Annotated in this window: 46 protein-coding genes and 1 pseudogene (2 of these 47 cut by a window edge); 16 read left to right on the plus strand and 31 right to left on the minus strand. The window is 69.7% G+C overall.

Annotated elements, in window-relative coordinates; all coding sequences use genetic code 11:
• Window positions 1–479, minus strand: the 5' end (the start) of a protein-coding gene (locus BLR21_RS00875; protein WP_090004416.1) for an extracellular catalytic domain type 1 short-chain-length polyhydroxyalkanoate depolymerase. The gene continues 850 nt to the left of window position 1, outside the view; only the first 479 of its 1329 coding nucleotides appear in the window; it begins with the start codon at window positions 477–479; its stop codon lies beyond the left edge, outside the window.
• Between the two features lie 210 nt (window positions 480–689).
• On the minus strand, window positions 690–2051 hold the full coding sequence (locus BLR21_RS00880) for a glycoside hydrolase family 10 protein (protein WP_090003709.1): 1362 nt from the start codon (window positions 2049–2051) through the stop codon (window positions 690–692).
• 500 nt (window positions 2052–2551) lie between these two features.
• On the opposite strand from BLR21_RS00880, the gene BLR21_RS00885 reads away from it, so the two are divergent.
• The 3 genes and pseudogenes from BLR21_RS00885 to BLR21_RS44580 form a co-directional block, all read left to right on the plus strand.
• Window positions 2552–3916: a glycoside hydrolase family 6 protein gene (locus BLR21_RS00885; protein WP_090003710.1), complete on the plus strand. Its 1365-nt coding sequence runs from the start codon at window positions 2552–2554 to the stop codon at window positions 3914–3916.
• A 102-nt stretch (window positions 3917–4018) separates the two neighbouring features.
• Window positions 4019–5464, plus strand: a complete 1446-nt coding sequence (locus BLR21_RS00890; protein WP_090004417.1) for a glycoside hydrolase family 62 protein — start codon at window positions 4019–4021, stop codon at window positions 5462–5464.
• A pseudogene (locus BLR21_RS44580) lies at window positions 5422–5532 on the plus strand (peptide deformylase); the annotation flags it as partial. The gene BLR21_RS00890 and the pseudogene BLR21_RS44580, both read left to right, overlap by 43 nt.
• A 94-nt stretch (window positions 5533–5626) precedes the next feature.
• Here BLR21_RS44580 and BLR21_RS00895 read toward each other — a convergent pair.
• Genes BLR21_RS00895 through BLR21_RS00915 form a run of 5 tightly spaced genes read right to left on the minus strand, consistent with a single transcriptional unit; the run spans window position 5627 to window position 10032 of the window.
• Window positions 5627–5962, minus strand: coding sequence for an anti-sigma factor family protein (locus BLR21_RS00895; RefSeq protein ID WP_090003711.1), 336 nt, complete (start codon window positions 5960–5962; stop codon window positions 5627–5629).
• Window positions 5959–6447, minus strand: coding sequence for a sigma-70 family RNA polymerase sigma factor (locus tag BLR21_RS00900; RefSeq protein WP_090003712.1), 489 nt, complete (start codon window positions 6445–6447; stop codon window positions 5959–5961). The genes BLR21_RS00895 and BLR21_RS00900 overlap by 4 nt, the downstream gene beginning before the upstream one ends.
• A 33-nt stretch (window positions 6448–6480) precedes the next feature.
• Window positions 6481–7254: an enoyl-CoA hydratase/isomerase family protein gene (locus BLR21_RS00905; protein WP_090003713.1), complete on the minus strand. Its 774-nt coding sequence runs from the start codon at window positions 7252–7254 to the stop codon at window positions 6481–6483.
• Window positions 7255–7264: 10 nt separating this feature from the next.
• A complete protein-coding gene (locus BLR21_RS00910; RefSeq protein ID WP_090003714.1) occupies window positions 7265–8497 on the minus strand; it encodes a ferredoxin reductase domain-containing protein in 1233 nt (410 codons plus the stop codon).
• The gene (locus BLR21_RS00915) at window positions 8494–10032 is read right to left on the minus strand and encodes an amino acid adenylation domain-containing protein (RefSeq protein ID WP_090003715.1); all 1539 of its coding nucleotides are present in this window, start codon (window positions 10030–10032) and stop codon (window positions 8494–8496) included. The genes BLR21_RS00910 and BLR21_RS00915 overlap by 4 nt, the downstream gene beginning before the upstream one ends.
• A 213-nt stretch (window positions 10033–10245) precedes the next feature.
• On the opposite strand from BLR21_RS00915, the gene BLR21_RS00920 reads away from it, so the two are divergent.
• Window positions 10246–10578 carry a hypothetical protein gene (locus tag BLR21_RS00920; RefSeq protein WP_090003716.1) on the plus strand — a complete coding sequence of 111 codons (333 nt, stop codon included), beginning with the start codon at window positions 10246–10248 and terminating at the stop codon, window positions 10576–10578.
• Window position 10579: 1 nt separating this feature from the next.
• Here the strand turns inward: BLR21_RS00920 and BLR21_RS00925 are convergent, their stop codons facing one another.
• The 14 genes from BLR21_RS00925 to BLR21_RS00990 all read right to left on the minus strand — a co-directional run bounded on the left by BLR21_RS00925 (window position 10580) and on the right by BLR21_RS00990 (window position 31692).
• A complete protein-coding gene (locus BLR21_RS00925; RefSeq protein ID WP_090003717.1) occupies window positions 10580–11665 on the minus strand; it encodes an aldose epimerase family protein in 1086 nt (361 codons plus the stop codon).
• A gap of 13 nt (window positions 11666–11678) precedes the next feature.
• Complete coding sequence (locus BLR21_RS00930) at window positions 11679–14753, minus strand: family 43 glycosylhydrolase (RefSeq protein WP_090003718.1); 3075 nt, start codon at window positions 14751–14753, stop codon at window positions 11679–11681.
• A gap of 37 nt (window positions 14754–14790) precedes the next feature.
• A complete protein-coding gene (mmsB, locus tag BLR21_RS00935) occupies window positions 14791–16005 on the minus strand; it encodes a multiple monosaccharide ABC transporter permease (protein WP_090003719.1) in 1215 nt (404 codons plus the stop codon).
• A complete protein-coding gene (mmsA, locus tag BLR21_RS00940) occupies window positions 16005–17507 on the minus strand; it encodes a multiple monosaccharide ABC transporter ATP-binding protein (protein WP_090004418.1) in 1503 nt (500 codons plus the stop codon). Before mmsA ends, mmsB begins: the two co-directional genes overlap by 1 nt.
• Before the next feature lie 26 nt (window positions 17508–17533).
• Window positions 17534–18619 (minus strand): multiple monosaccharide ABC transporter substrate-binding protein, encoded by a 1086-nt coding sequence (chvE, locus tag BLR21_RS00945; protein WP_090003720.1) that lies wholly within the window; start codon window positions 18617–18619, stop codon window positions 17534–17536.
• Between the two features lie 181 nt (window positions 18620–18800).
• On the minus strand, window positions 18801–21377 hold the full coding sequence (locus BLR21_RS00950) for a glycoside hydrolase family 9 protein (protein WP_176929394.1): 2577 nt from the start codon (window positions 21375–21377) through the stop codon (window positions 18801–18803).
• Window positions 21378–21677: 300 nt separating this feature from the next.
• A complete protein-coding gene (locus BLR21_RS00955) occupies window positions 21678–21983 on the minus strand; it encodes a hypothetical protein (RefSeq protein ID WP_090003721.1) in 306 nt (101 codons plus the stop codon).
• Between the two features lie 148 nt (window positions 21984–22131).
• Window positions 22132–23151, minus strand: a complete 1020-nt coding sequence (locus BLR21_RS00960) for a LacI family DNA-binding transcriptional regulator (protein ID WP_090003722.1) — start codon at window positions 23149–23151, stop codon at window positions 22132–22134.
• Window positions 23148–24524, minus strand: a complete 1377-nt coding sequence (locus tag BLR21_RS00965) for a GH1 family beta-glucosidase (RefSeq protein ID WP_090003723.1) — start codon at window positions 24522–24524, stop codon at window positions 23148–23150. Before BLR21_RS00965 ends, BLR21_RS00960 begins: the two co-directional genes overlap by 4 nt.
• A 2-nt stretch (window positions 24525–24526) precedes the next feature.
• A complete protein-coding gene (locus BLR21_RS00970) occupies window positions 24527–25339 on the minus strand; it encodes a carbohydrate ABC transporter permease (protein ID WP_256334359.1) in 813 nt (270 codons plus the stop codon).
• Complete coding sequence (locus tag BLR21_RS00975) at window positions 25339–26298, minus strand: carbohydrate ABC transporter permease (protein WP_256334360.1); 960 nt, start codon at window positions 26296–26298, stop codon at window positions 25339–25341. The genes BLR21_RS00970 and BLR21_RS00975 overlap by 1 nt, the downstream gene beginning before the upstream one ends.
• A complete protein-coding gene (locus BLR21_RS00980) occupies window positions 26298–27578 on the minus strand; it encodes an ABC transporter substrate-binding protein (RefSeq protein ID WP_090003726.1) in 1281 nt (426 codons plus the stop codon). Before BLR21_RS00980 ends, BLR21_RS00975 begins: the two co-directional genes overlap by 1 nt.
• A gap of 323 nt (window positions 27579–27901) precedes the next feature.
• Window positions 27902–28933, minus strand: coding sequence for a LacI family DNA-binding transcriptional regulator (locus tag BLR21_RS00985; RefSeq protein ID WP_090003727.1), 1032 nt, complete (start codon window positions 28931–28933; stop codon window positions 27902–27904).
• Window positions 28934–29061: 128 nt separating this feature from the next.
• Window positions 29062–31692: a glycoside hydrolase family 9 protein gene (locus BLR21_RS00990; protein WP_256334361.1), complete on the minus strand. Its 2631-nt coding sequence runs from the start codon at window positions 31690–31692 to the stop codon at window positions 29062–29064.
• 209 nt (window positions 31693–31901) lie between these two features.
• On the opposite strand from BLR21_RS00990, the gene BLR21_RS00995 reads away from it, so the two are divergent.
• The gene (locus tag BLR21_RS00995) at window positions 31902–33953 is read left to right on the plus strand and encodes a cellulase family glycosylhydrolase (RefSeq protein WP_090003729.1); all 2052 of its coding nucleotides are present in this window, start codon (window positions 31902–31904) and stop codon (window positions 33951–33953) included.
• Here the strand turns inward: BLR21_RS00995 and BLR21_RS01000 are convergent.
• Entirely contained in the window at window positions 33937–34899 is a 963-nt protein-coding gene (locus BLR21_RS01000; RefSeq protein ID WP_090003730.1) for an alpha/beta hydrolase, read from the minus strand. The two genes, BLR21_RS00995 and BLR21_RS01000, sit on opposite strands and share 17 nt — an antisense overlap.
• Window positions 34900–34997: 98 nt before the next feature.
• Here BLR21_RS01000 and BLR21_RS01005 point away from each other — a divergent pair, with 98 nt between their 5' ends.
• Entirely contained in the window at window positions 34998–35990 is a 993-nt protein-coding gene (locus tag BLR21_RS01005) for a helix-turn-helix domain-containing protein (RefSeq protein WP_090003731.1), read from the plus strand.
• 160 nt (window positions 35991–36150) lie between these two features.
• Here BLR21_RS01005 and BLR21_RS01010 read toward each other — a convergent pair whose 3' ends face one another.
• On the minus strand, window positions 36151–37098 hold the full coding sequence (locus BLR21_RS01010; protein ID WP_090003732.1) for an alpha/beta fold hydrolase: 948 nt from the start codon (window positions 37096–37098) through the stop codon (window positions 36151–36153).
• A gap of 75 nt (window positions 37099–37173) precedes the next feature.
• On the minus strand, window positions 37174–38025 hold the full coding sequence (locus BLR21_RS01015; protein WP_090003733.1) for an NAD(+)/NADH kinase: 852 nt from the start codon (window positions 38023–38025) through the stop codon (window positions 37174–37176).
• 166 nt (window positions 38026–38191) lie between these two features.
• On the opposite strand from BLR21_RS01015, the gene BLR21_RS01020 reads away from it, so the two are divergent.
• Genes BLR21_RS01020 through BLR21_RS01035 form a run of 4 tightly spaced genes read left to right on the plus strand, consistent with a single transcriptional unit; the run spans window position 38192 to window position 41830 of the window.
• Entirely contained in the window at window positions 38192–38809 is a 618-nt protein-coding gene (locus tag BLR21_RS01020; protein WP_090003734.1) for a M15 family metallopeptidase, read from the plus strand.
• Window positions 38794–39894: an alanine racemase gene (gene alr / locus BLR21_RS01025; RefSeq protein WP_176929395.1), complete on the plus strand. Its 1101-nt coding sequence runs from the start codon at window positions 38794–38796 to the stop codon at window positions 39892–39894. Before BLR21_RS01020 ends, alr begins: the two co-directional genes overlap by 16 nt.
• Window positions 39891–40844 carry a D-alanine--D-alanine ligase family protein gene (locus BLR21_RS01030; RefSeq protein WP_090003735.1) on the plus strand — a complete coding sequence of 318 codons (954 nt, stop codon included), beginning with the start codon at window positions 39891–39893 and terminating at the stop codon, window positions 40842–40844. Before alr ends, BLR21_RS01030 begins: the two co-directional genes overlap by 4 nt.
• Window positions 40841–41830, plus strand: coding sequence for an acyltransferase family protein (locus BLR21_RS01035; protein WP_143027566.1), 990 nt, complete (start codon window positions 40841–40843; stop codon window positions 41828–41830). Before BLR21_RS01030 ends, BLR21_RS01035 begins: the two co-directional genes overlap by 4 nt.
• On the opposite strand, the gene BLR21_RS01040 is transcribed toward BLR21_RS01035, so the two are convergent.
• Complete coding sequence (locus BLR21_RS01040; protein WP_090003736.1) at window positions 41811–42932, minus strand: ArgE/DapE family deacylase; 1122 nt, start codon at window positions 42930–42932, stop codon at window positions 41811–41813. The two genes, BLR21_RS01035 and BLR21_RS01040, sit on opposite strands and share 20 nt — an antisense overlap.
• Window positions 42929–43906: a pyridoxal-phosphate dependent enzyme gene (locus BLR21_RS01045; RefSeq protein ID WP_218130701.1), complete on the minus strand. Its 978-nt coding sequence runs from the start codon at window positions 43904–43906 to the stop codon at window positions 42929–42931. Before BLR21_RS01045 ends, BLR21_RS01040 begins: the two co-directional genes overlap by 4 nt.
• Window positions 43907–44004: 98 nt before the next feature.
• On the opposite strand from BLR21_RS01045, the gene BLR21_RS43090 reads away from it, so the two are divergent.
• On the plus strand, window positions 44005–44235 hold the full coding sequence (locus BLR21_RS43090; RefSeq protein WP_218130702.1) for a hypothetical protein: 231 nt from the start codon (window positions 44005–44007) through the stop codon (window positions 44233–44235).
• A gap of 154 nt (window positions 44236–44389) precedes the next feature.
• The gene (gene ligA, locus BLR21_RS01050) at window positions 44390–46384 is read left to right on the plus strand and encodes an NAD-dependent DNA ligase LigA (protein WP_090003737.1); all 1995 of its coding nucleotides are present in this window, start codon (window positions 44390–44392) and stop codon (window positions 46382–46384) included.
• A gap of 1333 nt (window positions 46385–47717) precedes the next feature.
• Here ligA and BLR21_RS01055 read toward each other — a convergent pair.
• Together BLR21_RS01055 and BLR21_RS01060 are read right to left on the minus strand one after the other, a co-directional pair.
• A complete protein-coding gene (locus BLR21_RS01055) occupies window positions 47718–48383 on the minus strand; it encodes a response regulator (protein WP_090003738.1) in 666 nt (221 codons plus the stop codon).
• Window positions 48380–49462, minus strand: a complete 1083-nt coding sequence (locus BLR21_RS01060) for a sensor histidine kinase (protein ID WP_090003739.1) — start codon at window positions 49460–49462, stop codon at window positions 48380–48382. The genes BLR21_RS01055 and BLR21_RS01060 overlap by 4 nt, the downstream gene beginning before the upstream one ends.
• A 133-nt stretch (window positions 49463–49595) precedes the next feature.
• Between BLR21_RS01060 and BLR21_RS01065 the strand changes: the two genes are divergently transcribed.
• Window positions 49596–49892 carry a DUF6223 family protein gene (locus tag BLR21_RS01065; protein ID WP_338061026.1) on the plus strand — a complete coding sequence of 99 codons (297 nt, stop codon included), beginning with the start codon at window positions 49596–49598 and terminating at the stop codon, window positions 49890–49892.
• Here the strand turns inward: BLR21_RS01065 and BLR21_RS01070 are convergent.
• From BLR21_RS01070 to xylA, 3 genes are read right to left on the minus strand one after another with little or no spacing between them, the layout of a single operon-like run.
• Window positions 49849–50994, minus strand: coding sequence for an ROK family protein (locus tag BLR21_RS01070; protein ID WP_090003741.1), 1146 nt, complete (start codon window positions 50992–50994; stop codon window positions 49849–49851). The genes BLR21_RS01065 and BLR21_RS01070 overlap by 44 nt on opposite strands.
• Window positions 50991–52415 carry a xylulokinase gene (gene xylB / locus BLR21_RS01075; protein ID WP_090003742.1) on the minus strand — a complete coding sequence of 475 codons (1425 nt, stop codon included), beginning with the start codon at window positions 52413–52415 and terminating at the stop codon, window positions 50991–50993. The genes BLR21_RS01070 and xylB overlap by 4 nt, the downstream gene beginning before the upstream one ends.
• 1 nt (window position 52416) lies before the next feature.
• Window positions 52417–53568, minus strand: a complete 1152-nt coding sequence (gene xylA / locus BLR21_RS01080) for a xylose isomerase (protein WP_090003743.1) — start codon at window positions 53566–53568, stop codon at window positions 52417–52419.
• Window positions 53569–53923: 355 nt separating this feature from the next.
• On the opposite strand from xylA, the gene fusA reads away from it, so the two are divergent.
• The 3 genes from fusA to BLR21_RS01095 form a co-directional block, all read left to right on the plus strand.
• Complete coding sequence (fusA, locus tag BLR21_RS01085; protein WP_090003744.1) at window positions 53924–55909, plus strand: elongation factor G; 1986 nt, start codon at window positions 53924–53926, stop codon at window positions 55907–55909.
• Between the two features lie 53 nt (window positions 55910–55962).
• Window positions 55963–56724 carry an endonuclease/exonuclease/phosphatase family protein gene (locus BLR21_RS01090; RefSeq protein ID WP_256334365.1) on the plus strand — a complete coding sequence of 254 codons (762 nt, stop codon included), beginning with the start codon at window positions 55963–55965 and terminating at the stop codon, window positions 56722–56724.
• Between the two features lie 103 nt (window positions 56725–56827).
• Window positions 56828–57671 carry the 5' portion of an alpha-lytic protease prodomain-containing protein gene (locus tag BLR21_RS01095; RefSeq protein WP_090003746.1) on the plus strand. The gene runs 470 nt beyond the window's last position, so only the first 844 of its 1314 coding nucleotides appear in the window; it begins with the start codon at window positions 56828–56830; the stop codon falls past the right edge of the window.

A 57671-nucleotide genomic window follows, 5' to 3' on the forward strand; every position in this document is an offset into this window, starting at 1 on the left:
CCCGAGACGACGATGCGCTGCGGGTCCACGTTGTAGCGCTGGCGCGCGTACGACACCATCGACATGATTCCGGTGGAGTCGCTGCCTCCGTTGCGGCGCAACGCGTTCTGCGTCGACACGTCGAAGCAGTGCCCGTCCCTCGTGGCCTCCGGGTAGACGATCACGTACCCGTTGCGGTCCGCGGCGGTGACGTAGTCGCGTCCGCCGCCGTTGTGCACCGCGCTCGCGGAACCGGTGCAGTAGTGCACCATCACGAGCAGGGCCGGGCGTTCCGCGAGCCTGTCCGGCGCGTAGACGTACATGTTCAGGCCGGTCGGGTTCGAGCCGAAGTTCGTGACCCGCACCAGGGACGCGGCCTGCGCCGGCTGGGCCACGAGTGAGAGCGCGACCGCCGCGATCAGCACCAGCACGGCCGCGATGACGCCGGCGAGGCTGAGCCCGTCGAGGCTCGTCCGGCCGGCGGGGTGTGCGTTGCTCATGACGATCTCCCTTCGCTGGAGCGCCACCAGTTGATGCCGAGCAGACAACCGTTGCCACCGCTGAACTTCAGGTAGAGATCATGCGTGCCGGCCACCGGGCAGGTGATCGGGTTCGCCTTAAGCCTTCGTGTCTTGGCCATCATCCTCTTCCAGAGCAGGGCGCTCCGGCGGACGATCGCTCGTCCGCCGGAGCCAGGGTCGCGCGGGAGGTCAGCTCGCGGTGCAGGCCGGGTTCAGCCCGGCTCCGCTGCCGTTGCCCTGGAAGCCGAACTCGGTGGACTGGCCGGCGGGCACGTTCGCGTTGTAGTCCACGTTGGACCAGGTGATGGCTCCGCTGGTGCCGCTCCGGTTGGCACTCCAGGAACCGGTGACCGTGCCGTTCGACAGCGTGGTGGCGACGCTCCAGCCGCGCAGGGCGCTGGAACCGGCGGTCACCTTGACCGTGGCGACGAAACCGCCGTTCCACTGGTTCAGCGACACCGACGCGGTGCAGCCGCCCGGACCGGGGCCGTTGCTCGTCGTGGTCGTCGTGGTGGTGGTCGTCGGGCCGGGACCACCCGCGTTGAGCGCGTCGAGCACCGAGTTGTACGCGGCCTTCTTGGCGCCGCTGCCGTCGAAGAGCAGCGGGGTGCCGGAAGCGCGCCACGAGTCGGTGTCGCGGATGCCCCACACGGTGATGCCGGTGCAGCGCGCGACGGCGAGGCAGGCCTGGGTGACCCTCTGGTAGTTCTGGGCCTGGGTGCTGCCGGAGCCTTCGATGTCGAGCTCGGTGATCTGGACGTCCACGCCGAGGTTGGCGAAGTTCTGCAGGGTGGTCTGGTAGTTGGACGGCACCGGGCTGTTGCTGTTGAAGTGCGACTGGAGGCCCACACAGTCGATGGGGACGCCGCGGGACTTGAAGTCCTGCACCATCCGGTACACGGCCTGGGTCTTGGCGTGCGACCAGTCGTCGGTGTTGTAGTCGTTGTAGCAGAGCTTCGCGCCGGGATCGGCCGCCCGTGCCGCACGGAAGGCGGCCTCGATCCAGTCGTTGCCGGTGCGCTGGAGGTTGGAGTCACGGCGTCCGCCGCCGCTGCCGTCGGCGAAGGCCTCGTTCACCACGTCCCAGGCGTAGATCTTGCCGCGGTAGTAGGTCGCGACCTGGGTGACGTGGTTCAGCATCGCGTTGCGCAGGGCCGTGCCGGACATGTTCTGCATCCAGCCGGGCTGCTGCGAGTGCCAGGCCAGTGCGTGCCCGCGGACTCGCTTGCCCTGGTTGCGCGCCTGGTTGACGATCCGGTCGGCGTTGCCGTAGCTGAACTGGTTCTGGTTCGGCTCGGTCGCGTCCATCTTCATTTCGTTCTCGGCCGTGACCATGTCGAACTCACGGTTCAGGATGCCGGTGTAGGTCGAGTCGCCGAGCTTGTTCGCGGCGACCGCGGTGCCGAAGTAGCGACCGCTCTGGGCGGCCGCGGCACCGAGAGTGGTCGCCGCGTTGGCAGTGGCCGTCACGATCAGCGAGGCGCCGAGTACCGCCGCCGAGACTGTCGCCACCAGAGGGATCAGTGACACTGACCTTGATGTCAGTTTCATCATTCACGCTTTCGCAAGGAGCACCCCGACTGCAGGGTGGGATGGGCAGGACGGTTGGCCGGAGCCGGTGCGCCAGTGCCGGATCCGGTCAGCGGCGAGGTGGTTGACGTCGTTCTTTTCCGTCATCGCCGCTGATGCCGTCCCGAGTGTGACAGTCGCGTGTTCGCGCTCACAAGCGCACGTTGTCGAATTCGACAGCAAGTTGACTCGATCGGCGTAGGAATGTAGGGGAGCGCTCCCAGTGTGAACGTCAAATCGTTTGAGCACGGCCGTCGAACGGTATTGAAACCGCATTCAACTGAAGTTAGCGCTAACAATTCCGGCGTTGACGGACTGCTGTTCCGGCGCTATGTTGACCCCAACTCGTAATTCGCTTTCCGCGATGCCGGTCCGAAGCGGACCGAGTGCTCGGCTGGGCGCCATACGTTCCGCGCCGCCTGTGAGAGCGCTCTCTTGCATCGTGCCCCCTTCCCCATGGCAACGACGCTGCGAGGACCTGAATGACAGAAACCGTTCCGTCCCGAGAAGACACGACAGCACCGAGGAGCCGGGCGGCAGGCGCGTGCCTGCTCGCGTCCGTGCTCGTCGCCGGGGTCACCACCCTGGTGGTCGGCGCCGGCGCGACCGTCAGCGCGGCCGAGTCGGCGTTCTACGTCGACCCGTCGACCTCGGGCGCGAGGTGGGTCGCCGCGAACCCGGGAGACTCGCGTGCCGCGGTCATCCGGGACCGCGTCGCGTCGGTTCCGCAGGCGCGCTGGTACACCACGACCAACACCTCGACGGTGCGGTCGGAGGTCAGCTCGTTCGTCGGCGCGGCGGCCTCCGCCGGCAAGATCCCGATCCTGGTGGTCTACAACGTCCCCAACCGCGACTGCGGTGGCCCCAGTGGCGGCGGCGCCTCCTCCCACGCGGCCTACCGGGCGTGGGTGGACGAGGTGGCCGCAGGACTGGCCGGCCGTCCGGCGACGATCGTGCTCGAACCGGACGTGCTGCCGCTGATGACCAACTGCCAGAACGCCGACCAGCAGAACCAGACCAAGGCGTCCATGGCCTACGCCGGCAAGAAGCTCAAGTCCGGCTCTGGGCAGGCGAAGGTGTACTTCGACATCGGCCACTCGGCGTGGCTGAGCCCGGCGGAGGCCGCGAACCGGTTGCGCGGCGCGGACATCTCCAACAGCGCCGACGGCATCTCGACGAACGTGTCGAACTACCGCTCGAGCTCCGACGAGGTCAGCTTCGCGAAGAACGTGCTCAACGCCGTCGGCGACAGCCGCCTCAAGGCCGTGGTCGACACGAGCCGCAACGGCAACGGTCCCGCCGGCAGCGAGTGGTGCGACCCGGCCGGACGCGCGATCGGCACGCCCAGCACGACGAACACGGGCGACTCGAAGATCGAGGCGTTCCTGTGGGTCAAGCTGCCGGGCGAGTCCGACGGCTGCATCGCGCCGGCCGGTCAGTTCGTGCCACAGCGCGCCTACGAACTCGCGATGGCGGCGGGCCCGATCACCACGACGACTACGACGACGACCACCACCACGGGTGGCGGCAACCCCGGCAGCGGCTGCAAGGCGACCCACCGCGTGGTCAGCCAGTGGCAGGGCGGGTACACCGGCGAGATCGTGATCGAGAACCGCGGCCAGGCGATCAACAGCTGGACCTTCTCGTTCTCCGCTCCCGGCGTGTCCGTCACGCAGGGCTGGAACGGGACGTGGACCGACACGGGCGACGAGGTCCGCGTGGCGAACACGGCCTGGAACGGCTCGATCGGGGCCGGTGCCCAGCTGAGCATCGGGTTCAACGCGAACTACAACGGTGGCACGCCACCGTTCTCGTCTCCGGTGCTGAACGGCGTCGCTTGCTCCTGAGGCGGCGGTGAACGGGTCCCCGCACCGGCTGGTGCGGGGACCCCGCCATTCTCGGCCGCACCGGCACGTGATCCCTGCTCCCTCCGACAACGAAGGGTGATCATGTTCCTCGCACGATTGTTCACTTCACGACGGGCCCGGCTCACCGCCGTCGCCGCCGTGCCGCTCATCGCGGTGTCCACGCTAGCCGCGGTGGCGGTGCCTCCCGCGGCCGCCGCGCCGGGCTGTTCGGTGACCTACTCCGCACCGTCGCAATGGGACGGTGGCTTCACGGCGAACGTCAGCGTCACGAACCTGGGTGACGCCGTCAACGGCTGGACGCTCACCTGGAGCTTCTCCGCCGGCCAGCAGGTGAGGCAGGCCTGGAACGCCGAGGCGACCCAGTCGGGAGCGGAGGTGACCGTCCGCAACGTCTCCTACAACGCGGTGATCCCCACCGGTGGCCGGGTCGAGTTCGGGTTCAACGGTTCCTCCACGGGCACGGCGAACCCGAACCCCACGGCGTTCACGCTCAACGGAACCCTGTGCACCGGCGGCGTCGGCCCCACCACCACGACGACCACCACGACCGGCAACCCGCCCGTGGGCAGCCTGCCGTCAAGCTTCCGCTGGAACTCCAGCGGCGTGCTGATCAGCCCGAAACCGGACGCCACGCACGCGAACATCGCGGTCAAGGACCCGAGCGTCATCTTCTACAACGGCAAGTACCACGTGTTCGCGTCCACCTACACCGACGGCTACAACCTGATGTACACCAGTTTCAGCGACTGGTCCCAGGCCTCGGCCGCACCGCACCACTACCTCGACCGCTCCGGCATCGGCGCCGGGTACCGGGCCGCGCCGCAGGTGTTCTACTTCGCGCCGCAACGCCTCTGGTACCTCGTCTACCAGACCGGGTCCAACGCGTCGTACTCCACGACCACGGACATCTCCGACCCGGCGTCCTGGTCCACACCGAAGAACTTCTACGCCAACGGAATGCCGCAGATCATCCGCGACAACATCGGCAACGGTTACTGGGTCGACTTCTGGACGGTCTGCGACACCGGGAAGTGCTACCTGTTCTCCTCCGACGACAACGGCCACCTCTACCGGTCGGAGACCAGCCTCGCGCAGTTCCCCAACGGCTTCACCAACACGGTGATCGCCATGCAGGACAGTGACCGCCACCGGTTGTTCGAGGCGGCCAACGTCTACAAGATCGCCGGCAAGGACCAGTGGCTGCTGGTGCACGAGGCGATCGGCACGGACGGCCGCCGCTGGTTCCGCTCCTGGACCGCGCCGTCGATCACCGGTCCGTGGACTGGACTGGCCGAGAGCGAGTCGAACCCGTTCGCCCGCGCCAACAACGTGACGTTCCCAGCTGGACAGTGGACCCGCGACATCAGCCACGGCGAGATGGTGCGCACGAACGCCGACCAGACGATGGAGATCAGCCCCTGCAAGCTCAGCTACCTCTACCAGGGCATGGATCCCGGCGCCGGCGGTGAGTACAACCGGCTGCCCTGGCGGCTCGGCCTGCTGACCCAGACCAACTCGACCTGCTGAAGACCCTCGCCGACAACATGTTCGAGACGATGGCAGGGCTCGCGGCCAACCAGATCGGCGTCGACCTGAGCGCGGGACCGGGGTGGCGTAGTTCGTGGGCTACCGGCTCGGCGTCCTCAACCACGCCACGCAGGCGCTTCGGGTTGTCCACGCCCTGACAGGTCAGAGGTAACCGCAGTACAGCACGCCGAGCACCGCACCGGTCACGGCGGCGACGAGGACCGCCGCCGACGTGACCATGAGGTGCCGCCGCCGCACGGCCCGGACGAGCCGCGGCAGGACGGCGGCGGGCACCTCCGGGTCGGTGCCCAGCGACTGCACCGCCCATTCCTCCGGCACGCGCGACAACAGGCCCGTCATCCCGGCGAGCCCGCAGACCTCGCGCTCGCACGAGGCGCACTGCGCGAGGTGCTGCTCGTAGGCCAGCCGGTCCGCGGTCGACAGGGCGCCCAGGACGTAGGCGCCGTCCCACTCCCGGAACGGATCCGGTGTGTTCACCGCCCTGTTACCCCGTTCTCCTGCAGGGCCAGCCTCAGCGCCCGCAGGCCGTAGTGCAGCCGCGACTTCACGGTGCCCTGCGGCACGTCCAGCGCGTCGGCGAGCTCCGCGATGGACTCGCCGCGGTAGTAGGCCCGCACGATCACCAGCCTGTGCTCGGGCTTGAGGGTGGACAGGGCGTCGGCGACGAGCCAGGCGTCGAGGGTGGAGTCGGTGTGGTCGGCCCGCGAACGTTCGGGCGGGCTCTCCGACTCGACCTCCCACCGGGCCCGGGCACTGCGGCGCTCGTCGATGGCGTAGTTGCGTGCCACGGCATAGAGCCACGCCTTGGACGCCGACGAACCCTGTTCCAGCACCTCGGGATGCCGCCAGGCGCGCAGCAGGGCCTCCTGGACGATGTCCTCGGCGAGTTGCTCGTCTCCGGTCAGCCGCAGGGCGTAGCGCCACAGGGCGGCGGCGTGGCCGTCGTGCAGCGCGCGCAGCATGGTGATGTGGTCGTCGTTGATGACGCACCCCGCCTACGTGCGGAACGCCGGGGAGCGCTTGCCGAGGAACGCCGCTGTGCCCTCACGCATGTCGTCGGTGGTGAAGGTGTGCCGGAACGCCTCGAGCTCGACGTGCAGCCCCGAGCCGACGGGCAGGCCGTCCACGGTGTTGATCACCGCCTTGCACGCGGCGACGGCGGCGGGTGAGTTGGCGGCGATGTCGGCGAGCACCAGCCGTGCGGCGGCGAACATCTCCTCGCGGGTGTCGAAGACCTGGTTCACCAGCCCGGTGCGGTGCGCCTCCGCCGCGTCCACGCGCCGGCCGGAGTAGATCATCTCGCGGGCCCGCGCCACCCCCACCCGCCGGAACAACCGGACGCAGCCCCCGAAACCGGGAATCAGGCCGAGGAGCACCTCCGGTTGCCCGAACACGGCCTTGCGGGTGGCGTAGACGAAGTCGCACGCCAGCGCCATCTCGCAGCCGCCGCCGAGCGCGTAGCCGTCGACGCAGGCCACGACGGGGACCGGAAGCCGTTCCAGCAGGGTCGTCACCTCCTGTCCCAGCGCACCGAACGCCTCGCCCTCCTCGGCGGTCATGGCCGCCATCTCGCGGATGTCGGCACCGGCGATGAACGCGGGTCCCTCGGAACCCGTGAGCAGGACGGCACGCGGACCGGAGAGGGTCGACAGCAGGTGGCGCAGCTCGGTGAGAGTTCGCTGGGACAGGGCGTTGCGCGCCTGGGGCCGATGTACGGTCACCGTCAGCACGCCGCCCTGCTCGTCGAGCACGAGGTTCTGATAGTCCACAGTGGTCTCCTCACGAGTCCCAGATCGCGCCGTAGGCGGGGATTCCCCTGGCCTCCAGCTCTTCGACGACGTGCCAGGTGGTGTGTTTGTTGGAGATGCAGATGACCGCTTCCGCGTCGAAGCGCCGGCAGGCGTCGTGCGCGAGCGCGACGAGGTCCGGCTTGCCCTGACCGGCGGTGTCCCAGACGACGGCGTCAGGTTGCGCGTCGAGGATCTCGTCGACCAGCGCGTCCCCGTAGGTGCGGCGGGGGTCGCGGGTCGACCACACCAGCGTCGCCGGAGCGGTGCGGGCGAGCAGGTGGGGCAGGCAGGGGCCGATGCCGCTGCCGGTGGCGACCCACACCACGCGATGGAACAGCTTGTCGATGTTGCCGACGCCCGCGGTCGGGATGCCCTTCACCCACAGATGGCTCGGCTGGTCGGCGATGAGCTTCGCCGTCCAGTCACCGGCGCGGGAGATGGTGAGCCGGAAGCCCGAGCGTCCCGGTGCGGGGACGTTCGCGAACGAGTGCCATTCGAGCAACGGGTTGCGGCTCACCGCTGTCGAGGAGCCCGCGAACGGCGTGACGCCGTGGTCGAACGACACGAGCGCGACGTGCGGGGACGGGCTGACGATCCGCACCGGCACGCGCCGCAACCGCAGCCACGGCAGCGCCACGCTGACCACCACGAGCGCGAGCGGCCAGAGGAACACCGGGTTGGAGACCGCGGCCAGCACTCCGAACAGCACGAGCACCGTCCAGCCGCCGAACCGGTGCGACCGCTCGAAGAGGTCGTGGTGGCGGGCACGGAGCCGGGGGAGCGCGAGCACCGTCATCGCGCCGAGCAGGGCGAGGATCATCCAGCTCACCACGATCGGCAGCGCGCCGCGCGCGGTGGTGGCGAGCGGGAGGAACCAGGCCACGGCGCAGACGGCGGCTCCGACGTGCAGGCCACCGAAGTGGTAGACCTTGCCCAGCGTCCATCGCACCCGCAACGGCCAGTGCTTCGGCGCGCTGGTGGCCAGCCGGAACAGCAGGTTGATCACCAGCTGCTGGCGGACCAGCGCGGCGAGCGCCACGTTGACGACGACGAGCGTCGTCAGCACGTCCTGGTCGCCCTGCCAGTCGCCGATCACTGCGAAGAGGAGGTTCGCGAGCACGACGGCCGCCGCGAGCCGGTTGTGGTGGGTGAACGGGCGCCGGCGCAGGACCGCGCGAAGCGAACGATCGGCCGGTGGCAGGAGGACCTCGGGCACCGTCATGCCACGGGCTCCCGCCGCAGTCCGTCCACATGCGACAGCAGCGCGCGCCGGTCGACCTTGCCACGGTCGGTCGTCGGCAGCGTGTCGACCGGGACGATCAGCGTCGGCACGCAGTAGTACGGCAGCCGTTGCGAGACCGCCCGCCGCGCCCGCTCCGGCGTCGCGGTACCGGGGCTGATGAACCCGACGAGCTTCCCGTCATGCACCACGGTCGTGGCGCGGTCGCAGTCATCGGCGCGCTCCAGCGCCGCGGTGACCGCGTCCAGCTCGACGCGGAACCCGCGCACCTTGACCTGGTCGTCGGTGCGGCCGCGGTGCTCCAGCCGGCCCTCGCGCGTCCACCTGGCGAGGTCGCGCGTCCGGAACATCAGGTGGTCCCCGCCGAGGAACGGATCGGGGCGGTACCGGTCCGCCGTGAGGTCGAGATCACCCAGATAGCCCGCTGTCACGCACGCCCCGCCGGCCCACATCTCCCCGACCGCGCCGATGGGGCACGGCAGCAGGTCGTCGTCGAGCACGTACACGGTCGTGTTCGGCACCGGCCTGCCGATGGTGAGCTGCCCGGTGCCCGGTTCGTAGCGGTGCACCGTGTTGACGATGGTGACCTCGGTGGGACCGCAGGCGTTGTGGAAGGCCACGCGGCGGGCCCACACGTCCGCGAGGGCCTGCGGGCAGCGTTCGCCGGCGACCGCGACCGTGCGCACCCGTTGGCAGGCGGCAGGATCCAGCGTCGCCAGCACGCTCGGCGTGGCGATCACGACGTCGGCCGTGCTCGCCGTCCGTGCGAGGTCGTCGCCGCGGATCACGAGCGTGCCGCCGTTCGCGAGCGTGCCGAGGATCTCCCACATCGCCATGTCGAAGGCGATGTTGAGCAGCTGGGACACCCTGATCCCCGGTGCTATGCCCAGGGAGCCGGGTGCGGTGAGCAGGACGTTGCACAGGTTGGCGTGGGAGACCCGCACCCCGTTGGGACGCCCGGTGGTGCCGGAGGTGAAGATGACGGCGGCGATGTCCGACTCCGCGGTGATGGTGCGGCACAACGCGCCGACGTCGGGCAGGCTGTCGATCGTGATGATCGTGGCCAGGTGAGGGGGCAGCGAGGCCGCGTCCGCGGTCGTCGTGAGCACCACGTCGACGTGCGCGACCCGGACGATGTGCCGCAGGTGGGCCTCCGGTGTGATGCGCACGTCCTGCGGCACGTAGGCCGCTCCCGCCTTGAGCACCGCCAGGATGCCCACCACCATGGAGATCGACCGCGTCAGGAACAGTCCCACGTGGTCGCCGGGGCGCACGCCGCCGCGAACCAGGAGTTCGGCCAGCAGCGTGGCTCTGGCGTCCAGCTCTCCGTAGGTCAGGGACTCGCCGAGGTGTTCCACGGCTGTCAGGTGCGGGCGACGCGTCGCGTGCGTCTCGAAGGCGTGGTGGACGTGGTCGGACGGAGGGGTGCGGACGGGACCGGCGCCGAACAACTGGAACAGTTCGCGGTCGGCGGGGGACAGATCGCACAGGGCGGATTCCTGGAACAGGGCTGTCACGACGGGTGCCCTTTCGTGAGCGGTGCGTGGGCAACCGCTTGAACGAGACAGCCCGCCGGGAAGTTCACGCCGTGTCGAATCGCCCGTCGAATCGAAAAGCGCTTGTGGCGCAACGCTTCTTGCCGCGCCAGAAGCAGTAGCCCCGTCACCCGGACGGATGATCCTGTGCTCCTGCGTTTGTCATGGCCGTCTGCGCATATGAGCATCTGTCCTATGACGACTGTCGAGCACGCGCCCGCGGAACTGCACCGCCACACCCACGGTCCCGGTTGCGGCCACGACGCCCTCGTACACCGGGACCACGTCGACTACCTGCACGACGGACACCTGCACCGCGAACACGTGACGGATCGCGGTGTGCACTACGACGAGTGCGACAAGTGCAGGTGCGCCCACTGCACGGACTCGTGCGCGCAGTGCGACTGCTCGGAATGCGACTGCCCGACCTGCAACCACGCCCAGTGCGCGTGTGACGGGTGCGCTGACTCGTGCGCGAACTGCACGTGTGCCGACTGCAGCTGCCCCACGTGCAGCCACGCGGCGTAGTTCAGTCCGCAGTGGACAGTTGGAAAACCGTCTCCTGGTGGTAGACGTCGCCCGGCCGCAGCACCGTGCTGGGAAAGTCCTGGCGGTTCGGCGAGTCCGGGAAATGCTGCGCCTCCAGGGCGAAGCCGGCGCCGCGGCCGTACGGGCGGCCGCTGGTGCCGACCAGGTCCTCGGTGAGGAAGTTGCCCGAGTAGAACTGCAGGCCGGGTTCGCTGGTCCACATGGTCAGCAGGCGCCCGGAGACCGGGTCGCAGGCCTGCGCGGCGAAGGAGGCGCCGGAGGAGTCCAGCACCCAGTTGTGGTCGTAGCCTCCCGCGATGCGCAGCTGGGGGTGGGCCGCGCGGATGCGGGCGCCGATCGCGGTCGGCAGCCGGAAGTCGAACGGGCTCGCCTCGACCGGCACGGGCGCCCCCACCGGGATCAGGTTCTCGTCGACGGCGCAGAACCGGCTCGCGTTGAGCATCAGCGACTGGCGGTGCACGTCGCCGCTGCCTTCCCCGGCCAGGTTCCAGTAGGTGTGGTTGGTCATGTTGAGGACGGTCGGGGCGTCCGCCGTCGCGCGGTAGGTGATGCTCAGGCGGTTGTGCCGGTCGAGCCGGTACGTCACCTGCGCGTCCACGGTTCCGGGGAAGCCACCGTCCCCGTGCGGGCTCACCAGTTCCAGCTGCACGCCCACGCTGTCCGTCTCGTGCAGTTCGGTCGCGGACCACACCCTCGTGTCGAAGCCCGCCGGTCCGCCGTGCAGGCTGTTCGGGCCGTTGTTGAGCGGGAGCTGGTGCTGGACGTCGTCGAGGGTGAAGGCGCCGCGCGCGATCCGGTTGGCGTACCGGCCGATCACGGCGCCGAAGAACACCCTGGCCGCGCCGGGCCGGTTGTTCGCGAGGTAGTCGTCGAGCGCGGGAAACCCGAGCACCACGTTGGCGGGAACACCGTGGCGGTCCGGTACCTCCAGCGACTGGATCACACCGCCGTAGTCCAGCACCCGCACGGTGAGCCCGCCCGGCCACGCCAGGACGTACCGGTGGACGTCGGTGTCACCGGCCCGTCCGAACAGTTCCCGGCGTAGCTCGGGTTCCCGCTGCGACATCGAACTCCTCGTATCAGTTGATCAGGGCCCGGCAGTGCTGCGGCCGGATCCGTTGTGGTGCGACGCTCTCCAGGGTCGGCGCGACCGGGACGATGGAGCCGTCGCGGCCGAACCTCATCCTGTCGATCGTGGTCTCGCGGTGCGTGCCGTCCCCACCGGGGATGGCGAAGCGGTGGTAGACGAGGTACCAGTCGTCGGTTCCCGGCACCTGCAGCATCGAACTGTGGCCGGTGCCCTTGATGCCGAGCTTCAGGTCCTTGCTCAGGATCAGGTCCCGGTTCGTGAACGGGCCGGTGGGGCTGGGCGCGGTCGCGTAGGCGACGCGGTAGTCCTCGCTGCGGGTGTCGTCGATCGACCAGCTCAGGTAGTACGTGCCCTTGCGCTCCACCATGAACAGGCCCTCCCGGAAGTCCGTCAGCCCGGTGAGGCGGGTGATCTTGGCCGGGTCGTAGGAGATCATGTCACTGTTGAGCGGAACGACGTAGGCCTCGCCGTTGCCCCAGTACAGGTACGCCTGTCCGGAGCCGTCGACGAAGACGGCGGGGTCGATGGCCTGGCCCCCACCGGTGGGATTGCGCGCGATCAGGGGCTGACCGGAGTCGACGAACGGGCCGGTCGGGGAGTCGCTCACGGCGACGCCGATCTTGGCCTCGGCGCAGAAGTAGAAGTAGTACTTCCCGTCACGTTCGATGATCGCGGGCGCCCACGCGTTGCGGTCCGCCCAGCTCACGCCGGGGCCGAGGTCGAGGATGACGCCCTCGTCCTTCCAGTCGACCAGGTTCTTCGACGACCAGGCGGAGAACTTGGTGCCGCTCCAGCCGTCGAAGCCGTCCGTGGTCGCGTAGATGTAGTAGGTGTCGCCGAACGCGATGATGTTCGGGTCGGCGTTGAGGCCCGGCAGCACGGGGCTGCGCATCTCGTGCGCCTCGACCGTCCACACCCGACTCTCGCGGCCCGACCGCACGATGAACTGCCGCGGCTTGCGCAGGTCGACCGGACCGCTGGGCGTGATCGTCGCGCCGGGTGCGAGACCGAAGTCGAGCTTGACCCGCCGGAGGTCTGTGCCCGGCCGCACGGGGAGCACGACGGTGCCCGGTTCGATGACGGCGGGTGCCTTGAGCGAGTCGTGCGCCACCGACCGGATCAGGGTCGCGTTGAACGGCAGCGCCGCGACCTCGTTGCCGGAGAGCGCCCGGTCGTAGAGGCGGACGTCCTTCATCCTGCCCTGGAACGTCCTGTCCGCCGCGTAGACCGACCTGCCGAGGTAGTTGGCCGCGGTGATGCCACCGCCGATGTCGGACGGCTTGATGGTGACGGCGGTGTTGCGGGCCACTTCCACGCCGTCGAGGTACAGCACCTCCACGCCGTTGCCGACCGTCAGCGTCACGTTCTTCCAGACGCCACGCGGTAGCGCACGGCCGGAGTTCACACCCTGCTCGGTCGTCCAGTTGCCGGTGGCGATCGCGCCGCGATAGGTGTCACCGGTGCTGAACAGGTAACCGTTGCCGGTGCCGTTCGGCGCGGTGTTGCCGAAGCCGTAGAGGAAGTACGGCGTCTGCTGGGCCGGATCCACCAGCACGTCGGCGGAGATCGTGGCGGCCGGGGCGCCGGTCAGCATGTTGTTCGGCAGCTGGACGTGCCCGCCGCGCAGCGACAGGGAACCTTCGGAGAACGCGGCGTTGCCGGCGAGCACACCGTCGTAACCGTGACCGGTGGCGTCGGCGGCGGAGCCGGTCAGCGGCCAGTGCGCGACGAGGCCCTTGGAGTCGGCCTTCACCGGCGCCGGGGGAGCGGTGAGCCGGCTCAGTTCCGCCTGGGTCACCGGGAGCACCGTGCCGTGGCGCGGGGACGCGGGCAGGCGGGCGCCCGTGGACATCGTCCATTTCCCGGAGGCGAGGTCGGTCGTCTCGAACGGCACGTAGCCGCGGCCGCCGTACTCGTCGATGAACAGGTACCACTTGTTCTCGGTGTTGGACTTGAACCCGGTCGGGCCCTCACCGGCGCTCAGACCGGGGCTCGTCGGGGTGGCCTTGCCGATGCACTCGGCGACGAAGTCGTAGTTCGGGTTCAGCAGGTCCGCCGACTTCTCCGCGGTGATGTACTTGCTGCACGGGGAGGACGATGAGTTGTTCCGCTCGTCCTTGGTGTAGCGGTAGTAGGTGCCCTCGTGCTCGATTACCGTCGAGTCGATGACCGAGTAGCCGGGGTCGATCCACACCTTCGCCGGGCTGAACGTCACGAAGTCACGCGTGGTCGCGTACATCATCCGGTTGTAGCTGTCGCCCGTGTGGCCGGGATCGTTCTCCGCGTACAGCTTCGACGCCCAGTAGACGACGTAGCTGCCGCGCTTGGCGTCCCAGAACGCCTCCGGTGCCCAGGTGTTGCCCGCGGTAGGCGGCGACACCTGGACGCTGCGCTGGCGCGACCAGTTCCGCAGGTCCGTCGACTCCCACACCATCAGCGACCGGCTGCCGCTGCGTTGCGCCGCGTCCCAGCCGCGCCCGCCGTTGATCTTCAGGTCGGTGGCCAGCAGGAAGAACCTGTCACCCTCGGGGGAGCGCAGGATGAACGGGTCGCGCACGCCCAGTTCACCGAGGCTGGACTTCAGGATCGGCTGGCCGCCGTTGACCTCGGAGAAGTCCAGCGGGTTGTTCCCGTTGCTGGCGGCGGCGTAGATCTGCTCACCGATCGGGCTGCCCTCGCCGGTGAAGTAGAAGAAGCTGTAGCCCGCCAGCGGTTCCTTCACGGGCAACGGAGCGACGGTGGCGGTGAGCGCGCGAGTGGTGCTCTGTTGGCCACGGCTCACCCTCGCCGTCAGCACGACCTTGGTGGGCTTGCTGCCGGCGGGAGGGCGGCTCACCTCACCGGTCGGCGTGATCACCTTGCCGTTGGACGACTTCCACGTGACGGTGGTGTCGTGCGCGCCGGTGACGGGCAGGGTGAGGTGTCCGCGGACGTCGTCGATGTTCGGCACCTCCAGCGCGTTCGCCGCTGTCCGCACGAGCGGTTCGGCGGCGGCCGGGGTGATGGGGACCAGGGCGGCCGTCACGGCCACCACAAGACCGAAACGGCGCAGGGATGCCAACATCGTCGTTGTTCGCCTTCCGGGGATGGGGTGCAGGACTTCAGGCGCGGCGCTTGGTCCAGACGTCGTAGGCGACCGCCGCGAGCAGGACGAGACCCTTCACGAGCATCACGCGTTCACTGGGCGCGCCGATCAACGACATGCCGTTGTTGATGACGCCCATGATCAGGCCACCGGTGATGGCGCCGACGACCTTGCCGACACCGCCCTGGACCGCGGCGCCACCGATGAACGCGGCCGCGATGGCGTCCAGCTCGAACGACATGCCCGCCGTCGGGCCCGCCTGGTTGAGCCGGCCGGCGAAGATCACGCCGGCCAGCGCGGCCAGCGCGCCCATGTTGACGAACACCCAGAACGTGACGGCCTTGACCTTCACGCCGGACAGCGTGGCGGCCTGCAGGTTGCCACCGATCGAGTAGATGTGGCGTCCGAACACGGAGTTGCCGGCCATCAGCGAGTAGCCGAGCGCGAGCGCCGCGAGCAGCACCAGCACCCACGGCAGGTTGCGGAACCGGGCGAGCTGCACCACGACCGCCATCACGACGACGCCGACACCGACGATCTTGAGGACGAACACCGGCATCGGTTCGACGGTCTGGTGGTAGCCGAGCCGGGCCGCGCGCTTGCGCCACTGCGACAACGCGAACCCGGCCACGAACGCGAGTCCGGCGAGCAGGCTCACCAGGTCGGCGCCGCCGAGCGGGCCGAGACCGATGTTGCCGAGGTAGCCGCCCGTGAACCCGTTCGACAGCGAGCGGATCTCGTCGGGGAACGGCCCGATGCCCTGGTTGCCCAGCGTCGTCAGCGTGAGCGCGCGGAACACCAGCATGCCGGCCAGCGTGACGATGAACGCGGGAATGCCGAAGTAGGCGATCCAGTAGCCCTGCGCCGCGCCGATCATGGCGCCGGAGAGCAGGGTCAGCAGCACCGCCACCGGCCACGGGAGTCCCCATTGGACGGTCAGCACCGCGCAGATCGCCCCGGTCAGCGCCACCGTCGAGCCGACCGACAGGTCGATGTGCCCGCCGATGATCACCAGGATCATGCCGATCGCGAGGATCAGCACGTAGGAGTTCTGCACGATGATGTTCGAGATGTTCTGCGGCTGCAGCAGGGCGCCGTCGGTCAGCACCGCGAACAGGACGACGATCAGCGCGAACGCGACGTAGATGCCCGACTGCCGCAGGTTGATCGAGAACCGCCGCGAGTGCGCGGGCGGGGCGGCGGCGGGAGCGGGCGCGATCTTCGTGGTCATCAGCTCTGTCCTCGCGTCATATACTGCATCAAGCGTTCCTGCGTTGCCTCTTCGCGGCTGACCTCGCCGGTGATGCGGCCCTCCGACAGCGCGTACACGCGGTCGCACAGGCCGAGGAGCTCCGGCAGCTCCGAGGAGATCACCAGCACCGCACGCCCCTGGGCGGCGAGGTCGTTGATGATCGAGTAGATCTCGTACTTCGCGCCGACGTCGATGCCGCGCGTCGGTTCGTCGAGGATCAGCACGTCCGGATCGGTGAACATCCACTTCGCCAGCACGACCTTCTGCTGGTTGCCGCCGGACAGCGTGCCGGTCGGGGTCGACACGGCGGCGGTCCTGATGCCCATCGACTTCCGGAACCGTTCCGCGACGGTGTATTCCTCGTTCTCGTTCACCCACCCGCGGTTCGCGAGCTTGTCCAGCGCGGCGGCGGAGACGTTGCGCTGCACGTCTTCGATGAGGTTGAGCCCGTACTTCTTGCGGTCCTCGCTCACGTACGCGAGGCCGTGCCGGATCGCGCCGCGTACGGTGCGTGTGTCGATCTCGCGGCCGTCCTTGACCACGCGCCCGGAGATGCCGACGCCGTAGGAACGGCCGAAGACGCTCATCGCGAGCTCCGTGCGGCCCGCGCCCATCAGCCCGGCGAGACCGACGATCTCCCCGCGCCGCAACGACAGCGTGGCGTTGTCGACGACCACCCGGTCCGGCTGGGCGGGGCTGTGCACCGTCCAGTCCTCGATGCGCAGCACCTCCTCGCCGATGTCAGGCGTGCGCGGCGGGAACCGGTGTTCGAGGTCGCGGCCGACCATGCCGGAGATGATGCGTTCCTCGCTGAGTCCCTTGGCGGGCAACGTTTCGATGGTCCTGCCGTCGCGCAGCACCGTGACCGTGTCGGCGATCCTGGTGACCTCGCCCAGCTTGTGGGAGATGATCACCGAGGTGATGCCCTCGTTCCGCAGGCCGTCGAGCAGGTCCAGCAGATGCTGCGAGTCGTCGTCGTTCAGGGCGGCCGTCGGCTCGTCCAGGATCAGGAGGCGGACCTCCTTGGACAACGCCTTGGCGATCTCGACGAGCTGCTGCTTGCCGACGCCGAGGTCGTTCACCGGCGTCGTCGGGTTCTCCCGCAGGCCCACACGGTCGAGCAGCGCCTGGGCCTCGTGGTTGGTGCGGTTCCAGTCGATGAACCCGCGCCGGGACCGTTCGTTGCCCAGGAACAGGTTCTCCGCCACGGAGAGCTGACCGCACAGCGCCAGCTCCTGGTGGATGATCACGATGCCGCGGCGCTCGCTGTCGCGAATGCCGTCGAACGCGCACGGCTCGCCTTCGAAGAGGATGTCGCCGTCGTACGTGCCGTGCGGGTGCACCCCGGACAGCACCTTCATCAGCGTGGACTTGCCCGCGCCGTTCTCACCGCAGATCGCGTGGATCTCACCGCGCCGCACGGTCAGCGAGACCTCGTGCAGCGCGGTGACACCCGCGAACCTCTTGGTAATGCCTTGCATCACCAGGATGTCGTCGGACACAGGACCTACCTGAGCTGGTCGGCGGTGTAGTAACCGGAGTCGACCAGCTCCTTCTGGTAGTTCGCCTTGTCCACGGGGACGGGCTGGAGCAGGAACGACGGCACGACCTTGTTGCCGTTGTCGTAGTCCTTGGTGTTGTTGACCTCGGGCTTGCCGCCCTTGAGCACCGCGTCGGCCATCTTCACCGTGACGTCGGCGAGCAGGCGGGTGTCCTTGTGGATCGTGGAGTACTGCTCACCGGCGATGATCGACTTCACCGAGGCGACCTCGGCGTCCTGACCGGTGACGATCGGGTAGGCCTGGCCGGCCGTACCGTAGCCGCCGCTCTTGAGTGCGGAGAGGATGCCGATCGAGATGCCGTCGTAGGGGGAGAGCACACCGTCGACCTTGGCGCCGCCGTAGGTCGAGGTGAGCAGGTCCTCCATCCGCTTCTGCGCGGTCGCCGGGTCCCAGCGCAGGATCGCGACGGTCCTGAAGTCCTGCTGGCCCGACTTCACGACGAGCTTGCCCTGGTCGACCAGCGGCTGGAGCACGGACATGGCGCCGTTGAAGAAGAACGTGGCGTTGTTGTCGTCCGGCGACCCGGCGAACAGCTCGACGTTGAACGGGCCCTCGCCCTTCGTCTTCAGGCCGGCCAGCAGCGAGTTCGCCTGCTCCACGCCGACCTTGAAGTTGTCGAACGTGGCGTAGTAGTCGACGTTCGGGCTCTTGCGGATCAGCCGGTCGTAGGCGATCACGGGGATCTTGGCGTCGGCGGCCTGCTGCAGCTGCGAGGTGATCGCGGTGCCGTCGATCGAGGCGACGATCAGGAGCTTGGCGCCCTTGGTGATCTGGTTCTCGATCTGGTTGGCCTGGGTCGGGATGTCGTTCTCCGCGTACTGGAGGTCGACCTTGTACCCCTTGCCCTCCAGGGCCTTCTTGATGTTGTCGCCGTCGTGGATCCAGCGTTCGGACGACCTCGTCGGCATGGTGACGCCCACCAGCGCGCCCTCGCTGGAGGTGGTCTGCTGGTCGACCGTCTTCTGCGCCGAACCACAGGCGGCGAGGGTGACGGCGAGCGCGGTGGTGGCCGCGATCCTGGCAAGCCTCATTGCTTCTCCTCGATGTCACCGGCAGGCAACAGTGCTGTAGGCGGCGAGTGTTATCGCTAACAACTGGCCCGTCAAGTTTCATCTGGATAACAGCAGGTAGTGCCTGTTAGCGCTCACAGAGGCCACAAACGCAGAGCGCCCGCCGCCACCGAAGTGACAGCGGGCGCATCCCTGGGTGCGGTCAGGCGATCTTGCAGGCCTTCCCGTTGACGGTGAAGGCCGTCGGGTCGGTTCCGCTGCCGGAACCGTTGAATCCGATGTAGACGGACTTGCCCGGCCCGACCTGGCTGTTCCACGGCATGCTGGCTGCCGTCACGTCCCGCCCGGTCTGGCTCCACGTGGCCGACCACCCGGCGGTGACCTTCTGGGTGCCGGGGAACGCGAACCCGAGCTGCCACGACGTCCAGGCGGCCGGGCCGGTGTTGGTGATCTTCACCTGCGCCGACAGGCCGTCGTTCCACCTGCCGGCGGTGAAGCCGACCTCGCAGTCCGACTTCGGCGTCGAGGTCCCGGACTTCTCCGCCGCCCAGCCCGAGACCCAGGCGAGCGCGGAGTTCCAGTTCACCGCCACCTCGTTGACCGAGTAGGCGCCGATGTCGTCCACCCAGCACTTCTGCTGCGGGCAGCCGGCCAGCAGCCGCTGCGCCACCGGGTCCTGCAGCGCGCTGTTCGGGCCGCCGGACAACGAACCGGGCGGCGCGATCGGCAGGGTCGGGTCGTTCTGGTTGGCCCAGAACCGGTGGTGCGCGTTGCGCATCGCCTGCTCGCCGTAGCCCGCCACGTACGAGGTGCTCAGCGGGTTGCGGCCGAGGACGTAGTGCAGCGCCTCGAACACGCCTTCGCGGTACTTGGCGGCACCGGTGAAGTCGTGCGCGAGCGCGAGCACCTGGGCGTTGTTCAGGACCGCGGAGTTCGAGCCCCAGACGTACCCGTCGGTGCTGTTGTCGTACGGCGCGGCGTAGCCCATTCCGGCCATGGCGGTCAGGTGCTGGTCCGCGACGGTGGCGAACGCGGACCTGATCGCCGTGACGTCCGCCGCCGGGAGACCGTTGGGCGCCAGGGCGAGCGTGATGTCACCCAGCGGCGCGGTGCCGCCCCAGTAGAAGCCCGCCCTGGTCAGGCCGGCCGCCTTGTAGTGCGGCGAGGCGGTCACGTCGGCGCGGTAGGCGTCGTCACCCGTGGTCGCGTACAGCTCCGACGCGGCCCAGTAGAACTCGTCGCTGACGGTGCTGTCGCTGTAGGCGCCACCGCCGGTGCCGTCGTCCGGGTCGGCGAGCTTGGCCGGGTTCGCCTTGGCCGCCGCGTAGGCCTTGCGGGCCGCCGTGAGCAGCGTGGTGGAGTACGTGGCGTCGATGCCCTTCCACAGGCGGGACGCCTGCGCGGCGACCGCGGCCAGGTTCAGCGTCGCGGCCGTGCTGGTCGCGGACAGCCGGCGCGGCTGGTCGTCCAGTTCGGGACGGGTCGGCAGGGCGGTCCAGTTGGCGTCGTGGATCTTGTGGTGCGCCATGCCGTCCGGTGCCTGCATCTTCAGCAGGAAGTCGACCTCCCAGCGCGCCTCGTCGAGGAGGTCCGGCACGCCGTTGGTCTTCTCCGGGATGGCGAGCGTGCCGTCTCCGAACGCCGACGCGTCACCGACGCGGGTGGCCCGCTCGTAGGAGTTGAGCAGCTGCCAGGCCGCGATGCCGCCGTTGACCACGTACTTGCCGTGGTCGCCCGCGTCGTACCAGCCGCCACGCACGTCGAGCGTGTAGCCGCAGGCGAGGTCGGCCCGGCACGGCACGTTGTCGTCACCCTGGTTGGGCGCGACGTTGACGTGCCCGGCGGGCCGCGAGTACTCGTCCCCGACGTACTGCGCCTCGATCGGCGTTCCGCTGCGCTGGTGGTAAAAGAACGCGAGCGAGTCGTAGCGCAGCCGCTTGATCGGGTCCGCGGAGATGTCGAACGGGAAGCTGCTGTCCTCGCCGACGGACAGCGTGTAGCCGGTGCCGGCCGTGTCGAACGACGAGAAGTCGATCTGGTGCACCGAGTCGCCGGAGGTGGCGTCCGCACCCTTCGGCGTGCTCTGACCGCTGGCCACCGCCGTGCCCGCGGAGTCCTTGAGCGTCCACGTCTGCGGCGTCGTCGCCGTGGAGACGAGGGTCGCGCGCTTGGGCAGACCCGGCACGTACCCGACCAGGTCGACCTGGACCTTCTTGGCAGGGTTGGGGTTCACGCCACCGGGCGGCTTCACGCCGCCGACCACCGAGACGTTGTCCACGCAGACCGTGTTGTCGGCCGGCTGCCCGCCCAGCTGGAACGCGACCTGGCCGTTGCCCGCGTCCGGGAAGTCCAAAGTGGACGTGAAGGTGAAGGTGAAGCGCTGCTTCGTCGGCGAGAGCGTGAACTGCTGGCTCGCGATCCCGCGGTACGGGCTCACGCTCTCGCCCGCGGCGGCCGTGACCGGCTGCGCCGTCGTGGCGTGGGCGTCGAACGAGAACGTGTAGGACTGGCCGGTCTCGAACGGAACGCCGTTCTGGCCGATCAGGGCGTCCCACGGGTTCGTCGTGCCGCCGGTGACCGCCGCGCACAACTCGCCGCCGGTGACCCGGTTGGTCACTCCGGCACCGCTCCACCAGGGATCGGCGGCGCCGCTGTCGAACGTGCCGTTGAGCACGCGTTCGTAGTCCGCCGCCGCAGCGGCGCCCGCGGCCTGGAGTGAGCTCGCCATCAGCGCCGCGAGCAGTGTCGCGGCGAGGAGACGTGGGGGTTGCGATCTCATGCTGGAGGATCTCCGTCCTCGTCGACGGTCGGGTCTGGGAGCGCTCCCATATCGACCGTAGGCCGAGTCCGCTGACGGCTACAAGCCCCACTCGGTCACCGGCTCGCTTTCGACGTTCGATTCGACTCGAAAGTATCGGGATGAGACCGATGGAGACCGGTTGCCGCCGCCTTGAGGCTGTTCCGCCGGACAGACCTGGTGCTCAACCGGAGCGGAGATCGTCGCTATGCCGGGTGCCGCACCCGGCGAGCGGGACGTGCCGTGTTCGCGGCGGACCAGTGGACGTTCGCCGAAGCCCGTTCAGCGCATCGTGACGGCGCGCCAGTGCGCCGAGTCGTCCTGAGTGCCGGGGCGGTTCTCCTGGTACCAGTCCATGATGCGCCGCCGCCCCGCGTCCGTGATGTGGTAGCCGAGGTGGTCGCCGACCGGGGCCCAGATCAGCTCGCTTCGCAGAGCTTGCTCGATGGCGTCGCGCCGGCACATGCTCTGCAGCAGCCATGGCCACACCATCCCCTGCGCGGTCATCCACAACACGCGCAGCACCGCTGTGTCCGGCAGTTCCGGACCGTCGTCCGGTGAATCGTCGAAGAATCGGCCCGCCTGCATCCGCAACCCCCGCTTTCTCTCCCACTCGCATGTCGTAGTACGGCCTGGTCCCGGCTCTGGTTCAGGCTCGGGAGGAATTACTTCAGCGTCGAATGGGTTCGAGTCGATTCGACGCGGGGGCGATCGAACCGTTGGCGTGCCGGCACGATCAGGCGCTCGCGCGGCGCACCAGCGACGTGGGCAGCAGCATGGACTGCGGCAGCTTGTCCTCGCCGGCCAGCTCGGCGAGCAGCCGCCAGGTCATGGCCCGGCCGAAGCCCTCCACGTCCTGCCGCACTGTGGTGAGCGGCGGTACGGCCGTCGCCGCGAGCACGGAGTCGTCGAACCCCACCACCGCCACGTCGTCGGGGATCCGGTAGCCGCGCTCCTGCAGCACCCGCAACGCGCCCAGCGCCATGATGTCCGCCGCCACGAAGACCGCGTCGAGATCGGGTGCCCTGCGCAGCAGCGCCTCCATCGCGAGCGCCCCGCTGTCGGGCGTGAAGTCGCTGTGCACCACGAGTTCCACGGGCATGCCGTGTTCCGCGAGCCCGCACCGCCAGCCGCTCAGGCGGTCCATGCCGACCGCCATGTCGAGCGGGCCGGCGATCGTGGCGATCTTCTCCCGGCCCAGCGAGATGAGGAACCGCACGGCCCCCAACGCGCCGTTGAAGTTGTCGGCGTCGACGAACGGGACGGCGCCGCCCGCGAGCGGACGGCCGCCCACCACGATGGGCAGCCCCGTCTCGTGCAACGTCCTCGGCAACGGGTCGTCGCCGTGCAGGCTCACCACGAGGGCGCCGTCGACGTGCCCGCCGGTGAGGTACGCCACCTGGTCCTCACCGTCGAGCGGCTGGTTCATCATCAGCAGGAGCTGCACGTGCCGCCCGGCGAGCTCGGCGTGCACCCCGCGCAGTACCCCGGCGAAGAACGGGTCGGCGAGGACCCGGCTGCCCTGCTCGGAGATCACCAGCGCGATCGCGTTCGCCTTGCTGCCGGCCAGGGTGCGCGCGGCGTGGCTCGGGCTGTACCCGAGCAGCGTGATGGCGCGGTGCACCGCCTGGCGCGACCGCTCGCTCACGTACTTCTCGCCGTTGATCACCCTGGAGACGGTCGACTTCGACACCCCGGCCACGCGCGCGACCTCCTCGATGCGCGGGCCGGGGCGCCGACTCCTGCCTTCTGTCATGAGACGGCGACCAGCGCGTTGTCGCGCGCCACCCTGCTGTACCACCTCGCACTCATCTTCGGCGTGCGGATCTGCGTGTCGTAGTCGACGTGGACGATGCCGAACCGCTTCGCGTACCCCTCTGCCCACTCGAAGTTGTCCAGCAGTGACCAGCAGAAGTAGCCGCGCAGGTCGACGCCCGCCTCGATCGCCGCGTGGGCGGCGCGCAGGTGGGACGCGATGAAACCGGTGCGGTCCACGTCGTCGATCGCACCGGTGCCGGAGAAGTCGTCGCGGAACGCGGCGCCGTTCTCCGTGATGTACAACGGAAGCCGCGGGTAGTCCTGGTGCACCCGCATCAGCACGGCGGTGAGCCCGTCCGGCCTGACCTCCCAGCCCATGTCGGTCATGGGGGCGTCGCGGACCGGGAACGAGGCGTGCCGCACGCCGACCCACGGCGACGGGCCGGACTCCCCGTTGGGCGTCGAGCTGACGTAGTGCTCGGTGTAGTAGTTGACGCCGAGCATGTCCATCGGTCCCGAGATCACCTCGAGGTCGCCGTCGTGCACGTGCTCACTGAAGCCGAACGGCTCGAGGTCCGCGACGATGTCGGCCGGGTACTCCCCGCGCAGCAACGGATCCAGGAAGATCCGCTGCTGCAGCCCGTCGAGCCTGCGCGCGACGTCGAGGTCCGCCGGGTTGCCGGGGTCCACGGGGATGATCGGGTACATGTTGAGCGTGATGCCCACCTTGGCGTCCGGCTGGGCGGCGCGGATGGTGTCGGCCGCGAGCCCGTGCGCGAGCAGCAGGTGGTGCACGGCGGCGACGGCGGCCGCGGGCTCGGTGCGTCCGGGGGCGTGGATTCCGCCCGCGTAGCCGAGGAACGCCGAGCACCACGGCTCGTTCATCGTCGTCCAGGTCTCGACCCGGTCACCGAGCGCCTCGACGGTGGCGGCCGCGTAGTCGGCGAACCGGAAGGCGGTGTCGCGGTTCGCCCAGCCGCCGGTCTCCTCCAGCTTCTGCGGCAGGTCCCAGTGGTACAGCGTCGGCCACGGCACGATGTCGTGCGCCAGCAACGAGTCGATCAGCCGCTGGTAGAAGTCGAGTCCCGCCTGGTTGACCTTCCCGCCGTCCGGTCGCACGCGCGGCCAGGCGATCGAGAAGCGGTAGGCCTTGAGTCCCAGGTCCGCCATCATGGCGACGTCCTGCTCGAAGCGCCGGTAGTGGTCGGCGGCGGGTTCACCGCAGTCGCCGCCCACCACCTTGCCGGGCTGACGGCAGAACTCGTCCCAGATGGAGTCTGTGCGGCCGTCCACGTCGGTCGCACCTTCCACCTGGAACGCGGCAGTCGCGGCTCCCCACAGGAAACCCTGCGGGAAAACAATGTTCTCCATTTTCACCCCTTGACGGCGCCCTGCATCACACCGGCGACGATCTGCCGCCCGAGCACGAGGAAGACGATGAGCACCGGAACCGTCGCGAGCGTGGTTCCGGCGAGAACGAGCGAGTAGTCGACGTAGTAACCGCTTTGTAGCTTCTCCAGCGCGATCTGCAGCGTCGGGTTGTCGGCGTTGAGCACGACCAACGGCCACAGGAAGTCGTTCCAGGACTGCATGAACGTGAACACGCCCAGCATCGCGGCGGCCGGCCTCGCGGCGGGCAGGGCGACGTGCCAGAACGCGCGCCACAGGCTGCAGCCGTCCATCCGCGCGGCTTCGACGAGTTCGTCGGGAATGGCGTCGAGCAGGTACTGCCGCATCCAGAACACGCCGAACGCGGTGACGAGGTTCGGCACGATCACGGCTTCGAGCCGGCCGGCCCAGCCGAACTCGGCCATCGCCATGTACAGCGGGATGATCCCGAGCTGGGTCGGCACTGCCAACGTTGCCACCACGAACAGGAACAGCACGCCCCGGCCGCGGAAGCGCAGCTTGGCGAACGCGAACCCGGCCAGTGTCGAGAGCAGCACCACCGAGAACGTCACGGTGCCGGACACGACGAAGCTGTTGCCCAGCGCCTTCCAGAACGGCACGGTGTCGAACACCCGTGCCGCGTTGGAGAAGAAGTTCCCGCCGGGGATCAGCGTGAAGTCGCCGGTCAGCACGGAGTTGTCCCGGCTGGCGACCAGGAAGGACCAGTAGAACGGGAAGGCGGAGCCGAGCACGAACGCGCCGAGGATTCCGTAGATCGTGAAGGAAGGTCGTTTCATCATCGGACGGCCCTCCTGGTGATGAAGAAGTTGAGGCCCGCCACGGCGATCACGATCAGGAACAGCACCCACGCGATGGCGGAGGCGTAACCGAGATCGAGGCCCTGGAACGCGGACTGGTACAGGTAGAGCACGACTGTCTGGTACTGGTGCTCCGTGCCGCCGCCGCTGCCGCCGGACGGCTCGAACAGCTTCGGCTCGGTGAAGATCTGCAGGCCGCCGATGGTCGAGGTGACGATCACGAAGATCAGCGTCGGCTTGAGCATCGGCAGCGTGATGCTGAAGAACCGCCGCAGCGCGCTCGCACCGTCCACCAGCGCGGCTTCGTAGACGTCACGCGGAATCGCCTGCATGGCGGCGAGGATGATCAGCGCGTTGTAGCCGGTCCACCGCCAGTTCACCATCGACGCGATGGCGACGTGGCTGCCGAACGTGCTGGCCTGCCAGTCGATCGGGTCGATGCCGATGATGCCGAGCACGTCGTTCACCAGGCCGTACTGCGGGCCGAACAGGTTGCCGAAGATGATCGTCAACGCCACCAGGCTGGCGACGTAGGGCAGCAGGACGCCCATCCGCCAGCCCGTGCGGGCCCGCAGGTTCGCGTTCAGCAGGGCCGCGATGACCACCGCGATGACGATCTGCGGAACGCTGGAGAGCACGAAGATGCTGAACGTGTTGAACAGCGCGTTCCAGAACTGGTCGTCCTCGAACAGGGTGCGGTAGTTCTCCAGGCCGATGAACCCCGGCTCGTCGGCGCCGACCTCCCAGTCGAACAGGGAGACGTAGGCCGTGTAGAGCAACGGGAACAGCCCGACCGCCGCGAAGAGCACGAAGAATGGTGCGACGAACAGATACGGTGAGATCTTGGCGTCCACATTGGACATGCGGTGCCGCCGCGGAGGCCGCGGGCGAGCGTCCTGCGCTCGCCCGCGGTCAACCTTGGAGAGAGTGGCCGTCACTACTTGGCCGCCTTCTTCGCGCCCTCGACGGCGGTCGCCCAGGCTTCGTCGGCGTTCTTGCCCTGCTCGACCGACTGCAGTGCCGGGCTGAACACCGTCTCCTGGATCTGGCCGTCGGCCGGACCCTTGTACTGCGCGGCCTTGATCTTCTTGGCCTGCGTGGCGAACAGCGCGCCGGCCTTGACGTTGCCGAAGTAGGCGTTGGTCTGCTCCAGCAGCTCAGGCGCATCGAGGGCCTTGACCTGGCTGGGGAAGGTGCCCTTGGCCTTGAACGCCTTGATCTGCTGCTCCGGCGCGGTCAGCCAGGCGGCGAGCTCGGCGGCCTTCTTCGCGTTCTTGCTCTGCTTCGGCACGCTCAGGTACGAGCCACCCCAGTTGCCGCCACCGTTCGGGAACGCGTCGGTGACCGCCCACTTGTCCTTGTTCTCGGGCCCCGCCTGCGTTTCGACCACACCGAGCATCCACGACGGGCAGGTCTTGGTGGCGAACTTGCCGAGCTTGAAGCCGGTGTTCCACTCGTTGCTGAACGCGCCGAGCCGGGCCGACTGTCCCTTGGCGACGGCCGACGTCACCGTGGTCCAGTTGGCCTTGATGGCGGAGTTGGTGTCGACGACCAGCTTGTCGGACTTGTCGTAGTAGCCCGTCTCGAGCTGGTTGTGCATGGCGTTGTAGACCTGCGCGGCGCTGTCGAACCAGGCGACGCCCGGAACCTTGGCGACGAACTGGTCACCGGCGGCGAAGTAGCTGTCCCACGTGGCGAACAGCGCCTTGACGCCCTCGGGGTCGGACGGCAGACCGGCCTGCTCGAACAGGTCCTTGCGGTAGCACATGGCCAGCGGACCGATGTCGGTGCCGTAACCGATGAGCTTGCCGTCCTTGGTGGTGACCGCCTGGGTCTTCCAGTCCAGCCAGCGCCCGTCCTCGATCTTCGGGCCGATCTCCTTGAGATCGTTGAACTGGGAGGCCTTCGACATCACCTGGCTGAGGTAGCCCTCCTCGACGCCCTCGATGTCCGCGAGGCCGGATCCGGCGCCCAGCTTGGTGAACAGGTTCTGGTGGTGCGGCTGACCCTGACCGGTCTTGCGCTGCGTGATCTTGACGTCGGGGTGAGCGGCCTCGTACTCCGCGAACAGCTCTTCATAGCCGAACTCGTTGAACGTGGCGATCGTCAGCTCGGTCTTTCCGTCCGCGGTCTGACTGGCCCCACCTGTCCCGCACGCTGTGGTGGCGGCGGCGGACACGGCGGCACAGATCAGCACGCTGATCCAACGGTGTCGCACGGGAGAACTCCTCTGGTCTCGGCGGCGGGTTCTGGGAGCGCTCCCAGACGGGAGGAGTGTCGTCCCGGCTTCGAACGTGTGTCAAGACACACTTCGGGCCGTGCCAGGCACTTTCGGCGCCGGTCGGCGGGATGACCTCGCTGTTCGGGCTCAGGTCACAGTTTCGAAACCTGGGAGCGCTCCCGGAGATGTGTCCGATGGGTTAACACTGCGTGCTTCTCCCGGCACACAACGCTTTCGAGCGAATGGCGGCAGGCCGGAGAACGCGGCAGGACTGCCTTCGGCATCCAGGGCCGGCGGTACGACGTCCGGCAGGCGCCGGATCAGGCGCTCGCGCGGCGCACCAGGGACGTCGGCAGCAGCAGCGAGGGCGGCAGACCGGTGTCGCCCGCCAGCTCACCCAGCAGCCGCCACGTCATCGTGCGGCCGAGCTGCTCGACGTCCTGGCGGACGGTGGTGAGCGGCGGGGTCGCGGTCGACGCGAGCAGGGAGTCGTCGAACCCGACGACGGCCACGTCCTCCGGAACGCGCCTGCCGCGTGCGTGCAGCACCTGCAACACCCCCAGGGCGATGATGTCGGCGGCGACGAAGACGGCGTCGATGCCGGGGGCCCGGTCGAGCAGCTCCGTCATGGCCAGCGCGCCGCTCTCCGGCGTGAAGTCGGCCTCCGCCACGAGGTCCGCGGACAGCCTCGCCTCGCCGAGTCCCCGGCGCCAGCCGCTGAGCCGGTCCAGGCCCGCCGCCATGTCGCGCGGGCCCGCCACGGTCGCGATCCTCGTGCGTCCCAGTGAGACCAGGTGCCGCACGGCGTCGAGGCCGCCGGTGAAGTTGTCCGAGTCCACGAACGGGACGGAGCCCGCGGCGAGTGGGCGGCCGCCGACCACCACCGGCAGGCCGGACTCCTGGAGCAGCAGCGGCAGCGGGTCGTCGCCGTGCAGGCTCACCAGCAGGGCGCCGTCGACGTGGCCGCCCGCCAGGTAGGCGAGGAGGTCGTCGTGGTCCTCCGGCCGGCTCAGCATGAGCAGCAGCTGGATGCGGCGTCCGGTCAGCTCCGCGTGCACGCCGCGCAGCACCCCCGCGAAGAACGGGTCGCCGAGCACTCTGCTGCCCTGCTCGGAGACGATCAGCGCGATGGCGTTCGCCTTGTTGCCCGCGAGGGAACGGGCCGCCTGGTTCGGGCTGTACTTGAGATCGGTGATCGCCGTGTGCACGGCGTCGCGCGCCTTGGCGCTCACGTACTGCTCGCCGTTGATCACTCTGGAGACCGTCGACTTGGACACACCGGCCAGCCGGGCCACCTCTTCGATCCGCGGTCCGGGCCGTCGTTGCCGGTCGATCTCCGTCATGTCGCCCATCGTAGGAGTCCGCGACCGTCAGATCGAATGTGACGAAACGCTCGTGTGTCCGGTTCGTGAGAGCGCGACCGCGATTGGGAACGGGGCGGGACGCCTGTGCCGCGCAGAACGTCCCGCCCCGAGGTTCATCAGGGTTCGGTACCCCACGTGAGGGAACCGCCGGTGTGGGCGGTGACTCTGTCGAAATCGGAGAGAGCGTTGCTGACGCGATAGCTGTGGTCGTCGGTCTGGTTGAATGAGGACCAATCGGACTTCGCTGTCCGCACCTGGATCTCGCCCGTACTCGCTCCCGCGGCGAGGCTTCCGGAGCTGAAGGAGACCTCGACGTACGCGTCGGCGCCCGCGCGCGCGGTGGGAAGCTTGACCACTCTCGCCTGGACGGTGGCGCATCCGATCTGCGCCCAGTCGCACCACACCTGGTAGGTCGCCGACGGTGCCTCGCCGGTGAACCAGTACCTGATCGTCGTGGTGGTGAGACTGACCGGCGCCGTGCCGCGGTTCGTCAGCTGGAGCGTGGCGCCGATCTGGTTCGACGTGGCCGAGCCGGATCCCTTGTGCTGCACCGTGAGTGTGGCGGCGACGCCGGGGAGCGTGCGCGTGGTGACCGGGGTGCTGGTGCCGGACACGTTGCCCGCAGCATCACGGGCGCGTACCGAGAACGAGTACGGCGTGTCCGGTGTGAGGCCTGTGACCCGCAGGCTGGTCGTGGTCGCCGATCCTGTGACGGTAGTGCCGCTGAGCACGTCGTACCCGGCCACCCCGACGTTGTCGGCCGAGGCGGTCCAGTTCAGCGTCACGCTTGTCGGACCGGCGTCGGAAGCGGTCAGTCCACTGGGGACGGACGGCGGTTCGCTGTCCTCCACGGCGTCGCCGGGCTCGGTGCCCCACAACGTCTTTCCGTCCTGGCGCAGCGTGATCCGGTCGGTCTGGACGACGGTGTTACCGCTGCCGAGGCCGGTGTGCGACCAGTCGTCGGCCGGGTCCCACGTGCCCGCGCTGGTGATGCGGAACTGGACCTCCTTGCGGAACGCGGACTGCCCGGCCGGAGCCACGCCGGTGCACGGGATCTCCACGTAGTACACCGCGCCGCTGTGCTGCACCGGTGAACTCGGTGTGCCGCACTGGTTGTAGTTCGTGGTGACCGTGATCTGGCCGGGTGTGGTGGCGCCGTCGAGTGTGAAGTAGTAGCGCAGTGTGCCGTTGAACGTCCGCGCCGGCCACGCGCTCTTGTTGAGCACGAACGCCTTGATCTCGGTGAACTGGGCGGCGCTCTGGTTCACCGACGCCTGCACGGTCAGCTCGGGACCGTCCGGGGTCTCCGCGACCGGGAAGGAGGCGAGCGGAGTGCCGCCGAACTCCCCGTACAGGCGGGCGAGCGCGCCGGTGAAGCCCGCGTTGTAGTCGAGCGCGACCTCGTTCATCACATAGTCGCTGCGGCTGTCGGTGTAGGCGTCGTTGTTGGTGCTGGGACCGCCGACCAGCGCGCCGTAGAGCACGTGCCGGCTGACAGCGGGCTCCTGGATGCTGTCGGCCCACGAACCGTGCGCGCCCCGGTGGTGCGGGTTGCGTGGCGGGTTGGTGCCGAACCCGACGACGTAGCTCGCGTTGCGCGGGTTGTCGCCCAGGGCGTAGTTGATCTGCCGCACGCCGAAGTCGTGGTAGGTCCTGGCGCGCGTACTGTCTCGTGTGGACAGCCAGTCCGAGTAGGTCAGCGCGGCGAACGCGGTGTTGGCGGCGTAACGCAGCGAACCCCAGCTGTCGAGCACCGCCTGACCACCGGGGGAGTAGCGCACCCGGTTGCCGTTGTACCCGGTGGTCCAGAAGTCCAGCCAGCGGTTGGCATCGGTGACGTAGGTCTGCTCACCGGTCAGCTTCGCCATCAGGACGTAGGCGCCGTAGGACTTGTCGTCCCAGGCGATGGTCCACTTGTAGGAACGTTCCGCGCTCTGCGGCTCGGTGCCGAGCTTCTGGTACTCCGCCTTCGCCTTCGTCAGGTAGCTCGCGTCACCGGTGGCGCGGTGCAACCAGATCGCGCCCCAGGCGAGCTCGTCCTGGTAGCCGCTCCAGGAGTTGTAGAAGCTCGCGGCGTCCGTGATGCACGAGCTGTACTTGCCGCGATAGGTGTCCGCGAACGTGTAGAGCTGCTTGGCGTGCGTGAGGAGAGTGGCCGAGTAGGCAGGGTCGGTGTCCTTGAAGACCATCGAGGCCGACGCCATCGCCGCCGCGTACTCGCCGGCGAGGTCGGAGCCGGGGCACGAACTGTCCACTTTGTACGACGGTCGGGCCATCGGCATGACCTCCGCCGACCCCCACCACGCGTGGTCGGGGTTGCCCGCGCCGACCTGTCCGTAGACGACGTTCGGGGACGGGTGCGCCTTGATGATCCAGTCGGTGCCGTGCCGCAGGTTCGCCATGAGGTGCGGGAGCTGGCCGGAGCTCACGTAGGCGGCCCGGTTCTCGACGGCACCCCAGGCCAGCATCGACACGCTGAACGCGAAGGGCAGCCCGAACTTCACGTGGTCGCCGGCGTCGTAGAAGCCGCCGGACAGGTCGAGGCCGACGTCGGAGCCGTCGCGCAGGGCCGAGTCCCCGCGCCAGCTCACCCGGTTGCCGGCGGGCAGTTTCCCCGAACGCTGGGCGTCGTAGAACCAGACCGACTTCTGCAGCGCCTCCCCGTAGTTGAACGCCGGTGCGGCCGTCGATGGTGACACCAGCGGACCGGCCACCACCGCGAGCACCGCGGCGAGGACGGCTGTCACAGCTCTGCGTCCGTGCACGTCAGCCTCCGAGGACAGGAGTTCGGACGAATCTGGGAGCGCTCCCAGATCGGGACTGTAACGGTCACGAAAGCGCTGCGACAGAGGCGTTTCCGCGTTCGACGTCGATTCGACGGACCGTCTGTCCGCCTCGATCGCGGCTGGCTACAGTCCGGCCACCTGGGAACGCTCCCAGATTCGGGAGGTGTGTCATGACCGGAAGGCGCGGCTTCGCGCTCACGGCGGCTTTCGTCTCGGTGGCCGCGAGCATCGGTCTGGCGGTCGCGGCTCCTGCCGCGGCGGCGCCGGGCTGCAAGGTCGACTACGCGGTGCCGAGTCAGTGGAACGGCGGATTCACCGCGAACGTGTCCGTCACGAACCTCGGCGAGCGCGTCGACGGCTGGCGCCTGACCTGGACGTGGCCGTCCGGCCAGCGGGTGACCCAGGCCTGGAACGCCACCGTCACGTCGTCCGGCGCCGACACCACCGCCGTCAACGCCGGCTACAACGCGGTGATCGAGCCGAACGCCTCGGTGTCCTTCGGCTTCAACGGCAGCTGGTCCGGCACCAACACGGCACCGCAGTCGTTCGCCCTCAACGGGGTCACGTGCACCGGCGAACCAGGCACACCCCCGACCACGACGACCACGACGACGACCACCACCGGGAACCCGGTGCCGGGCGACGCGATGGCGCAGGTGGCGGCGATGCAGCCGGGGTGGAACCTCGGCAACACGCTGGACTCCACCGGGAGCGACGAGACGTCCTGGGGCAACCCGCGTGTCACGGAAGCCCTGCTGGACAACGTGAAGGCGCAGGGCTTCAAGAGCATCCGCATCCCCGTCACGTGGGGCCAGCACCAAAGCCAGGACCACGTGATCGAGGCGGCGTACCTGAACCGTGTCAAGGAGGTCGTCGGCTGGGCGCTGGCGGACGGCTTCCACGTGATGATCAACATTCACCACGACTCGTGGCAGTGGATCTCGGCCATGCCGTCGAACCGGACCGGCGTGCTCACCCGCTACAACGCGATCTGGACGCAGCTGGCCACCGCCTTCCGGGACTCGCCGGGCAAGCTCGTGTTCGAGAGCGTGAACGAGCCGCAGTTCACCGGCAGCTCGGGTGACGCCCAGAACGCACAGCTGCTGCACGAGCTGAACTCGTCCTTCCGCGACATCGTGCGGCGCTCCGGCGGCAACAACGCGAACCGCCTCCTGGTGCTGCCCACCCTGCACACCTCGTCCGACCAGGCCCGCCTCGACGAGCTGGCGACGTCGATCAGCGGCTTCGGCGACGCGAACCTGGTCGCGACCGTGCACTACTACGGCTACTGGCCGTTCAGCGTGAACGTGGCCGGTGGGACGCGGTACGACGCGACCGCGCAGAAGGACCTGACCGACTCGTTCGACCGGGTGTACAACACCTTCGTCGCGCGCGGCGTGCCGGTGATCCTCGGCGAGTACGGACTGCTCGGCTTCGACCGCCACACCGGCACGATCGAACAGGGCGAGAAGCTGAAGTTCTTCGAGCACTTCGGTTACTACGCGCGCACCAAGAAGATCACCACGATGCTGTGGGACAACGGCCAGCATCTCGGCCGCACGTCCTTCCAGTGGAGCGACCCCGAACTGGCCGCGCAGATCAGGTCGAGCTGGACCACCCGCTCCGGCACGGCGTCGTCCGACCAGGTGTTCAGTGCCCGGTCGAGCGCCGTCACCGCCAAGACGATCACGTTGAACACCAACGGAACCACGTTCACCGGCCTGCGTCAGGGCACGGCGGAACTGGTGCGGGGCACCGACTACACGACCTCGGGCGACCAGCTCACCCTGACCGCCGCGGCGATGACCAGGCTGAGCGGATCACGCGGGTACGGCACGAACGCCGTGCTCACGGCCCACTTCTCGGCGGGCGTGCCGTGGCGGGTCAACCTGATCACCCACGACACGCCCGTGCTGTCCGCCGCGACCGGCACCACCGGTTCGTTCGCGATCCCGACGACCTTCCGCGGTGACCTGCTCGCCACGATGGAGGCGAAGTACGCCGACGGGTCGAACGCCGGACCGCACAACTGGACGTCCTTCAAGGAGTTCGACCGGACGTTCGCGCCGAACTACACCACCGGCGTGACGACGCTGACCCCGGAGTTCTTCGCCGAGGTCAACGACAACGCGCGGGTGACGCTGACGTTCCACTACTGGAGTGGCGCCACCGTCACCTACTACGTCACGAAGTCGGGCAGCTCGGTCACCGGGAGTCTGTGACCTTCAAACCGCGGCGCAACGCGTCCACCTCGTCGGCGAACATCCGGCGTGAGATCTCCGCGCTCTCGACGAGCGAGGAACCGTGGAACGTTGCGGGGTACAGGCGCAGCTCGGTCGGTACACCCGCGTGCGCGAGCCGTCGCGCGTACTCCACGCCCTCGTCGCGCAGCGGGTCGTACTGACAGGTCGTGACGAACGTGGGCGGGAGCCCGGACAGGTCGGTGGCACGGGCCGGGGCGGCGTACGGCGAGACGTCGTCGCCGCCCGGTTCGGTGCCCAGGTAGGCGGTCCAGCTGTAGATCGCGTTGGGGCGGTTCCACAGCGGGGTGTCGACGTAGTCCCGCATCGACTCGGTGTCGAGCCGGTCGTCGAGCTCGGGGATGCCGAGGAGCTGGAAGGCGAGCTCGGGTCCGCCGCGATCGCGCGCGAGCAGGACGGTTCCCGCGGTGAGCCCGCCACCCGCGCTCTCGCCGCCGATGCCGAGCCGCGCGGGATCGATGCCGAGCTCGTCGGCCTTGGCCGCCGTCCACTGCAGTGCCGCGTAGCAGTCCTCGACCGGCGCCGGGAACGGGTGCTCGGGAGCAAGCCGGTAGTCGACGGACACGACCACGATGTCCAGCTGGTCCACGAGCTTCAGCACGTGCGCCTCGAACATCTCGACGCTGCCGACGATGAACCCGCCACCGTGGATGTAGACCAGGCCGGGCACGGGGTTCTCGCGGCCGGCCCTGCCGTAGACGCGCACCCGCACGTCCGGGGCGCCGGAGGGACCGGGAACCGTCTCGTCGCGGACGTCGATCGGGTTGGCCGGCTCGTACGCCGGGACGAGGTTCGCCAGCTCCGACTGCTGGGTGCGGGCGGCGACCAGTGCCGCGTGGTCGGTCAGGGTCACCTGCGGCAGCATGTCGAGCCAGGGCAGCAGTTCGGGATCCAGGTCGTAGCTCATGGGATCAATCCTCGGCTCGGAACGGCGGTGCGGGCAGCCGACACGTGGCGGGCGATTCGGCCACTCGGCCAGCCACCTGTCGGGGCTATGGTGGCGGGATGAAGGGCCTGCTGCTGAGGTTGTCCGGGCTGGACGCCGACGCCGAGAGCGCGGTGAAGGTGATCGGGTTCTTCGATCGCCTGATCACCGGGCGCGCGGGCCTGGACGCGTTGGTGCGCAGCACCTCCGAACTCGCCGGGTGCCCGGTCGGCCTGCACGCCCCCGGCCAGGGCCTCCTGCTGTGCGCCGATGCCGGAGGTGCCGTCACGGCAGGCCCGCTGCCCGCGAAGGCCTCAGTTCGCGCGCTCGAAGGCGGCGTGGAGGTCTGGATCGCCCGGCAGGGCGCGCCCGCGCCGCTGGACGACATGCTGCTGGAACGGTTCGCGATCGCCGCCGCCGTGCTGCTCGAGCACTCCAGCGTGCCCCTGCCGGAACTGGGCGATCCGGCGCTGATCGAGCTCGTCCTGTCCGACGGCGCCGGTACGGCGGAACGTTCCCGCGCGCTGCACCTGCTCGGCATCGCCGCCACAGCGCCGTTGCGCGTGCTGGCGGCCACCACGGAGGTTCCCGGCCGGTCGGTGCTGCTGGGCACGGTGCGTGCGGTGCTGACCACCGAGGTCCTGGAGACGGCCGGACGGCTCGGTGTCGGCCCGGCGCTGCCCGCGATCGACGCGGCCAGGTCCTGGCAGGCCGCGCGGACGGCGTTGCGGTACACATCGGACGGTGAGCCGGTGGTGTGGTGGGAAAGGCTTGGCGGCCTTGCGCTTCTGGCCGAGCAGGTCGGCCTCGCGGACATCGGGGCGCTACCCGACGTGCGCGCGCTCGACCGGCTGGCCGCGGAGCCGGGCATGATCACGATGCTGGACGCGTTGTGCGCCACGGGTTCGGTGCGCAAGGCCGCGGCGGCGTTGCACCGGCACCACAGCACGATGCCCGCACGGCTCGCCCGCGCCGAGTCGGTGCTCGGGTTCGAGCTCGACTCGGCGGGCGGCCGGTTCCGGCTGCACCTGGCGTTGATGCTGCGGCGGCTGCGGGAGAACGCCGCCGACTAGTGCCTGTTCGCTGACAGGGGCGCGCCACAGCCCGGATGTCGTGGCGTTCGGCCCGCACGTCGGTGTCGAGCGCGGTGGCGGTGCTCACGCAGGTGGGCGGGCGCCGCGACCGCGCTGCTGGGAATCGTGGTCGCGGCGTTCATCCCCTCGGCACGTCCGGTCAGCTGAAGAACCGCGTGATCTCGCGGGCGACGGTGTCCGGCTGCTCCTCGGCGAGCCAGTGGCCGGACCCGTCGACGCGCACGACCTCGAACTGGTTCGCGACGTTCGGCAACGCGCCCAGGAACTGGTCGTAGGACGAGATCGAGGCCAGGCCGAGCACCGGCGGGGTCAGCTTGGCGTAGGTCCTGCCGTCCGCGATGTCCTGGTGGAACGCCTGGTACCAGCCGTTGCTCGCGCGGATGGCCTCCGGCGAGTTGTAGTTCTGCGCGTAGATCCGCCGCGACCGCTCGTCGATGGCGGACGGCGTGAACGCGGTGTTCGCGAACAGCCAGTCGAGCAGATACCGGAACCGGCCGGCCAGCAGCTGCTCGGGCAGGCCCATGACCTGGTTGAACGCGAACCACCACAGGCTGAATCCGCCCGGCGGGGGCAGCAGCGGGATCTGGTAGAAGCTCTCGTCGGGGTGCAGCACGTCCATGAACGCGACCTTCTTCGTCGCGGCGGGGAAGTTGGCCGCGAAGGAGAACGCGACCATGCTGCCCAGGTCGTGCCCGACGACGTTGACCTGGTCGTACCCGAGCTTCCTGACCAGCTCGTGGATGTCGGTCGCCATCGTCTTCTTGTCGAACCCGCCCTGCGGCTTTTCTGAACCGCCCTGGCCGCGCATGTCCACCGCGATGACGCGGAACTTCGTCGCGAGCGCTGGCATGACCTTGTGGTACAGCCACCAGGTCTGCGGCCACCCCGGCAGCAGGAGCAGCGGCTCGCCCCGCCCGCCGGTGACGTAGTGCAGGCGTACCCCGTTGACCTGCGCGTAGTTGTGTTTGAAGCCGGGGAGGTTCGGCTCGGGTGCCGTCCTTCCGGCGTCGGCACCGGCGGTCCCCGCGCCTGCGGCGAGCGCGGCGCCCGCACCCAGCGCGAACACCCTGCGCCTGTTCAGTTCCATGTCCCTTGCCCCCATCCGTTGCTCGGCGCGGACATCCGAACAAGCGGCGCTCGAGCACGGGTGGAGGTCGGGGTGTCAGCCCAGTTCGGCGGAGTCGGTGAGCCGCAGCTTGCGCCGGGCCCGCTGGTAGAACGTCGTCATCCCGAGCCGCACCACCCAGGCGGCACCGGCACGGCCGCGCAACGACACCCGCTGACCCGGCTCGACGTAGCCCGCGACCATGCCGTCCACCTCCACGGCCAGGCGGCCGCTGGACGGCAGCAGGTCGAGGTCGACCTCGTCGTTGACCGACAGCACCACGCCCCGGCTGTAGGCGGAGTGCGGGGCGGCCGGGGTGACGAGCAACGCCTCGACGGACGGGCTGGTGATCGGGCCGCCCGCGGAGAAGCTGTAGGCGGTGGAACCGGTCGGGGTGGCGACGATGACGGCGTCGGCGGCGTAGCTGACGAACGGCTGGCCGGCCACCCGGACGGCGACGCGGGCGTTGCCCTCGCCGGGGATGCGGACCACGGCGACGTCGTTGAACGCGGTGACCTTCTGGTCGTTGAAGCGCGCGTCGACGGCGAGGCGGGGTTCGACGGTGAACTCGTGGGCGTCGATGGCGCTCAGGGCGGCGGGCAGGTCCGGGACGTCGACCTCGGCCAGGAAGCCGAGTTTGCCCAGGTTGACTCCGAGGACAGGAGCCTTTTCGCCGTCGGCCATGCGCATGGCGCGCAGCATCGTGCCGTCGCCGCCGAGGCTCACCAGCAGGTCGGCGCGGTGACCCAGTTCCTCGGCCGAGACCGGGGTCGCCGCGCAGCGCAGGCGCTGGATCTCGTCGGAGATGCCGAGGATCTCGACACCGCGCTTGGTCGCCCAGCCGAGGATGGCCTCGACGGCGGCGGCGGAGTCTCGTCGAGGGTGCAGCACCAGACCGGCGGCGTGCACGTCAGATCGTCCTCTGTCGGGTCACGGCACCAGTCTGCCGAATTCCCGCGCGCCGTGCGCCCCTCGTCCGAACGGCTGATGTTTACGCCTCTGAATCGTTCGTTCGGCGGGCGGGCGTGGCCTGGAGGAGGAGTCCTAGGTGGACGCGCGTTCCTAGGTTGGCTGCATGACCATCCTGCTAGCCGATCCGATCGTGCGCGCCATCCGCGTGCTCGACAACGGGGATCCTTTGGTGCCACTGGACCACGCGCCAGGCGTGCTGGTGCGCGAAGGGCTCGCGCGGCGCCTCGACGTGGCTCGCGCGCTGCTTCCGTCCGGTGTGGACCTGCGGGTGATCGAGGGGCACCGCACCATCGCCGACCAGAGCGCGATCATCGAGCGGTACACGGCCGAGTTGCGTGAGCTCCACCCCACCGCGGACGCGGTCGAACTGGACCGGTTGTCCAGCCGGTTCGTGGCACCACTGGCCGTCGCGCCGCACGTCGCGGGCGCGGCCGTGGACCTGACGCTGGTCACGACGTCGGGTGCGGAGCTGTGGATGGGCACCGAGGTCGACGCCACGCCCGAGGAGAGCGACGGCGCGTGCTTCTTCGGCGCGCCGGTCGACGAAGAGGCTCGCCGCAACCGAACGGTGCTGGCCGACGCGCTGGGTGGCGCCGGTCTGGTCAACTACCCGACCGAGTGGTGGCACTGGTCCTACGGCGACCGCTACTGGGCCTTGCTGACCGGCGCCGGCCAGGCCGTCTACGGACCGGTGGAGGTGCCTGCGTGGGCGCGCGCGTGACGAGCCTGCGCCAGGGGGCCTCGGAGCCGACGTTGCAGGTCGACCTCACGGCGGTGGCGGACAACACGAGACGGTTCGTCTCGTGGGCCCGTGGCGCTGTCATGGCGGTGGTGAAGGCCGACGGGTTCGGGCACGGCCTCGGCGACGTCGCCCGCACCGCGGTGGCGGCGGGGGCCACCTGGATCGGGGTCACCTCGCTGGCGGAGGGCGTGCGGGTGCGGGAGTCCGGTGTGGACGTTCCGGTGCTCAGCTGGCTCAACCCGGTCGACGTGGACGTGCGCACGGCCGTCCGGTGCGGGATCGACCTGAGCGTGCCGAGCCTGGAGCACCTCGCCGCGATCGAGGGCGGGGTGCGGGTGCACCTCCAGCTGGACACTGGGATGGCGCGGGACGGGGCCGCGCCGGAGTCCTGGCTGTCGCTGATGTCGGCGGCACGTCGTGCGGAACTGGCCGGGAGGGTCTCGGTCGTCGGAGTGATGGGACATCTGCCTTGTGCCGACACGCCTGGAGCGAATGAGTACGGCAAGCGGGCGCTGCTGCGGGGGGTCGAGATGGCGCGCCAGGCTGGGCTGCGGCCGTCGGTACGGCACCTGGCGGCCACGAGCGCCGCGCTGACCGACCCCGGCACCCACCTCGACGTCGTCCGGATCGGGGCCGGGCTGGTGGGGATCGACCCGTCCGGGACCACCCGGCTGCGCTCCGCCCTGCGGTTCACCGCGCCGGTGGTCCAGGTGCGGCGGGTCGCCGCGGGGACCGGGGTCGGGTACGGGCACGCGCACGTCACCGACCGGGCGACGACGCTGGCGTTGCTGCCGGTCGGGTATGCGGACGGCCTGCCGCGCAGCGCGTCGGCTCGGGCCGAGGTGTGGCTGGCCGGACGTCGCCGCCCGGTCGCCGGGGTGATCTCGATGGACCAGGTCGTGGTCGACGTCGGGGACGACGAGGTGGTGCCGGGTGACGAGGCGGTGGTGTTCGGGCCGGGGGACGGCGAGCCGGCGGTGGCGGACTGGGCTCGGTGGGCGGGGACGATCCCGCACGAGATCGTGACGGGCATTGGGGCGAGGGTGCGGAGGAACGTTCGATGAGGGGGATCCGCGTAGCCGTGATCGGCGGCGGGCAGAACTGCGAGCACGACGTCTCGGTGGCGTCGGCGAGGTCGGTCCGTGAGGCGCTCGACCCGGCGAAGTACGAGGCCGTGGCGCTCACGATCGGCCGCGACGGCCGGTGGCACGGGCAGGACGGCCAGGTGCTCGACACGCTGACGTCCGGCAGCCTCGCCGCCGCGCTCGACGTGCTGGCCAGCTGTGACGTGGTGTTGCCGCTGGTCCACGGGCCGCTGGGGGAGGACGGCACCCTGGCGGGCCTCTGTGAACTGGCCGGTGTGCCGTACGTGGGCTCGCCGCTGCGGGCCGGCGCGCTCGCGATGGACAAGTGGGCCACCAAGCTCGTCGCCGAGGCGGTCGGGGTCCGCACGGCGAAAGGTGTTCTGGTCACCAATGCGTCCACTGTGGACTTCACCGGTCCGGTCGTGGTGAAGCCGGTGGCGGCGGGGTCGAGTTTCGGGGTGAGGCTCGTCGAGCGCGAGGAAGACCTCGAACCCGCCGTGCTCCAGGCGCTGGAACTGGACGACCGCGTGCTGGTCGAGGAGGTCCTGGACGGCCGGGAGATCGACATCGCGGTCCTCGACGACCCGGAGGAGGGCCGCCGGACCGGGCCGCCGCTGGAGATCAGGGTTCCGGGCCTCTTCGACACGACCGTGAAGTACGACGGCAGCGCCCGGTTCGTGATCCCGGCACCGCTGGCGGACACCGAGCACAAGGCACTGGAAGACGCGGCGCTCAAGGTCTACGAGGCGCTCGGCTGCCGTGGGCTCGCACGGGTCGACTTCTTCCTCACCGGGGACGGGTTCGTGCTCAACGAGGTCAACACCATGCCGGGCATGACGGCGGAGTCGCAGGTGCCCAAGATGTTCGCGGCCGCCGGAGTGTCCTATCCGGACCTGCTGGACAAGCTCGTCCGCGGAGCGATGCGGTGAGGCGTATCGCCGGACTGGACGTGTTGCGCGGCATCGCGATTCTCCTCGTGATGCTGCGCCATGCGTTCCCTGAGGTGTTCCCCGGTGCGGGCGTCGTCGGCGTGGTCGTGTTCTTCACGCTGAGCGGCTACCTGATCACCGGTGTCCTGCAGAGGGAGCTCACGAACACCGGGCGCGTCGACTTCAAGCGGTTCTACCTGCGCCGGGCGCGCAGGCTGCTGCCCGCGTTGATAGCGCTCACATTGATCTTCGCCGTCGTGACGCTCGTGTTCGACCCGCTGGGGGAGCGGGACAAGCTGCTCAGGACCGTGATCGTGCTGGTCACGTTCACCGGCAACCTGCCGATCAGCGGCGTGAGCCCGGCGGCGTTCCACGGCTGGACGCTCGCGACCGAGGAGCAGTTCTACCTGCTGTGGCCCGCGTTGCTGGCGTTCGCCTGGGTGCGCAACCGGACCGGCGCGGTTCTCGTCGTCACGGCGCTGGGCGCGCTCGCGGCCTGCACGGCGACGCTCGTCTGGCTGTGGCCGAACGCCGACAACGCCTACGCGCTGCCGACGTCGTGGTTCGTGTGCTTCGTGATCGGCGCCGCGACCAGGCTCAGGCTGACCACCGCGCCGCGCTGGGCCGTGCCCGTCGCCCTGACCGGGCTGGCGGTGCTCTCGGTGGCGCCTCTCCGGGGCCACGCGCTGACCTACCTCGTGGCGGGCCCGGCGATCGCGGCCTGCACGGCGGTGCTGTTGCTGGTCTGGTCGAAGTGGGAGCGGGTGGCGACGCCGATCCGGCCGCTGGTGGCGCTGGGCGTCCTGTCCTACGGCGCCTACCTGTGGAACTACCCGCTCACGCTGTGGCTGCGCCCGGAACTGGGCGCCGCCGCCGGGCCGGTCGCGGCGGTGCTCACGATCGTGGCGGCGGCGCTCAGTTGGCGTTACGTCGAGGAACCGGTCATGCGGCGAGGTGAGCGTTCACTCAGCGGCAGAAGTCGGTGATCGTGCCGGTCAGGACCTCGGTCAGCCGGTCGAGGGAGGCCAGGTCGACGTACTCGGTGGCCGCGTGCGCACCCGCGCCGTCGACGCCGAACAGCAGGCAGGGGATGCCGGCGCGGTCCAGCAGGGCGCAGTCGGTCCAGAACGGCTCCGCGCGGATGATCGGCGGCTCGCCGAGGTTCGCGATGAGCGTGCGGACGATCTCCGCGTCGCGATCGGCTTCGAAGGGTTCCCTGGCGAGGCCTCGCGTGAGCTTGGCCTTGAAGTCCGGGACCGTCGCGGTGAGGTGGTCGAGGATCGTGCGCAGTTCGTCCTCGGTCTGCTGCGGGGATTCTCCCGGGACCGTGCGGCGTTCGAGGGTGATCCGGCAGGCCGACGGGTAGGTCGAGGCCTCCTCGCCGCCGCTGATCAACGACGCGTGGACCGTGCCGGTGCCGAGCAGGGGGTGTCCCGGGCCTTCGCGGAGGTCCTGGCCCAGTCGTTCCAGCGCCACGAGGAAGTGGCCTGCCTTGGTGATGGCGTCGATGCCGAGTTCCGGGCGCGAGCCGTGGGCGGCCCTGCCTTCGACCTCGACGTCGAACCAGACGAAACCCTTGTGCGCCAGGGTGACTTCGAGGTGGCTGGGTTCGGTGACGATGGCGGCGTCGGCGGTGAAGTGTTCGAGCACCTCTTCCGTGCCGAAGCTGCCGTGTTCCTCGTCGGCCACGCAGGCGACGATGACGTCGCCGCGCATCGGGCGTTCGGTGGCTCTGGCCGCGGCGACCATCATGGCCGCGATGCCGCCCTTCATGTCGAACGTGCCGCGGCCGAACATCCTGCCGTCCTTGGTTTCCGGTGTGAGGGGGTCGCCGTCGTAGCCCGCGAGGCCGACCGTGTCAACGTGGCCGTTGAGCATCAACGACTTCCCGCCGCCGGTGCCCTTCCTGACGGCCACGAGCGACGGCCTGCCCGGCCGTCGCTCCAGGCGGTGGACCTCGAAGTCGTGGGCGCGGAACCAGGTGGCGATGAAGCCGGCGATCTCGTGCTCGCCGTTGCCGCCGGGGACGAGGTCGGGGTTGACCGAGTCGATGGAGACCAGTCGGGCCAGCAGGTCACGTGGGTTCACGGGCGTCCTTCGGTGCTGATGAGTACGACGGTGTCGAGGTGGCCGAACTCGTCACGCATGGCGCGCAGTCCGGCGAGAGGAGCGGCGCCGCACGGTCCGGAGTGGACGTTCTGCGCGTGGAGGTCCTGCATCGCTTTGGCGCATTCGGCTTCGGAGATGGTCACGGCAGCGTCCAGACCGTTGTACAGATACGGCCAGGAGGTGGTGGACGGTGTGCCGCAGTTCAGTCCGGCCATGATCGTGTCGCCGGTGGGCACGGTCCTCAGCTCGCCCGCTTTCAGGCTTTCGAGGACGCAGGCGGCGCTGTCCGGTTCGACGGCGAGGAGCCTCGTGCGCGACTCGCGGCCGCGGTAGTGGGTGATCACGGCCTGCGCGAACGAGCCGACGCCGACCGGGACCACGACCAGGTCGGGTTCCCGGTCGAGCTGCTCGTCGACCTCGTGGCAGAGCGTGCCGTACCCCTCGACGATCCAGCCGGGGACCTCCTCGTAGCCGGGCCGGCCCATGTCCTGCACGAGGATCCCGTCCGCTTCGGCGGCTGCGGCGACCGCGTCGTCGTACGTGCCTTCGACCACCGTGACCTGGGCGTTCTCGGCCCGGATGGCCTCGATCGCCGGTTCGGGCACGGTGTGCGGCACGAAGACGTGGGCGAGCCGGCCACGCAGCCGGGCCATCCGAGCGACCGCCCTGCCGTGGTTGCCGTCGGTCGCGGTGGTGAGCGTGACCTGGCCCGGATGCCGCTCGAGAACGCGGTGAACGGCCCAGGACGCGCCGAGAGCCTTGAAAGCGGGCAGGCCGAGCCGGGAGGATTCGTCCTTGACGAACAGATGGCCGATCCCGAGTTCCGCGGCGAGGGCCGGCAGTTCGGTCAGCGGAGTGGGCGCGTAGCCGGGCAGGCCGGCGTGGAAGTCCCGCGCCCCGGTGGGCGCGGGCGGGCATCGCCAGCTGCGGGCCTCTGGCCGCGAGAACTTCATGCGGACAGCGTGCGGGTGGTCCGGATCATCGGTCCAGCAGATGTTTTCGATCTGTACCGGTGGAAGAATCCGACGAGTTGCGGGGAGGAGGTGCTCCGGTGAGCGACGAGGAGCTGATCGTCGAGTTCGCGCTGGCCCGTCTCGACAACCCCGGGCTCGACCTGGAGGAGGTCGCCGCGCTCGTGGTGCGGCGGGTGGGGCCGGAGCGGATGGTCGAGTTCGCGGGGCAGACCCTGGTGCACCGCGACGAACTGCGGGGAGCGGTGTTCCCGGCGGCCGTCGAGCACGTGCTGCGGGTGGTGCTGACGTTGCGCGGACCGCGGGATTAGAGGCTGGACTCGGCCGGCCGCGACCGGCACACGGCGGCATGACCACGTCGCTGTCCGATGTGGAGCGGCGTTCGATCGAGCTCCACCGCGACTCGAGCAGGGCTCCAGGCACGACCGTCCATTTTTGTCGGTGGTGCCCGGTAACGTCCCCTCCATGAGTGCTGCTGGGGATCGGATTCAGGAGCTCGCCGGCCGGATCGTCGAGCTGCGTGACGCGTACTACCAGGGCGAACCGCTGGTGGCGGACGCGGAGTACGACGCGATCGAGGACGAGTTCCGTGCCCTGGTCGCGAAGCACCCGAAGCTCGCGCCGAAGGACAACCCGCTGGACCACGTGGGCGCGCCGTCGGTGCTGCACGCGCCGGTGCGGCACTCGCGGCCGATGCTGTCGCTGGAGAAGGCGAACAAGCCCGAGCAGGTCGAGTCGTTCTTCGCGCGGTTCCCCGGTCAGCCCGTGGTGGTCATGCCGAAGCTCGACGGCCTGTCGCTGGCGCTGGTGTACGAGAACGGGCGCCTTGCGCGCGCGGTCACCCGTGGCGACGGCACGACGGGCGACGACGTCACGTTCCTCACGCGCGCGTTGTGCGACGGCGTGCCGGACAAGGTCGAGGCGCCGGGGCGGGTCGAGGTGCGCGGTGAGTGCGTGATGCTGCGCTCGACGTTCGACACGTACAACGCGGCGCATCCGGACAAGCCGTTGATCAACCCGCGCAACGCGGCCGCGGGCACGTTGCGCGCTAAAGATCCGAAGGCGGTCGAGGGCCGGCGCATGCAGTTCTTCGCGTTCGACCTGACGACCGAGCCGGAGAGTGCCGACTCCGACCTCGACGCGGGCCTGCGCAAGCTGGGGTTCAGCGTCGCGGAGATGAAGCACTGCACCACCGCGGCCGAGGCCCAGGAGCTGATCAGCGGCATCGAACAGGCCCGCAACACGCTCGACTACGACCTCGACGGTGCCGTGCTGCGCCTGGCGAACCGCGACGCGTTCGCCGCCGCGGGCACCCGTTCGTCGTCCCCGCGCGGCGCCATCGCGTACAAGTTCGCCGCCGAGGAGAAGACGACGGTGCTCAAGGACGTCGTGTGGGACGTGGGCAAGACCGGCAAGATCGCGCCCGTCGCGTGGCTCGAGCCTGTGTTCGTCGGCGGCACCACCGTCACCCGTGCGACGCTGGCCAACCAGGAGGTCATCCGCTCGCGCGGCATCAAGATCGGCGACACGGTTCTGGTCCGCCGCGCCGGCGACGTGATCCCGTTCGTCGCGGGCGTGCTCGACGAGTCGAAGCGCACCGGCTCCGAGCAGGAGATCGTCCCGCCCTCGGAGTGCCCGTCCTGCGCGCAACCGCTGACCGAGCAGGGCAACAGCCGCGAGCTGTTCTGCACGAACTCGGTCTGCCCGGCCCAGACCGTGCGCCGCCTGATCCACTGGTCGTCCCGCGCCGCCGCCGACATCGACGCCATCGGCCAGGTGTGGATCGAGCGCCTCGCCGAGACCGGCGACCTGGTGAACCCGTCCGACTTCTACACGCTCACCAAGGAACGCCTGCTGGAGTTCGACCGGGTGGGCGAGGTCTCCGCGACCCGCATGATCGAGTCCATCGACCGCAGCCGCTCCGTGGGCCTGCGCCGCGTGTTGATCGGCCTGTCGATCCCGATGGCCTCCGAAGGCACCGCGGCCCGCCTGTGCCGAGCAGGCTTCGGCTCCCTGGAAGCGGTGGCCGACGCGGGCGTCGAGAAACTCGTCGCCGTCGAGGACATCGGCCAGAAGGTCGCCGAGTCGATCAACTTCCACCTGGCCCGCCTGCGCCCGGAGATCGAACGCCTGCGGGACCGCGGCGTCTCCCTGGACGTGCGGGAAGAGGACCTGCCCCCGGTCGTGGTCGCCGGCGCACCCCTGGAAGGCAAGTCCGTCGTGATCACGGGCTCCATCAGCGACCCGCGCTCCGGCGAGAAGGTCACCCGCCCGACGTTCCAGAAGATGTGCGAACGAGCAGGCGCCACCGCCGCCTCCTCGGTCTCGGCCACCACCGACCTGCTCATCACGGGCGAGGGCGTCGGCGCCGGCAAGCTCACGAAGGCGGAGAAGCTCGGCGTCGAGGTGGTCGACCAGGGCGAGATCTGGGCGAAGCTGATCGCCGCCGGAGTCGCCTGACCCCGCAGACGCGGGAAGCCCCCACGCTGCCTGGGGGAGGACGGCAGCCTGGGGGCGAGTTGGGGTGGTCGGTGCGGCGGTCGCCTCTCGGCGGTGTGCTCGACGCGGTTCCGGCTGAACGGTGTTCCGCGAGGGCGTTTGTGTTGGGGCCCGGGGACTCGTTCCGCGCCGACCGTCTGGTGCAACGGTGTGGGGTTCCGTTGTGTTTCCTGGTGATCTGTGTGTTGGCTCACCGGGTGGTGTTGTGGTGTAAGGGGATTGCGGTGTGGGGAAGGCCCTCAAGTCGCCGAGGGGGTGTGCGGCTTGAGGGCGTGGTCTGTTGGTCGGTGCGGCGGTCGCCTCTCGGCGGTGTGCACGACGCGGCTCCGGCTGAACGGTATTCCGCGAAGGCGTTGTGTTGGGGCCCGGGGACTCGTTCCGCACCGACCATCCTGTACAACGGCGCGGGGTTCCGTTGTGTTCCAGGGGGATCTGTGTGGCCGGTCACCGTCCGCCACCCCGAAGGCCTTGCTGGACAAGAAGATCTAGTAAACCAGGTGGTCGGCGCGGCAGGAGAGATCCGCGCCGACCGGACGCCCTCGAGCCGTCCGTTGGGGGAGAGTGACGGCTCGAGGGCGAGCTTGGGGAGGCCGATGCGATCGGTCGCCTCTCGGCGAGTTGCTCGACGCGGTACCAGCCGTACGGTCTTCCGCGAAGGCGATGAGGTGAGGCCCGGGGGACACGGACCGCACCGACCAACACGTATAACGGCCGCGGTGCCCGGAGTGTTTCCGGAACGCGCTGTGGGGTCGCTCACCGCTGTACCAGGGCCCCGCGAAACCCTGGCCCCGCAGGGGTGACTCCCCGCTCTGACGGGTGATGACGCCGCCGCGGTTGGCCCCTGAGTGCTCGCAGGCCCGCTCAACTTCAGGCGGACTACTGGAGTCGAACTTCGCCGTGCCACCCTGGCCATCAACGAGTAGACCAACGCCGTCGCCTGCCTGTTCTCCGCCCTCGGCTGCGGCGAGGCAAGGCTCCCGGTCCACCCCGAGATCGCGAACGCCCTCACCGAGGCCGGCGGGCAGAACGGCTATGGTCCCGTGGCGGGCTCGCCGCGCGCACGAGAGGCCGCCGCACGTGTCGACGGGCTGGTCCGCGCCCCCCGCGGCCACATCGAACAGCTCGCCACGGCCCGGATACCTCGGCCGCCGCGACCTGCCCACCGACCCCGTGGAGCCGCCCTGGATCGCCGAGAGCCTCGTTGATCTCAGAGCCGTTCTTCAGTAGAAGCAGCTCGTGCGGCGGCACGCGGGCCCTGGCGTCCATTGTGGACGCGGAGAACCCGCGCGGAGCACTATCCGCGTTCGGAGGTCTGCGGGACCACCAGGCCCGACTCGTAGGCGATCACCACGAGCTGGGCCCGGTCGCGGGCGTGCAGCTTCGTCATCGCGCGGTTGACGTGCGTCTTCGCCGTGAGCGGGCTGATCACCATGCTCGCGGCGATCTCGTCGTTCGACAGGCCGCGGGCGACCAGCACGACGGCCTCGCGTTCTCTGGTGGTGAGGTGGGTGAGGCTGAGGTTCTGCCGCAGCGGCTGGCTCACGTACCGGTCGATCAGCCTGCGGGTGATCGACGGGGCCAGCAGGGCGTCACCGCGAGCCGCGACCCGGACGGCGTGCAGGAAGTCCTCCGGCTGCACGTCCTTCACGAGGAACCCGGCCGCGCCCGCCTTCAGGGCGTGGAAGACGTACTCGTCCAGGCCGTAGTTGGTGAGGATCACGACGTGCGTGCCCGCCAGGGACGGGTCGGCGGCGATGTTCTCGGTGGCCTCGATGCCGTCCATCTCCGGCATCTGGATGTCGATCAGGGCGATGTCCGGGAGGTGCTTGCGGGCCTGGTCGAGGCCTTCCCGGCCGTTCGCGGCCTCGGCGACGACCTCGATGTCGTCCTCGGCGTTCAGCAACGCGCGGAAACCGCTGCGGATCAGCGGCTGGTCGTCTACCAGCAGGACGCGGATCATGGTTGTGCCACGGGGAGTTCGGCCTGCACGCGGAAACCGCCTTCGACTCGGGGCGCTGCCTGGAGGTTGCCGCCCAGCGCGGTGACGCGTTCGCGCATGCCGAGCAGTCCGACGCCCGGTTCCGCCTTACCAGGTGTGGCTGTGCCGTCGTCGTCCACCTTGATGACCACCGTGTCCTGGCGGTAGTCGATGTGGACCCGCGCGGTCGCGGCGGCGGCGTGGCGGGCGATGTTCGTGAGCGACTCCTGCACGATCCGGTACGCCGTGCGCTCCACCGCCGCCGGGACGTCGTCGTGGCGGCCTTCGATCGTGAGCCGGGCGTCCAGGCCGGTGGCTCTGGCGCGTTCGACCAGTTCGGGGACGTCCTTGATGCCGTGCGGTGGGTTCTTGTCGTCGTCCCGCAGGGCTTCCAGGGTGGCGCGGAGTTCCCTGGCGGCTTCCCGGCCGGCGTCGCGGATCACCAGGAGGGGTTCGGGCACGTCCTCGCCGCGTTTCCGGGCGAGGTGGACGGCGACCTCGGCCTGCAGCTTGATCACCGAGATCTGGTGGGTGAGCGAGTCGTGCAGCTCGCGGGCTATGTGCAGGCGTTCCTCGCCGGCCCGTCTGCGCGCCGTTTCCTCTTTGGTGCGTTCGGCTTCGTCAGCACGTCGCTCGGCCTGTCTGAGTGCCTCGCCGGCGGCCGCTGCGGCGATCAGCCACGCGATCTGCAGGACGTCGCGGGTCTGCGCGAACGCCTCGTACGTGGTGAGGTCGCGCGGCGAGGCGAGTGCGGCAAGGGGGAGCGTGGCGAGCATCAGGACGGAACCGGTGAGCGTGAACACGCGGTGGCCCGCCCGCATCGTCGCGTAGACGGCGAACAGGAAGGCGATCAGCGGCACGTCCGCGCCGGTGGCCTGGTAGCCCAGTGCGAACAGTCCGGTCGCGGCGAGCACGGTTCTCGGGGCTCGTCTGCGGGCGGCGAGCGCCAGTCCGCCGGCGGCGAGCAGCGCGTAACCAGGGCCGGTGGCGGGATGGCCGGCCACGACGAGGCTCGCCGCCACTCCGACGGCGATCGCCCAGTCCAGCCAGCGAGTGCTCATCCGTGCACCTTAATCCTCCGTTCGCGCTGGTAGATCGTTCGCTGGGAGGATTGTTGGACTACTGCGCACGCAGTACAGCGGTGTCTGCGCCCGCACGACGACATGGAGCTGGTCCGGGGGTTGGCTGGTGCCCATGTTGCTTTCCGCTGCTTATGAGATGTCCGCCGGCCGCACGTTGTCGCTGATCGGTGTCGTCGTTGGTGTGATTGGACTGTTAGCGCTCACCCGGCGCGGCCTGTGGGCCGTCGTGCTGGGTGCGGTGGGGGCGGTGATCGGTGTCGCGGTCGTGGTGATGGCGCAGGGCGGCCCCGGCACCGGCTACGGCATCGTCGGTGGCTACCTGTCGCTCGCGGTGGGCGTGTCCGGTGTGGTGCTGGGCGGTCTGGCTATGCGAAGAGCCGCTCGGGCTGCTGCACCGCGCGCCTCGTGATCAGCCCGGCCGCTCCCCGCACCACCGCGAACTCGCCGAGGGGCGAGGCGAGCAGCCGGGTGTGCCGTTCGCCGCCCGCGAGCACCCTGCCGTCCATTTCGGACTGCACGGCCTCGCGAAGGTGGTCGTACAGCACGGCGTAGCTGCCGCCGAGCACGACCGTCGGAACGTCGAAGAGGTTCATCAGCGTCGCGATGCCGACCCCGAGCGCCTCTCCGGCCTTCCGCACGGCCTCCGCGGCCTTCGGGTCGCCCGCTTCGAGTGCCCTGCGCAACGAGTCGAGCCGCCGCCGTCCCGCCTCGCGCAGGATGACGTCGAGCCCCGCATACCGCTCGACGCAACCGCGGCTGCCACACGTGCAGCGGATGCCGTTGCGCTCGATCACGACGTGCCCGAGCTCGCCCGCGAACCCGCTGACCCCGCGGTAGACCTCGCCGTTCAGCACGACCCCCGCGCCGATGCCGACGTCCGCCGTCACGTGCACGAAGTCCTCGCCCGCCAGGTGCCGCGGCCACAGGTGGGCGAGCGCGGCGAGGTTCGCCTCGTTGTCGAGCTGGACGTCGAGGCCGGTTCGCTCGCCCAGCCCCTCGGCCAGGCGCGTGCCGACGAGCTCGGGCAGGTTCGGCGCCCTGACGATGGCGCCGTCGTGCACGACACCGGGAATCGCGAGCCCCACCCCGAGCAGCCTGCGCTCGGAGCCGCCGGTGACCTCGCGGATCAGTCCGGCGATCCGGTCGAGCACCTCGTCCGCCGGGATTCTGCGCATGTCGGCGGGCACGAGACGGCGTTCGAGCGTCTCGCCGTCGAGCCCGAGGGTCTCGACGGCGAGGTGGCTGACGTTGATCTCCGCACCCACCGCCACCGGCCCGGCGGGGTGGAAGCGCAACGGCTTGGACGGCCTGCCCATGCCCACCAGCGTGGCGGGCTCCTCCACCAGGATCCCGCCTGCCAGCAACGGCTCGGTGAGGTTGGACAGGGTGGCTTTGGTCAGGCCGGTGCGCGCCGCGAGGTCGGCGCGCGAACCGGGCCGGTCGACGAGGGCGAGCAGCACCGTCCGCAGGTTGCCGAGGCGAACCTGCCGCAGGTGGTCGACGGTGGTCATCGACTCAAGTATCGCTGTGCCGCGTCCCCGTACCGCGCCCGGATCTCCGGCACCGCCTCCGCCTCGTACCGCGTGCTTTCCGCCAGCGTCCACTCCGGAGGCGTCGCCCCGCCGGTGAGCGTCCACGCGGCCTGCCGCGCCGCACCGTTCGCCACGTACTCATCCGGCGCGGGCACTGTCACGGGCACACCGAAGACCATCGGCGCGATCTCCCGCACCGCCGGAGAAACCGCCGCTCCTCCGACAAGCCGCACGCCGGTGACGTCCGCACCTTGCTCAGCAAGCGCGTCGAGCCCCACCGCAAGACCGCACAGCATGCCTTCGACGGCCGCACGGGCGATGTTCGCGGGCGTCGCGTTGGTGAGCGTCAGTCCGTGCAACGCACCCGTCGCGTCCGGCAAGTTCGGCGTCCGCTCGCCTTCCAAGTACGGAACCATCACCACGCCCTCCGCACCCGCCTTCGCCGAAAGAGCGAGATCGCTGAGCTTCGCGAGGTCGACGCCCAGCATGCGGGCCGTCGCATCCAGGACGCGGGCGGCGTTCAGGGTGCAGGCCAGCGGGAGGTAGCGGCCCGTGGCGTCGGCGAACCCCGCCACGATCCCGGAGGCGTCCGCCGCACGCACTTCGCTGGTCGCGGTGACGACGCCGGAGGTGCCGAGCGACACCACGACGTCGGTGCCGCCGCCCACCCCGAGCATGGCCGCCGCGTTGTCGCCGGCGCCTGCCGCGAGACGGACCGTCTCGTCTCGCTGGCCTCCCACGTCCGAGCCGAGACGAGACGGTCCGTCGCGCCACTCGGCAGGGCCAAGAACCTGCGGCAGCACCACATCGGAGCGTCCGAGCGCGAGAGAGAGCAGGTCAGGCACGTACTCGTTCGCCACCGAGTCGAAGTAGCCCGTGCCGGACGCATCCGAACGGTCGGTGACCAGGTCGTAGAGCAAGCCGGTGCCGCGCAGCCGCCACGTCAGCCAGTCGTGCGGCAGGCAGACGGCGGCGGTGCGCCTGGCGTTGGCCGGTTCGTTCTGGGCGAGCCAGCGCAGCTTGGTGATCGTGAACGACGCGACCGGCACGAGGCCGATCCGCGCCGCCCACTCCGCAGCGCCCAGTTCGTCCGTCAGCGCGGCTGCTGCCGCCGCGGAACGGGTGTCGTTCCACAGCAACGCCTCGCGCACGACCTCGCCGGCCTCGTCGAGGCAGACCATGCCGTGTTGCTGCCCGGCGACGCTCAGCGCCGCGACGTCGGACAGTCCGCCGGCGTCGGCGAGCGCGGACCGCAGAGCCGACCACCAGTGCGAGGGGTGCACCTCGGTGCCGTCCGGGTGAGCCGCGCGGCCCTCCCGGACGAGCCTGCCGGTCTCCGCGTCGCGAACCACGACCTTGCACGACTGCGTCGAGGAGTCGACGCCGGCGACGAGCGTCATGTCAGCGCGCTCCCGTGAGGTGCTCGAGGGCGAGCTGGTTGAGCCGGACGAAGCCGTAGCCGCGTTCGCCGGCCTGGTCGGGGTCGAAGCCGGTGTCCTTGATCAGGTCGTCGTAGGACTCACCGGTGTTGAGCGTGGGCTGCGACAGCTCCGCGACACCCGCCACGGCGAGCGCCTCCTGCACCTCGGGGTCCGCGCGGAACGCCTGAGCGCGGTCGCGGAGCAGCAGGTACGTGGCCATGTTCGCCTTGGCCGAGTCCCAGACGCCCGTGATGTCCTCGGTCCGCGACGGCTTGTAGTCGAAGTGCTTCGGCCCGTCGTACCCGGCGGTCTCCAGCAGGTCGACCAGCGCGAACGCGTTCATCAGGTCGCCGTGCCCGAACACCAGGTCCTGGTCGTACTTGATGCTGCGCTGCCCGTTGAGGTCGATGTGGAACAGCTTGCCGTGCCACAACGCCTGCGCGATGCCGTGCACGAAGTTCAGCCCGGCCATCTGCTCGTGCCCGACCTCGGGGTTCAGGCCGACCATCTCGGGCCGGTCGAGCGAGGTGATGAACGCGAGCGCGTGCCCGACGGTCGGCAGCAGGATGTCGCCGCGCGGCTCGTTCGGCTTCGGCTCGAGCGCGAACCGCAGGTCGTAGCCGCGGTCGGTGACGAACTGCGTCAGCAGGTTCATGGCCTCGCGGTACCGGTCGAGCGCCGCCCGCACGTCCTTGGCCACGTCGTACTCGGAGCCCTCGCGGCCGCCCCACAGCACGAACGTCTTGGCGCCGAGCTCCGCCGCCAGTTCGACGTTGCGCAGCACCTTCTGCAGCGCGAACCGCCGCACGCCGCGGTCGTTGCTGGTGAAGCCGCCGTCCTTGAACACCGGGTGGCTGAACAGGTTCGTCGTCACCATCGGGATGACGAGGCCGGTGTCGGCGAGCGCGCCCTGCAACCGGCTGATCTGCTGGTCGCGGTGCGTCGCCTCGAAGCCGAACAGGTCGTCGTCGTGGAACGTCAGGCCGTAGGCGCCCAGCTCGGCGAGCCGGTGCACCGCCTCGACCACGTCGAGTTCGGGTCGCGTGGCCTCGCCGAACGGGTCGCGGCCCTGCCAGCCCACGGTCCACAGACCGAAGGAGAACTTGTCCGCCGGAGTGGGCGTGCTCATCATCCACCTCATTCGTTCAATGCTTGAACTTAGTGCGGACAGTACGACGCCACGGCCTTGATCGCAATCGCTGCGGCGAAGAACGAGGGACGTCGTGGTGGTGTTCCGCGTCAAACGCGTTGTAAGGCACCGCTCATGTGTCTACACTCCACGATCATCATCACCCCGAGACGAGAGGAGACCGGCCGTGCGTACCGCCGCCGTCGTCCTCCCGTCCCGTTTCGACGTGATCCTCGTGTCCTCGCACCCCGGTCGCCTGCTGCGCGCCGGGCGCCGGACTGTCTGACGAACTCCTCCGCGGAGTTCGCCGGGTCATCGCGCTGACCCCGTAAGTCCTTGACACCAAAGGCACAAAGCCATGCGCACGATCACGTTGAACGCTGTCCGCAACCTCGGCATCCTCGCCCACGTCGACGCCGGCAAGACCACGCTCACCGAACGCGTCCTGTTCGCCACCGGCAGCACCCACAAGCGCGGCGAGGTCCACGACGGCACCACCGTCACCGACTTCGACCCGCAGGAACGCGATCGCGGCATCACGATCTTCGCCGCGGCCGTGACCTGCACGTGGGACGGGCATCGCGTCAACCTCATCGACACGCCGGGACACGTCGACTTCGCCGACGAGGTAGAACGGTCCCTGCGCGTGCTCGACGGGGCCGTCGCGGTGTTCGACGGTGTGGCCGGCGTGGAGCCGCAGAGCGAATCGGTGTGGCGGCAGGCGGATCGGTACGGCGTGCCCAGGATCGCGTTCGTCAACAAGCTCGACCGGGCCGGCGCCGACCTCGACACCGTCGTCGAGTCGATCCGCACGCGGCTGCACACCGTGCCGCTCGTAGTCCAGCTGCCGATCGGCGTGGAGGACGGGTTCCGCGGCGTCGTCGACCTGGTGCGCATGCGTGCGCTGAGCTGGGACGACGGCATGACCGAGGGACCGGTACCGGAAACGCTGCTGGCAGAGGCGCAACGACGGCGCCGCCTCCTGGAGGAGGCGGTGGCGGAGCTGCACCCCGAGGCATTGGAGGAGTTCTTCGCGCAGGGCCTGTCCGAGCAGACGTTGAGGAAGGCACTGCGGGACCTGACCCGGCGCGGCCAGGCCACCGTCGTGCTGTGCGGCTCGGCGTACCGCAACCGCGGCGTCGAACCGTTGCTGGACGCGGTGATCGCGTACCTGCCGTCCCCTGTGGACGTTCCGCCGGTGCGCGGCGTCGACGGCCAGGAACGGCAGCCGGATCCGGACGCGCCGTTCGCGGCACTGGTGTTCAAGGTGAACGCCACCGCCACCGGACGGCTCGCGTACGTCCGCGTCTACTCTGGCACCCTCCACAAGGGAGACACGGTCCTGGTGGGCGGCCGCACCGAGCGCATCGGACGGATCCTGCGCGTCCAGGCCGATCGGCACACGCCGGTCGACCAGGCCGTCGCGGGTGACATCGTCGCGGTGGTGGGGCTGAAGTCGGCTCGCACGGGCACGACCCTGTGCGCGCCAACGGCTCCGTTGCTGCTCGAACCCGCGGTGTCGGCCGACCCCGTGGTGTCCGTGGCCGTGGAGACGCGGACCAGCGCGGACAACGCCCGGCTGACCGAGGCACTGGCGCACCTGGTCGACGAGGACCCGTCCCTGCGGTTCGGGACGGACCCGGAGACCGGCCAGACGGTGCTGTCCGGCCAGGGCGAGCTGCACCTGGAGGTCTCGGTGGAGAAGGCGCGCACGCTGCACCGCATCGAGCTCACCATGGGACGGCCGCGCGTCTCGTACCGCGAGACCGTGGGCACGGGCGTCACGGGCTTCGTTTACCGGCACGTCAAGCAGGACGGAGGGCAGGGACAGTTCGCTCACATCGTGCTCGACACCGAGCCGCTGGAGACCGGTTTCGAGTTCCGCTCGGCCGTCACCGGCGGGCGCGTGCCGCAGGAGTTCGTCCGCGCGGTCGAACAGGGCTGCCGGGACGCGCTGGCCGAGGGACCTCTCGGCCACCCGGTGACCGGCGTGCGGGTGACACTCACCGACGGATCCACGCACGTCAAGGACTCGTCGGAGATGGCGTTCCGCACGGCGGGCCGGTTCGGGCTGCGTGAGGCGCTGAAGGCCGGTGCCATGACGTTGCTCGAACCGATCGCCGAGGTCACGGTCACCGTGCCGGAGGAGTACCTCGGTGGCGTACTGGGTGATCTGGCGACGCGCCGGGGCAGGATCCTCGGTTCGGAGTCCAGGCCCGGTGCGACGGTGGTGACGGCGAGCGTGCCGCTGGCGGAGATGTTCGGTTACGTGACGAGGTTGCGCAGCCGGACGCAAGGCCGTGGCAGCTTCACCGCCACACCGACCGGTTACGCGCCCGCATAACCGGGACGCAGGCCCGCCCTGAGCCAGGGCGGGCCTGTGCCATGATCGGCCGAGTGGACCCATTGAGCGTCATGTCGTTCAACCTGCGGTACGCCTCGGCTGCCGAGCCGAACTCGTGGGCGGTCCGGCGTCCGGTGATGGCCCAGTTCCTGCTCCAAGAACGGCCTGCGCTGCTCGGCACGCAGGAAGGCCTGTACGGACAGATAAACGACATCGCGCACGATCTGCCGGACCACTACGACTGGATCGGTCTCGGCCGCGCGGGCGGCAGCCACGACGAGTTCATGGCGATCTTCTTCGACACGCTCCGCCTGGCACCGCTGGAGTTCGACCACCACTGGCTCTCCGCCACCCCGGCCGTCGTGGGTTCCCGGTCGTGGGGCAACAACGTCATCCGCATGGTCACGTGGATCCGGTTCGCGGATCGCCTGACCGGCAGGCAGTTCGTGGCCGTCAACACGCACTTCGACCACGAGTCGGCGCACTCCCGCCTGTGCAGCGCGGAGTTCGTCCGCGACCGCCTCCAGGGCCAGACGCTGCCGGTCGTGCTCACCGGCGACTTCAACGACGTCCCCGGTTCGCCGGTGTACGCCATCCTCACGGCCGGGCTGGCCGACTCGTGGCTCGCGGGCCCGCGGACGACCCCGGCGTACGGGACGTTCCACGGGTACGGCCCGCTCGTCCCGGACGGGCCGCGCATCGACTGGATCCTCACCCGCGGCGCCACCGTCGTGGCCGCCGCGATCAACGCCTTCCAGCGAGACGGCCAGTACCCGTCCGACCACCTCGCCGTCCAGGCGCTCATCAGCATCTAGCCGACGAAGCCCTGCCCGACGTTATGGCCAATTGGTATGTACCACTTGGTGTGATCCTCGTCGTACGGTTTGCGCGCAATCACCCTGCATGCAAGGAGCGGACATGAACCGCAAGCTCATCGCCGCCGCAACGGCGGCGGTTACGGCGGCCGGGCTGACCATCGCGGTGGCGCTGACATCCAGCGCCACCGCTGCCGACACGGCTGACCCTGCCATGCTGGCCGCGATGGCCCGGGACCTAGGCATCTCCTCGGAGCAGGCGCGTGAGCGCCTCGACGCCGAGAAGGTCGCGGGCCAGACCGACGCCGCGCTGAAGTCGAGCCTCGGCTCGGCGTACGCCGGGTCCTGGCTGGACGGCACCGGCCGCACCCTCACGGTCGCGGTCACCGACTCGGCGCTGGCGAGTGCGGTGCGCTCGCGCGGCGCCGTCGCCACCACGGCGAAGCACAGCGCGTCCGCTCTGGACAGCGCGAAGATCAAGCTGGACGCCAAGGCCACCACCGCACCCGACGCCGTTCCCGGCTGGTATGTCGACGTGCGCACCAACAAGATCGTCGTGCTCGCCCGCTCCGGCGGCGAGGCGCAGGCCAAGGCGTGGGCGGCCGAGGCAGGTCTGCGCGGCGACATCGTCGCCTTCGAGGCCAGCACCGAGGACCCCAGGCCGCTGATCGACATCATCGGCGGTAACGCCTACGGCGTGCCCGGCGGCGGCCGTTGCTCCATCGGCTTCGCCGTCGAGGGCGGCTTCGTCACCGCGGGCCACTGCGGATCCACCGGCGGCCGCACTTCCAACCCCGGCGGCACCATCCAGGGCAGTAGCTTCCCCGGCAACGACTACGCCTGGGTCCGTGCCGACGCGGGCAACACCCCGCGTGCCCTGGTCAACCGCTACCCGGGCACCGTCCCGGTCGCGGGCTCCCAGGAGGCTCCGGTCGGTTCCTCGGTCT

The organism is Lentzea albidocapillata subsp. violacea, assembly GCF_900100275.1.
GTDB lineage: Bacteria > Actinomycetota > Actinomycetes > Mycobacteriales > Pseudonocardiaceae > Lentzea > Lentzea violacea.

Excerpts from the sequence above, each read along its gene's own strand:
- BLR21_RS01010 (WP_090003732.1), bottom strand. The coding sequence starts at position 37,098 with ATGGAACTGAACAGGCGCAGGGTGTTCGCGCTGGGTGCGGGCGCCGCG.
- BLR21_RS00965 (WP_090003723.1), bottom strand. The coding sequence starts at position 24,524 with ATGGAGAACATTGTTTTCCCGCAGGGTTTCCTGTGGGGAGCCGCGACT.
- BLR21_RS00885 (WP_090003710.1), top strand. The coding sequence starts at position 2,552 with ATGACAGAAACCGTTCCGTCCCGAGAAGACACGACAGCACCGAGGAGC.
- BLR21_RS00930 (WP_090003718.1), bottom strand. The coding sequence starts at position 14,753 with ATGTTGGCATCCCTGCGCCGTTTCGGTCTTGTGGTGGCCGTGACGGCC.
- BLR21_RS01060 (WP_090003739.1), bottom strand. The coding sequence starts at position 49,462 with ATGAGCACTCGCTGGCTGGACTGGGCGATCGCCGTCGGAGTGGCGGCG.
- BLR21_RS00880 (WP_090003709.1), bottom strand. The coding sequence starts at position 2,051 with ATGAAACTGACATCAAGGTCAGTGTCACTGATCCCTCTGGTGGCGACA.
- xylA (WP_090003743.1), bottom strand. The coding sequence starts at position 53,568 with ATGATGAGCACGCCCACTCCGGCGGACAAGTTCTCCTTCGGTCTGTGG.
- BLR21_RS00950 (WP_176929394.1), bottom strand. The coding sequence starts at position 21,377 with ATGAGATCGCAACCCCCACGTCTCCTCGCCGCGACACTGCTCGCGGCG.
- BLR21_RS00960 (WP_090003722.1), bottom strand. The coding sequence starts at position 23,151 with ATGACAGAAGGCAGGAGTCGGCGCCCCGGCCCGCGCATCGAGGAGGTC.
- mmsA (WP_090004418.1), bottom strand. The coding sequence starts at position 17,507 with ATGCAAGGCATTACCAAGAGGTTCGCGGGTGTCACCGCGCTGCACGAG.
- xylB (WP_090003742.1), bottom strand. The coding sequence starts at position 52,415 with ATGACGCTCGTCGCCGGCGTCGACTCCTCGACGCAGTCGTGCAAGGTC.
- BLR21_RS01045 (WP_218130701.1), bottom strand. The coding sequence starts at position 43,906 with ATGAAGTTCTCGCGGCCAGAGGCCCGCAGCTGGCGATGCCCGCCCGCG.
- BLR21_RS01000 (WP_090003730.1), bottom strand. The coding sequence starts at position 34,899 with ATGAGCTACGACCTGGATCCCGAACTGCTGCCCTGGCTCGACATGCTG.
- BLR21_RS01005 (WP_090003731.1), top strand. The coding sequence starts at position 34,998 with ATGAAGGGCCTGCTGCTGAGGTTGTCCGGGCTGGACGCCGACGCCGAG.
- BLR21_RS01030 (WP_090003735.1), top strand. The coding sequence starts at position 39,891 with ATGAGGGGGATCCGCGTAGCCGTGATCGGCGGCGGGCAGAACTGCGAG.
- BLR21_RS00910 (WP_090003714.1), bottom strand. The coding sequence starts at position 8,497 with ATGACGGTGCCCGAGGTCCTCCTGCCACCGGCCGATCGTTCGCTTCGC.
- BLR21_RS00955 (WP_090003721.1), bottom strand. The coding sequence starts at position 21,983 with ATGCAGGCGGGCCGATTCTTCGACGATTCACCGGACGACGGTCCGGAA.
- BLR21_RS00985 (WP_090003727.1), bottom strand. The coding sequence starts at position 28,933 with ATGGGCGACATGACGGAGATCGACCGGCAACGACGGCCCGGACCGCGG.
- BLR21_RS00925 (WP_090003717.1), bottom strand. The coding sequence starts at position 11,665 with ATGTCGCAGCGGGAACCCGAGCTACGCCGGGAACTGTTCGGACGGGCC.
- fusA (WP_090003744.1), top strand. The coding sequence starts at position 53,924 with ATGCGCACGATCACGTTGAACGCTGTCCGCAACCTCGGCATCCTCGCC.
- BLR21_RS00900 (WP_090003712.1), bottom strand. The coding sequence starts at position 6,447 with ATGCTGCGCGCGCTGCACGACGGCCACGCCGCCGCCCTGTGGCGCTAC.
- BLR21_RS01055 (WP_090003738.1), bottom strand. The coding sequence starts at position 48,383 with ATGATCCGCGTCCTGCTGGTAGACGACCAGCCGCTGATCCGCAGCGGT.
- BLR21_RS01070 (WP_090003741.1), bottom strand. The coding sequence starts at position 50,994 with ATGACCACCGTCGACCACCTGCGGCAGGTTCGCCTCGGCAACCTGCGG.
- BLR21_RS01065 (WP_338061026.1), top strand. The coding sequence starts at position 49,596 with ATGTTGCTTTCCGCTGCTTATGAGATGTCCGCCGGCCGCACGTTGTCG.
- BLR21_RS00970 (WP_256334359.1), bottom strand. The coding sequence starts at position 25,339 with ATGAAACGACCTTCCTTCACGATCTACGGAATCCTCGGCGCGTTCGTG.
- BLR21_RS00890 (WP_090004417.1), top strand. The coding sequence starts at position 4,019 with ATGTTCCTCGCACGATTGTTCACTTCACGACGGGCCCGGCTCACCGCC.
- chvE (WP_090003720.1), bottom strand. The coding sequence starts at position 18,619 with ATGAGGCTTGCCAGGATCGCGGCCACCACCGCGCTCGCCGTCACCCTC.
- ligA (WP_090003737.1), top strand. The coding sequence starts at position 44,390 with ATGAGTGCTGCTGGGGATCGGATTCAGGAGCTCGCCGGCCGGATCGTC.
- BLR21_RS00920 (WP_090003716.1), top strand. The coding sequence starts at position 10,246 with ATGACGACTGTCGAGCACGCGCCCGCGGAACTGCACCGCCACACCCAC.
- mmsB (WP_090003719.1), bottom strand. The coding sequence starts at position 16,005 with ATGACCACGAAGATCGCGCCCGCTCCCGCCGCCGCCCCGCCCGCGCAC.
- BLR21_RS01020 (WP_090003734.1), top strand. The coding sequence starts at position 38,192 with ATGACCATCCTGCTAGCCGATCCGATCGTGCGCGCCATCCGCGTGCTC.
- BLR21_RS00995 (WP_090003729.1), top strand. The coding sequence starts at position 31,902 with ATGACCGGAAGGCGCGGCTTCGCGCTCACGGCGGCTTTCGTCTCGGTG.